The sequence below is a fragment of the Bacillus sp. AR8-1 genome, assembly GCF_008042345.1.
Classification (GTDB): domain Bacteria; phylum Bacillota; class Bacilli; order Bacillales; family Bacillaceae_G; genus Bacillus_A; species Bacillus_A cereus.
In genome coordinates this window covers 57,672-115,342 of the sequence record NZ_QNUB01000024.1, presented here as the reverse complement: position 1 = coordinate 115,342, position 57,671 = coordinate 57,672, and the positions used below count along the sequence as shown (strand labels likewise).

Sequence of the window (57,671 nt, the reverse complement as noted above, 5' to 3'; positions counted from 1 at the left end):
TTGAAAATAAATCAGAGCATCCCCTAATCAGTCTGCGTTATAGGGAGTATAACATGCGACATTCATTTCTAGATACAAATTGAATATATACCTTTATAGCAAAAAAGAACTCTTGTTGATAAGGGTTCTTTTTTACAATGTAAATATTTTTCTTAAGAAAAAATTAAGAAGCTTTCTCACATTTTATTAAGAAATTCTATTTATATTTAAACATGTGTTAGAGAGATGTCCGTTCTTATTGAAATCTAAAGGAATGAATAAGTTCACATATAATCGCACGGAAAAAGAAAGGTGGAAAAGAAAGATGAAAAAAGCATGGATTGCAATAACAGGATTAGTTGTTGTGGGTGGCGGTTTATTAACTTATGTGGGAGGAGACACAATAGACCGATTTAATCCGTTAGTAAAAGAAAAAGATATGTATGCTCTTCCAAAAGAAGCAGCAAAACCTGATCCTGTACACGATGGTAAGAGATATTTCTACATGTTAAATGGAGTAGATGAATCCGGTAATGAAAACACCATTAAAGTAGGAGCTGCTGGTAAAGATGAATATATAAATTCTTATTTAAAGGTCCATATAAAAGGGAGATATGTTTATCAATTTGAGGCTGTACAAGAGAATGAAGTTCCTGAAAAAATAAAAGAGAAACTAAAAAATAATTAATAATTGTACCGAGCTAAGGAGAATATTATGAACAATTCAGTTGTAAATGTAAAAAGCATTCAAAAAATATACGGTAAAAAAGGGGGGAATCAGTCACATGCTTTAAGAGATGTGTCGTTCTCGATTCAAGAGGGAGAGTTTGTTGGGATCATGGGACCTTCAGGTTCAGGAAAAACAACATTATTAAATGTAATTTCAACATTAGATGCGGCAACTGATGGCATTGTTGAAATTGATGGTATCGATATCACAAAAATGAAACAAGAAGAACTTTCTGACTTCCGTTCTCAAAAATTAGGGTTTATTTTTCAGGATTTTAATTTACTTGAAAATTTATTAGTTTACGAAAATATTGCATTGCCGCTTTTGCTGCAAGGTGTTCCGTCAAAACAAATTGACCCGAAAGTCAAAAGGGTGGCAGAAATGTTAGGGATTTCAGAAATTCTTTCAAAATATCCTTCTGAAGTATCTGGTGGACAAAAACAACGTTCTGCAGCAGCACGTGCACTTGTACATGAACCTGCAATTATTTTAGGGGACGAGCCAACAGGGGCATTAGATTCGAAAAATGCTACAAGTCTTTTAGAAGCAATGAAAAACTTAAATGAAGAACAAGGTGTTTCTATTATGATGGTTACGCATGATCCATATAGTGCGAGTTATTGTAAACGTATTTTATTCATTCAAGATGGTGAGTTGTTTAAAGAAATTCACCGCGATGGTACACGTGAAGCATTCTATAAAGACATTTTAGATGTACTTGCAGATTTAGGTACACAAAAAGGATAAGAGAAAGGACCACCATCATGATTTTTAAACTTTCTATGTCAGGACTAAAAAGTAAGCTGAACGATTATATTGTCTTACTAGTTGGCCTTGTTATGTCAATTTCAATTTTTTATATGTTTCAAACATTAGCATTAAATGAAGCATTTGTTAATAATAATGGTCCCATTCGCTCAACTGGTATGATTTTTCAAGTTGGATCGTATCTACTTGGGATTATTACATTCTTCTATGTTCTATATGCCAATTCTTTCTTAATGTCCCTCCGCCAAAAAGAATTTGGGATGTACATGATGTTAGGCGCAAAAAAACAAAAGATTACATTTCTTATGTTTGTAGAAACAATTATTATTGGGGCAGTATCTTTAGTAGTTGGAATTACAATAGGAATAGGGCTTTCACAAGGAATTGGTAAACTTCTTATGAAGCAACTCGATTTTACCGCGAGTGGCTATCAAGCTTTTTATGTACCATCGATGTTAGTTACTTGTATGTTCTTCTTGGTATTATTTATGTTATCTGCCATTATGAATAGTGTGAAATTATCACATATCTCCGTTCTGCAACTTGTACATGCAGACGCTTCAGCAGAACGTACAATGATTAAAGGTAAGTGGACTGGCATCGTTTCAATTTTAGCTATTATTTTATTAGGAAGTGGCTATGCTTCCATGATTTATATGAACAAATTAAAAGAGCAGGGGCCTTTGATTGCGATGCTCACAACTACGGCAGGAACCTATATGTTATTTACTTCTTTCCTTCCGCTTATTATAAAAAAATTGAAAAATAATAAAAGGTATAGTGAGAAAGGCCTTAATGCTTTTACCTTTGCACAATTAAACTTTCGTATTAATAGTTTATCAAGGGTACTCGCAACAGTAGCAATGTTAGTAGCACTTGGTGCGGGGGCAATTTCAGGTGGAATGGCTTTCAAGAATAACGTAATAAAATCGACGGAGGCTCTTGAAATATACGATACAGTCATTCATAATCCAACAGCAGAAGAAATGAATATTTTAGATGGTATTCAATTTAAAGAAAAGAATATATATCACTATAAAGTAGACGATAAATATGTTTACTACTTGAAAGAAGATTTAGAGAAAAAACGTCCGCTTGTGCAAGCAGAGGATAAAGGGAAAGTAAAAAGAGTGTCTGAAAATCTTCCTTTAGGAGCAACTTCAGTAAAAGTTGAGGAGAATGCACATACTATCCCAACTGAATGGCATAGAGCTTTGATCTCTCTTCAACCGACATATTTAAATTACATTGATAAAGTAAAAAAAATAGTAGATCAAAAAATGTACGATAAAATTCCAGGAAAAGAAAACACAGTTGTAATTGGAAAAACTAATAATTTTATAACATATTTAGACAAATGGAAAAAAATTGAAGAGTTGCAGCTAGTAAAATATAAAGATATTACAGTTGAAAATATCTTTAGTAAATATCGAATTTATACTAGTATTTACGCCAGTGCCAGTGGAACAGTATTTATGGGGTTCTTCTTAGGTATTGCTTTCCTTGCGATGATGGCAAGCTGCTTAATGTTTAAGATTCTTTCTGGTTCATCAAAAGATATTGTACGCTATGAAATGCTTAGTAAAATTGGAGTACGTCATGAATTATTAGCAAAATCCATTTATAAAGAGATATTTTTAGTGTTTTTATTCCCAGGGATAATAGGTATGATTCATGTGTTATTGGGTATGAAGATTTTTGGTTTAATCTTAATTGATCCATATTTCCGTATTTGGTTACCAATCTTGATTTTCCTAATTATCTATTCAATCTATTATTTTATTACCGTTCAATTATATAAAAGAATTGTTCTTCCGAAATAAAAGCAATAAGAATATATTTGCTAACTATAAAACATTTAATATTGAAGAATTAGTATGAGAAATCTTTTACAAAGACCTAAAACAAATTGTTAATGTTTTGGGTCTTTGTTATTTTGAGGCATTGACTTCATTCTAGTTTAATTAAATTAAAAGTTTAGATTTTCTTGTCTAAAATAGTTTGGAGCTTCATGTCTTTGTACAGTGTACAACAAGTGTATAAAGACATGAAAGTTGGTACTAATTTTATAGTATGAAATGTGGAATTATCAACAAAAGTAGTTTATTTAGTATCCAATTTCTTGTCCGCATAACAAGACAAGAAATTGGATACTTTTTAAAATGGAGACACCAAAGTGGGGACTCTCTGAATAGACTTCAAATTCACAGTTAGAATAGTAAAGAAAAAAAGACACCTGAAAAGGTGCCTTTTTTCTTTACATGTTTTTGAACCACTTAATACGAGAATAAGTCCATTCTCATAACTAGAAGGGCATATCCTTTTCGGTCTATAAATTAGATGTAAAAAATATCGAAATTTTTTAACTCCTAAGATATCATAAGTACTTTCACCAAGCACAACAACCCGTTCATCATTTTTTAGAAAAGAACGATTGTTGTTTGAGAAGTAGATTCGGAAATTTTTTTTGCCCCTGTATACTCTCTTCACATTTAGAGTCATTTATTAACTTTTCTTTTATATAGCCCATAGATGTAAGTACAATAATTATAAGAAGAGCGACAATCGTTTCTATTTTATACGCGCAAAAATATCCACTAGGAATCAAATTTTTACTGTTTTAATAGTGACTGTATGTGTATAAGAATAGGCCAGATTCTTTCTATTTTAAAGGTGACAAAAATGTAAGATAAACGTAAGATAAACCAATATGTAATTGTATATTTCTCCTGTAATCTGTTGTTTAAGACATCAAAACAAAAGGAGAATAAACATGAAAAAACGTATATTAGCTATTTGTACAACTGGAATCCTGTTCAATAGTGTATTGACAGGCTGCAGTATGATTGGGAAATTATCCTCAGAAACGTACTATGTAAAAGTACAAGGAGAACTTGATCCTACGACATCTAGTTATACTCTAAAAGGATTTAAAGATGATGGAACGGAAAAAGAAATTTCATTTGCAACACAGGATAAGAAATCTATTACTGAGGGTACTTATTTAGAGATTGATGCAGATGAAGATAAGGATGCTAACAAGAAAGTTCCTAATAAAATTAGTTTAATTAATAGCTATAAAAAAATTGAAAAAGACGATATTCCAAAGAAAATAAAAGAAAAGCTTAATTAGAAATAACTTTTTAGTAGGAAATTAATGTTTAAATATATGAGGAGTTGAGCTGGACATGAAGCTATTAAGCATTTCTCAAAAACATTGTCCTCCTGATTTGAAAGAACAGATTAGCCTTGTCATGCATCAAACTTGGCCGGAATATTATCAAAATAATGAGCATAAACAATGGCCAGATACTCAAGACACGAATTCAATTTCTTTAGTTCTAGTAGAAAATAATGTAGTAATTAGTCATGTTGGAATTCCAAGTAAATATATAAAACATCACGGTGAAAATTATAAAGCCTTTGGTCTTAGTGAAGTCATGACTAACCCAGCTTACCGTAAACAGGGATACGGCTTAAAATTAATAAAGGAAGCAGCTTTGTTTATTGAGAGAAATACACCAGATATTAGTATATTTACTTGTGAACCATCATTAGTTCATTTCTATTCTCTTGGTGGTTGGAACCATATAAAGAACACAAATGTCATTGGAGGTACAAAAGATAAACCTTTTCGAAGTGATTCTTTGGGATTAGCTACTATGATTCGATTTCATTCTAGTAAAGCAGAAAAGAACCGTTTTACTTTTGAGCAAGCAGATATTTACCTGGAATTAAATGAAGGAATGTTATGGTAGTAAATTATATACAGCCTCTAATGTAGTGAAGTAAATAAAATTAAAACATGATGTAAAAGCATAAATTGAATGGTTTATTCAATTTATGCTTTTTATAGTGCTGTGTATATTAATATGTTTAATGATTAACAATTAAATATATGAAAATATATAAGGTATTAGAATTCGCCTTTAGAAAGTTGTTCTGAACTTATAAAAAAAGATGAAAAATTGTAATATTGTAGGTTTTACATAAATCACAAAGATAACTGAGTAGAAATGAGGGAAAGAAATATTATGCAAAAAATTATGATTGTTGAGGATGACAAGAAGATTGCAAGTTTACTTCAATCACATTTAATGAAATATGGGTACCAGGGCATAATCGCAACTGATTTTGAAACCATTTTAGATAACTTCTTATTCATACAACCACATTTAGTGTTATTAGATGTCAATTTACCAAGATTTGATGGCTATTATTGGTGTCGGCAAATTCGTTCAGTATCTACATGTCCAATTATTTTTATATCTGCACGCAATGGCGAAATGGACCAAGTTATGGCCTTACAAAATGGAGCAGACGATTATATTACCAAACCTTTTTATTACGAGGTTGTAATTGCAAAGGTTCAAAGTCAGCTTCGTCGGGCGTATGGTAGTTATGCACCTAAATTAGGAGAACGTACAGTAGAACAAACTGGATTAGTATTGTATCCAGAAAGAATGGAATTAAGATTGAATGGGAAACTGACAACCTTAACTAAAAAAGAAACAGAAATAATTGAATTATTATTACTTCGCCCATCACGTGTTGTGAGCAGAGAGGCCATTTTGGATAAAATTTGGGAAGATTATAATTACGTTGATGATAATACACTAAGTGTACATATAACACGAACAAGAAAAAAGTTAGCAGAACTAGGTATAGAAGATGCCTTAGAAACTGTAAGAGGTTCAGGGTATAGACTCAATGTGATTTGGGAAAATGAGGTGTAAAGAATGAAGTTATTTATGCGTGAGCATATTCCTCTTATATTGTATACAATAATACAATTATTCGTTGTATTACTTGTATATTGGTATGACGGCTATAATAACTTGTTAACAGCATTATACGCTGTTTTTTTAGGCCTTTTTTTGATGACAGGATACTTATTATACCGATACTTTAGTCATCAAAAAATGTATAAAAAGTTATCCACCCCACTAAAAACATTACACGAATCTATAGAAGAACTAGATTCTACACCACTCTCTATTTCAATTAATAAACTATTAAAAGCACAATATCATTATTATCAAAGTGAAATAAAGTTATGGGAGCGAAAAAGGGAAGAACATGTAACTTTTATGAATCAATGGGTACATCAAATGAAGACACCTTTATCCGTGATTAGACTTATTACGCAAGACGCGTATGATGAACGGTTTGAAAGTATAGCGGAAGAAGCAGATCAGATGAGACAAGGATTAGAGATGGTATTAAACATGGCGCGGCTAGAAACATTTGAGCAAGATTTTCAGGTAGACAAAGTTTTGTTACGTGAAATTGTAAATAAAGTGATACATGAAAATAAGAGATCATTTTTACACAATTATGTATATCCTGAAATTAATATCCCTTCCAATCTCATAGTGGAAACAGATACTAAGTGGATACAGTTTATACTAAATCAAGTTATCATTAATGCTATTAAATATTCTAGCGGTAAACGAGAAAAAGTTACAATCTCTGCTTGTAAAACGGAAAAGGGAATTATATTACGAGTTCAAGATCGGGGTATCGGTATCCCTAAATCTGATTTACCAAGAGTCTTCCAGCCTTTCTATACAGGAGAAAACGGTCGTTTATTTAAAGAATCAACGGGAATGGGGTTGTATCTTGCAAAAGAAGTATCAGATAAATTAAATGTATCGATTGAATTACAATCTGAATTTGGCTCAGGAACCATTGTAACTATCGTTTTCCCGAATATTAAGCACGATTTCATATAGTAAAAGTCCCTTAGTTGATCTATCTTACATATTTGTAACCCAAATGAAAGATAAATCAATATGAGCGAATATCTGATTAAAATACACTAGATAATATAGCAAATTGAAAGAGGTATATTTATGGAAATTTTGAAAGTAAAAGATATTTGTAAAATTTACACCGGGAAAATGGCATATGAAGCTTTGTCTAATATCGACTTAACCATCCATGAAGGAGAATTTGTTGGAATTATGGGACCATCAGGAAGCGGTAAAACAACTCTTTTAAACATGATATCAACCATAGATTCTCCTACAACAGGGGAAATACTTATCAATGGAGAAAACCCATTTCATTTAAATATGAATGATTTATCATTATTTCGACGTAAGAATTTAGGATTTATATTCCAATCTTTTAACCTACTTAACACACTGACAGTTAAAGAAAATATTATTTTACCTTTAACCCTAGAGGGTGCTGAAATAGAAGAAATGGATAAGTTAGTTATACAATTAGCAGAAAAACTATGTATTAAAGAAATTTTAAATAACCGCACCTATGAAATTTCAGGCGGACAAGCACAGAGAGTGGCTATTGCAAGAGCTCTTATTCATAAACCAAAATTGGTGCTCGCAGATGAACCAACTGGGAATTTGGATTCAACATCTGCTCAGGATGTGTTGGAATTATTAATGAAGGTAAATATGGAAGAAAAGGAAACAATATTACTTGTAACACATGATCCTAAGGCAGCCAGTTATTGTAATCGTGTTATCTTTATTAAGGATGGAAAATTCTATAATGAGATATATTGTGGAGATAATCGCGAAATCTTTTATCAAAAGATCATGAATACCTTGTCTTTCATAGGAGGGAAAAACGTATGACGTTTCAGCAATTCGCGTTTAATAATATCCTACGTAATAAACGTATTTATCTTGGACATTTCTTTAGTAGTACATTTGCCGTTATGGTCTTTTTCATCTATGGATTATTAATTTATCATCCAAACTTACAAGGAGAACTTACTAATGTGAGTATAACTATGAACACGCTGGGGAATATAGGTCTTCAGGTTTCACAGTATCTAACATGGTTCTTCTCATTTTTATTTATTTTATATTCTGTCAGTACTTTTTTGAAAACGAGAAAAAAAGAATTTGGAATTTTAATGATTCAAGGTATGTCCTATCGACAACTAAACAAGCTAATATTAATTGAAAATATGTTAATTGCTTTTCTGTCCATTATAGTTGGGATTGGAATTGGGCTTGCTTTTTCTAAATTAATCTTATTAATTAGTGCCTCTATTTTATCTTTAAAAGATGGACTGCCATTTTATTTTCCAATTAAAGCAATTACTATTACTAGTGCAGCCTTCATTATTTTGTTTGTTTTAATTTCCATAGTTACTTCTAGGTTGGTAAAAGTAAACTTAGTGGTGGAACTATTAAAATCCGAAGAAAAGCCTAAACCAGAGCCTAGAAGTTCTATTGCATTGACAGTGCTATCGATTATTTTGATTGGGCTAGGGTACTTCGCAACATTTTATATATCAATCGGAAAAGATTATATGAATGAATATCAATTACTTATATTGACTGGATTAGGCGTCGCCCTTGTTGTAATCGGCACATATTTCTTCTTTACACAATTAAGTGTCTATGTAATGCGTTTACTTAAGAAAAGATCAAATTTGTTTTATAAAAAAACAAATTTGTTAACATTCTCAGATTTAATATATCGTTTACAAGACAATGCAAAAACATTCTTTATTGTCTCAATTGTTTCAGCTATGGCATTTACTGCAATAGGGATTTGCGCTGCGATAGGTAATTCTAGATTGGCTGAAGGAAAAAGTCCATATGCATTTAAATATGTATCATTTCAAGGAAATGTATATGAAGAAAAACATGTAGCTGAAATAAAAAAACAACTAGAAAAGGCCCATTTTCAATATATCTTAGTTTCTCCAAAGTTTATAACAACAGAAAATGGAAGGACCTTAATCAGATTAACGGATTATAATGAATATGTTCAAAAGCTGGGGTATCCAGTGGAAAGCTTAAAAAATAATAAAGAAAGTTTGATAATAACATCTAAGAAAGCAAAGAAGGGTAAAAATGAAGAAATTGAAAAGCAGAAAAATATGCAAATTAAACAAGGTAACTTACATATAAATCTTCCTATTCAAAAGAATGTAGAAATTGAAGAACTAAGGCAGGATTATGATTCTATATTAGTAGTAAAAGATTCAATCTATAATCAAGTCGCGAATGAGTACTTTTTAGGGACATATAAAACACCAATAGAATCAACCTTATATGGTTTTATAATCAAAGACTGGATTCACACAACTGATATTGCTAAAAAACTAAATCATGTAATAGAAGCAGATGAAAATAATGGAAAGCCATCTTTTTATTTTGATTCTCTTAGCTTAATATGGAATGAAATGAAGCAACAAAATGGGCTATTGTCAATTATGAGTATACTGGTAGGTATCGTGTTTTTTGTTTTTGCTACAAGTTTTTTATACTTCCGCTTATTTACAGATTTAGATCGAGATTATCAATATTTCAACATGCTTGGTAAAATAGGATTAAGTAAAATTGAATTAAAAAGAATTGTCACAAGACAGATGGTCATCTTGTTTTTCCTACCCATTATAATAGCAATGCTTCATAGTAGTGTGGCATTTATGGCATTACAGCATATATCCAAATCTACAAGCATTGGTAGAAATATTTCCGTTCTAGGCAGTTCTACTATAGTTTTGATAAGCTTTTTATGTATGCAAGTTATATATTTCTTCCTCATTCGTTCAAGTTATATAAAGTCGTTATCTAAAGCAATGTACACTGCAGAAGATGTAAAACAGGATATTTTAATTTAAAGGTATTATCTACAGAAATTAATAACTGTATTACAGTTTGCTCAGCTAATACATGATCAGTATTTTAGTACCACTTTGAAAAAATGGTACGTACATTATTAACTTAGTTTTACGTTAATAATTAGGTATATAAAATGAGACCATCAATAAGGTGGTTTCATTTTTTTGTCCAAAAATAATTATAGAAATCGCAGTATCCACTTTCTTGTCTAAAAAATATCCATTTTTATGTCTTTCTACAATTTGTACAACAAGGGAAGAGGGCGGTTAAATACCAATTTCATCTTCACGTTAAATTCTTATTTAACGAACACTTGACTAGTGTAATATAGTGATGTTAGGATATAATTATTATTACCTGTCTAATGACAAAATTTTAGCTATTTAGTTAGGAGCGGAATTAAATGCAAAAAATCAAGAAATTTTTAGAAAAAACCAAGGAATTATTAGAAAAAATACCGAGTAAATTTCTGCTGTATTCTACAGCTGGCGCTTATGAACTAACTACAATACTCGTGTATGTATATTGGTGCACTGAAAAATTATACCTTAAAGCAGATGGAATAAAAGAAATACAAGACTTCGTAAAAACGTTGGTATCTACAAACTTATCAGTCTCATTAGGAGTGGCAGCTTTGATGGTAGGTGTTGCAGCATTAAATACTAAAGTTTTTGAGCATGATGATTCTATTAAAAAAGAATTCTTAGGCACACTAAATGCATTAATAATGTTTATATTTATGAATTTTATCTTTCTTTCATTTAGCTATCAAAAAGGCTTAATATCAAAAATGATATTTGATGCTATTATACTGTTTGGATCAGCGATTTCATTAATTTGGTTAATGAAATATGTATTTACATTGTGTAGTAAAACGATTAGAGCAATTGAATAATAAAGTTTTTCGTATACAATTAGTTAAATGGAAATTATATCAAATCCAATACTTTAATATGATTTCCATTTAATTCAAAAATTATAGATTAAAATAGTAAAGGGAAAATTGGATTGTCACTCTCCCTCGCGTGTAAATAGTAAACGATAATTAGATTATAGTAAACTGTTCGTTAAAAATGTATTTAACGTGAAGATTGTCGATTATAATAGAATTATGTATAGTAAAGGTATCAATATAAAATTGATACCTTTCTTGTTTTCTAATACATATTTATGAAGCATTTTAATAGTATATATTATCATTTAATTAAAAGATTTGAGGTGTACACCATGAGTAATAGAGAAAAAGAACGTTTTAAGGCTCTTGTAGAAAAGCATAAAAATAATATGCCCTGGTATGTCATAGAATACCTAGAAATGAAGACTGCTCTCTCCCCTGCTACTCTATACGCATATATAACTGAATTTGAAAAATTCTTTAAATGGATTATTCTTAAGCGATTAGCTGTCGTAAATGGTAACGTGGTTACTAATATAACTGATATACCTATTGAGACATTACAAACATTACCCTTAAATGATGTAAATCGCTTTCACATGTACTTACAAGGTGAAGGAATTGAAACTAGAGCTATAAATAGAACCTTTTCTGCCTTAAAATCTCTCTTTAAATATTTAGCGCAGAATTCAGAAGATGAGCATGGAAAAAGCTATCTCTCACGTAACGTGATGGAGAAAATCGAACTACATAAAGAAAAAGTTGATGCTGCAGCAAGAGCTGATGAAGTAGCAAATATTATCTTTAACGATAATGAAGATGTGGCATTCTTACGATTTTTGACAAATGATTACGCAACAATCCTAAAAGAGACCTCTACACGTAAATACAATTATTTTTTACGTGACAAAGAACGTGATATAGCATTAATAAGCCTTATTTTAGGCACTGGGCTTCGAGTATCAGAATTAGCTAGTCTTACCCTCTCAAGTATTAACTTTCGCCAGGGAACCATTAAGGTGACTCGTAAAGGTAATAAAAAATCTTCAATACTCGCAACGAAATCGTGTTTAGACGACGTACAAGAATACATGAAAGTACGTTTAGAGAAATATATGTGTCCACCTGAAGAAGATATTCTATTTGTAACTAGGTACCAGGGAAAATACACACAGCTTTCTGTACGCGCTATACAGAACTTAGTAGAGAAGTATTCAAGTGCATTCGATGAAAAGCGTAGTCCACATAAGCTACGTCATACGTATGCTACAAATCATTATAAGGAAAACAAGGACTTAGTGTTGCTACGAGATCAACTCGGTCACACTTCTGTTGAGGTTACTAGTATCTATACAAATATAAATAATGAAAAGAAACGAGAAGCGATTGATCGATTAGAAAAAAGACAATTTGAATAGAATTCATTGGTATTATTCTTCATTTTTTGGTGAGATATTAAATTTGATAATATTATTAATATAAATAGTAGAACCCCATCCTGAAAAAGATATTTGGATGAAGGTACTAGACACTATTCAACATACAAAAAATGTTTCTAAACCATCATTTGAAACGTGGTTTAAAGGAAGTATATTCCTTCAAAATGGAAATCACATCTGTATATATAGCCAACCTAAGTTCGCTGCAGACTGGTTAGCGTCACATTATAAAGATATAAACATTGAGTCCTTATAAGAATGTAAACATTTTGATAAGGATATTCATGCACTTGTTTTTGACTACATGGAAGTAGAAGGCGTACAACAAAAAGAAGAGTGAAATCTCACTCTCCTTTTTTTATCACTCAATTGGGTGTCTTTTCTTTGATTATTACCTTCCCTCGTAGCATCCAATGGTCTTATTATACCCATAACCTTTAAAGTACCAAGTGATTCCTGAATCAGTAAAAGAGTTAGCGAAAATCCCATTTTCATTTATCATTGACATTCTATAGGGAGCATTACTATTAATCTTAGGACAACTAGAATGATATTCATAGATGTTATAAGATGAAGACTGTGGCGAATTAAGTTTTTTATTAGTATTATCAACTGTAGATGTTGCAGCTGAGGCTCCCATACCTCCTGTTAATACAAAACCAGTTGCTAATGCTCCCACTATTAATTTCTTGAACATAAAAATTCCTCCTTTAATAGTTTTATAACTAACATCTTAACTGTAACACGTTTTACATTATTGTAAATATTTATAATATACAGAAAATTTTATTTAATTATTATGAATATTAGGAACTCATTTTCTCAATGCAAAAAATATTCTAATATGTAATTAAATCAAAACTGTCACTCTTATCAATGTTAGATTGGAAACCTAACATCTTATCGAATTTCAACAAAAAAAAGGCGCTCAAAATCCGGGCGTCTTTTTTTGTTTTAAGAATTGTTATAATTTCTTTAAAGGTATTTCAAAGATTCTGTAAGTATATAATAAAGGAAGAGATGCGCTAACATCTCTTCCAGTAACTACTACCACAAGGTGAGTGGTTGCGACTAAATACTACTTGTTAAAAGTAATCTTTTTAACTAAGACCCTAGTTTTTAAGAGGAAAAGTTTTATAATATCGTAAGTGTGCAACTAGGGGAAGTTGCAATTTCTGTATAACCCAGAATAATCTCTTAGCGCTTATAACTTTTCAATTACTATCATTTTCCCTGATGTATGAGGTACTTCATGCTTAATAATCCCCTCTTTTAAATAAGCCTTTTTCTTGTCATATTGTTCTTTTACCTGCTTCTTAACAGGGGGCAATCCCCAAGGGTGGTCCCAATAATGGAATTTACCGAGTTTAAAATTTCCCCATTGAAACTGAGCATCTTGCAGCCGGTTATTCCCTTGATATAATCGCTCCAAAGAGTATTTCTTGATTTTCCCTTTTAGACTATCTACTACAATATATTTACTAGTTTTTTTGTCATAACCAACTATAGAAACCCAATGAGAAATTATATGATTCTTTGTAAGACGTTTATATGTACATAAACTAAAAAGCACAAAACACTTATTCTGTTGTAACTTCATAATTAACTCCTTAGAATTTAGATGTTTTATGTTCTTTATACTTACATCATATTTTATATCTTCACATCCAGTTGCTTGATTGAATATCTCCAAATTATTATCTAGAAACATTCTATACAAATTTAAATCGAAAAATTCTCCTAAAAATGTATTACCATTAATAGCAATACCTCTTTTTGTTATTACATTTTTACTTAATAAATTACAAACTACATCATCCGTCTGTTTCTTAGAAACATCCTTAATCTTGTTTAAGTTGTATAAGCCATTTAACATTGCATAAATTCCACAAGTAGGCCCAGTTTGCTTAATACTAATTGTCATTCTTTATCTCTTTTATAATGTTTTTATTATATACGGATAATACAATTTTAATGATTGATTTAGAAACTATTCTATCTCATATTAATTGAGAAAAAATAAACTCTTGAATCGAATTTACAACGCACTCTACTTAATCAAACAAAAAATGGAACAATATTAAATTAAGGCTGTTATCATATAGATTTTTGAGATTTCAACTAAATGTACAAAAGCAGCCTTAATTTAATAGTATTGGTTAATTCATTATACGTTACTAAAAAAACATCTGCTTAATCATAATGTTTTCATGTAGATTTCGCTTCCTTCTCGTGCAGTTTAATTCAATCAATAGTTCTCTATATTAAGAACGAACGTTAGTTGACCCGCCCACAGTACCTGGTAAGAAGGAGCATGGCTCTTCTGTATTGTTACCAAGTAAAACCTCTAACATTTCACTTGATAATGCCACGGTATTCCTTACTACCTTAGGCTTATTAGAAACATAGGCTACATTTACAATCTGTCCATTTTGATCATCTGAGAAAATCAAAGGTAGTGGTAAGCGCGCTTCCATTGGTCTGATATTTTCTTTAAAAACAGTTGGGCTTTTATGAAGTAAAAGTTGATAAAATTGCCCATCATATACAATTCCAATTGCATTTTCCATATCGTGTATAACTCCTTAGCATTTTTGTCAGCCTTCCTTAAGGAGTATTCCCGGATATAGGAGAACAATTCTTTTAATTTTTTTGTTCTCATTTCATTTTAGATATATCCTATAGAAAAAGAAGATTGGTGCCAATTTAAGGATGCCCCTTTAATAACTGTAATAATAAATCTAACGACATTTAGAAGATAATATAGTTCCAATATTAATAAGTAATTTTTATCCATATCCATGAACCTCCAGCTCTATTAGCATGTGCTGATCGAATTGGGATTTGAAAGTTCACTAAATTGGAACATTCAATCGAATCCAACTATGCTAAAATAATTAATGTAAGCGGTCAACCTTTCAGTGAATGCGTAACGGATTGTGTTTCAATTTAGTATTTGATCTTCATTACCCACAAAAAGGCCATTACTAAGGTAAGCGGCTTTTTTGTTTTGAAGCTAATACTTTGAAAACTATAGAGTTAATTTGCAACAGAACCTTTAAAACTCCCTAACAACCGCTAGGGAGTTTTAATATGATTTATTGGTCATTTTATAATCATTTTAATAATTACCTTCTGCAAAGGATTTTAAAGTATAATCAAAGTCACCATCTGGATTATGACGAGCGGATGCTTGTATTTTAAGATAATAAGTTTTTCCTGCTTGTACTTTGTAATAAATATTTTCTGTTACATTAGTTTGAGATCGGGCTAATTCATTCCCACTGCTATCTAATAAATATAAATCAAAATTATTATCATTATAAAAACCAGTTAATTTAAAGTAAGCCAAATTTGTTTTATTTGGTGTAAATTCAAATATATCAACACCTTCTTTATCTGTTAAATTAAGGTTACCATAAACTACACCATTTAAACCGAATATACTTGCATTTTCCAAAGTGTTGTTAGGTTCTTTATCTTTGTACCCAATTAAATCTATACTTCGTGTAAATTCCCCTTTAGATTCTACTAAAAAAGAAACTTTAGTGGTATCAGCTGAAGCTGTACTGGATAATCCTAAACCGGAAGTTAATACAATTGCTGTAGAAAGTAACCCTAGACCAGCATTTTTTAACATGTTCTTTATCCCCTTTAATATTTTTTTGTATAACAACCTCACCGTATAATATATATATAAATTAATGGAGATTGTTTGTCTTGAAATCCCTAAAATATAAGAATTCTTTTCATTCGTAAAGGTATACTTTTTTATCCCTCCTAACAGTAACTCATACTTATATATTAAACTATTATTCTTTCATCTCACTTTCATTTATCTTACACTAATCTTAAGTATCTTTTTTATTTCATCATTTATTATGCAATTTTTATATAAGTGTAAATGTATTCATAAAATCAATACAGGAAAAAACATATATTATTACTTCATGTTGTTTTTATGTCTCGGGTAAAATTAATGAATAAATCTACCGCCAAGTTATACACCAAATTCTTGTGCAATCTCATACTTCATTTGGTTTAGGCAAAGAAATACGAAAATGCGTTTTTCCTTTTTTGCTATCTAAACATATATCTCCCCCATGTTTTTCTACTATGTGTTTTGCAATGGTCAGTCCAAGGCCAGAACCCCCATCATTTGTTCGAGAACTATCTACTCGGACAAATGCATCAAAAATACTTTTCACCATATCTTTGGGAATCCCAATACCATTATCTATAATGTCTATATATACATTATTTTTATCTTCAATTAACGATACAAAAACAGTTGTACCTGCCATGTTATATTTTAAAGTATTAGATATTAGGTTAGATACAGCACGATATAATAGTTTTTTGTTAACTGGAATAACTACATTTTTTGAAGGAATTTGATATTGAAATATGAATTGTTTATTTTGAAATAGGTCATAATATTCTACTATTAATTCACGAATAAATTCAGACATATCTGTAGGAGCTACTTCAAAAGGATAATCGGAACGTTCTAATTTAGACAGCTCAAAAATATCTTCAGTTAATAATGCAATGATTCGAATTTTATTGTATATAATATTTAATGTTTTTTCTTTTTTACTTTCTTCTGTAATTATTCCTAGTTGTAACGCCTCAATATATCCTTGAACTGTTGTAATCGGCGTCCTTAAATCATGAGATAAATCTACAAGCATTCTCTGTTTGTTTTCTTCTAATTTCTTCTTTTCTTTTTCTATTTTATCGAGTCTTTCCGACATGAGATTAAAAGAATCCTGTATTTGCATTAATTCAAAATTTGCTTTATAGTTCAATCTTTTATCATATTTCCCACTAGCAATTTGCTCAAATCCCTTTACTAATTGACCCAAAGGCTTTGTTATTTTCATAGCAATTCGCCTACTAAACATATATACATTGATAAAAAAAAGAATGAAAAATAAAACTGCAATAAGAACTAATATCTTAAAAAAAATATATAAATATTCCTCATTTTCATCAGAAAAAGCATACTTATACTGTAATTTTTGTTTAGGAATTTTGACAAGACAATAATATGTATCCCCTTTTTTCGTTAAAAATGATGATACAGAAGAATAATAAGGAAGCTTAGAATCATCAAAAAATAAAGCAGTAAATTCTTTGGATGAATAGAATGAAACATCATCATTTTTTCCCCCTTTAGTGTAGATAATTTGCAGATTCTCATTAAGAATTTCTACCCAGCCTCCAAAGGATTCTATTGTTTTGGAGTTTATAGCTTTAAAGTCTTCACGTACTACTTCACTTGCTTTTAAGTTTTGTAGTGTTCCCAATTGTTTTTCCAACTGATAGTTCAAAAGTAAAAATAAAATTATCACGGTGCATCCAATTATCAATGCAAATATAACGTAATTTTTAATTAGAATATATAGAACCTTATCCTTCATAAAGTTCATCCCTTCTAGCAAAGCGATATCCTAGTCCTCGTATAGTTTTTATATATACTGGATTTCTGGGGGAGTCCTCTAATTTTTCGCGTAGTCTACTAATATGCACCATAATAGCATTGTCATCTGAATAATAATGATCAGACCATACTCTTTCAAAAATTTGTTTTTTGGTAAATATTCTCCCGGGATTTTCCATAAAAAGTGTCAACAGTTTATATTCTATGGCACTGAGAGTAATTGACTTATTATATTTATAGAGCATGCAAGAATGATGATCTAATATTAAATTACCAATATGTATCTGATTAACCGTACTTTCTAAAGTATTCTTATTAAATTCATAAGATCTTCTAAGATGTGCTTGAACCCTTGCTATAATTTCTAAAGGGCTAAAAGGCTTAACAATAAAATCATCCGCTCCAAGTCCTAATCCCATAATTTTATCTATTTCTTGTGTTTTGGCTGATAATATAAGAATTGGGAATTTCAACGTTTCACGAACCTTTTTAATTAATTGATAGCCATCCATTTTAGGCATCATAATATCAACAATAGCTAAATCAATATGATTTTCCTTCACATATTTTAAAGCTGATTCACCATCCGAAGCCTCTAAAACAAGAAAACCTTCTATTTCTAAAAAAAGTTTTAATAGTTCGATAATATCGGTGTCGTCATCAACTATTAATATAGTTTTTTTCATATCCCTTACCACCTTCCTTGCAAAATATCCAATATCTACAAAAAGATATTTAAGGTTATTGTAAGATATATGAAAGTGAGATGAAAGAATAATAGTCTAATATATAAGTATGAACTAAAGATTAGTTGTGTATTAGGAGGTATATAAATGAAAAATATATAGTTTGAAATTTATGTAGAATCACTGCTTAAGAAAAATAATACAAGGTTTTATTGGGGTACAGCCGCATGCCCATCAACCTAAAAATTAAGAAATACCCCAAAACAAAAAAATAAGCTTTTTTATTACAAATTAGCAAAAAATCTCGTTTTGGGGATACCATAAAATTTTAGCTTGATGGTGATGGGGACAGTATAGCAATAAAACCAACTCTTAATATTGCAATATCAATACTCCTACTTTTTACAAATCGACAAATTTTTTTTTGCTTTACAAATTATGACAAAGCTATTTTTTTCTCTGATGCAATAATCTTGAATTTCAATATTAAAACATATTATCAAAATTAAAGGAGGGGTTTCTATGAAACCAATTAAAAAGATTTTATCGTTAATTATGATGCTTGTATTAAGCATTACTAGTTTCACCTTTTTGGGTTCTACAGATGTACAAGCAGCTTCGAATTCAAAACGTGTATTCCTTTATGTAGGTGAGACAAAAAACGGGAAAAAATATTCTCAATTTACCACTCAAGATATTGAAAAATTTACAAATGTTGATGAATTTGTCATCTTACCTACCCCGCACTGGGAAATATATACTGATGGGTCTAATAATTCTTATTCTAGGGCCTTATCATATATAAAAGATACTGTGAACACTATTAATAATTCTAAAAACCCTAAACCTGTTATTGTTGGGTTACCAGGTATGAATCATGCAAGTGCTCCTTTTAAGACCCTATATCCGAAGCTTCAAAGCTTTATTAACCAGGTAGACAAAGAACTTGGGAAATCCGTAAAAGGATTTTATTATAACTGCGAGTATATGTATAACAACCCAGGCTCGTCATTTGACTATAATAATCTCACGAACAATTCGTCAGTTAAATTAGCTTCAGATTTATCACAGTATGTTAAAAACTCCTTATCAAAACCTTATAATTTCATATGGGTACCAATCTATTCTAATGCTGAAGGCATTGCAGCTGATACAATTAAACGTGTAGGTTATATAACAAATAGGACAAATATTTTTGATGAGGTTCTGTTACAACCTAACTACTATTTCAATGGAACAGGAACTGACAATAAAGCACCTCTTGCGAATTTACAAGGCGTAAAACACAGCATAGATCAACAGCAAGTAACTTTCCGTGATGGAAAGCCTGCAGCAATTAAATTAAGTGGTATTAAAACACGTATTGGAGTTCAAATGGAAGTTGATGGTAAGGTTAATTGGGGCGACTCTGCCAATAATTTAAGTGCGGTTGTTTTTCAACAACGCTATCAACAATATGTAGATGCTTTTAAAACATTTGTGGGGTATTATCCTATTAGCTACTATGGAGCAGAAAGATCTCACATTTTTGATACTAGTGTTATCAATTCTATCAATCAATTTTATAAATAAAACTTGCCCGGAGGAACAAACGGCTCAAAACTTTTTGAATTTATTAATTAACAAATAAGGGATACTAAGATCCCTTATTTGTTTCTATATTTCAAAGTCACGGCCCGGCAGATTGGATTTAATGTCTTGCACGACGTATAAAATTTTTATGTATGACTCTTGGGCTGATTAGGGGGACAGCCCCACACATCCATCAGCTTAAGATTTTAAATTAAATTTCACATAATTTACAAAACATTAAGCTCGTAAGATCTAGTTATAGCATGTGTTTACGGTGATATAATTGAGTTTAGGAGTACGGAAATGATTAAAGAGATGAGAAATAATTAACACGATAACTATTTACATTATCGGATAATATTTGAAGTAGCTAACCTAAGCTTATCTACCTTAGGATTGATTATGAAAGGTTTTGCAAAACGAGGTGTATTTACAATTTTTCGACTAAGCACTTTGTAATACCCCTATACTAAATATGGAAAGGAGTTTGAATATAAATTTGTTTGAAAATTAAGATAAGAGAGGTATGTTATGTTTACTAATGCTTGTATTGAAACTGAGAGATTATTAATTAGACCCTATCAAATCGATGATTTAGACTATTTATATGAAATACAAAAGAATCCTGAGGTACATCGATATATTTCAGATCCAATTTATTCTCTGGAAGAAATGAAAAATATTATTCAGTGGAGCATTGATTCGAATAAAAAAAATACAGTAGATAGCATTGTAAAATTCAATCTTGCCATAATAGAAAAAACTTCTCAAAAAGTAATTGGTTATTGTGGGTTAGGACCGTTAGATTTTGCTCCATCATTAACAGAAGTATATTATGCATTATCACATGATAAGTGGGGAAAGGGATTTGCTACAGAAGCTACGAAAGCTCTTTTAAAATATGCTTTCTCAGTTTTTCGGATTGAAAACATTGTTACTACTGTATTTCCAGAAAATTTGGCCTCTATCCACATATTAGAAAAACTTGGGTTTCAATTTAAATATAAAGTTCAAAACTTAGATGTGGAATTTCAAGAATTTGATGGGTTACTATTTTTCTTTATAAGGAATCCTGACGCATGCTTATCAAGTTAAGGAAACTGCTGATTCCTGAAACAGAAAAACGTGAATAATTCTCATAAATATCTGCAAAGATATAAAATTTTCGTTTTGGGGGTACTTCAAAATACTAGCTAGGTGGCGATGTATGGTGACCCCTAATAGGTATTATCTAAATCTATTCAAGCTTGAAAGTTCACTAGATTGGAACATTTATTTGAATGCAACTATGCTAAAATAGTAAATGTACCGTTAATCTTTCAGCGAATGTATAATGGCTTTTGTTACGATTTAATGTATAGTTGTAAAATAAAAAACCACTACTTAAAGTAGTGGTTTTTTATTTTACAGTTCATACTTTATAAACGACAAATTTCTAAAAAATTCAACTGCAACTTACCAAAAAATAAAGCTATATTTTTTCAGCGAATGTATAATGGCTTTTGTTACGATTTAATGTATAGTTGTAAAATAAAAAACCACTATAGTGGTTTTTTATTTTACAGTTCATACTTTATAAACGACAAATTTCTAAAAAATTCAACTGCAACTTACCAAAAAATAAAGCTATATTTACTGGCTAAATTTATATAAATTAAAATGATTATCTACTATTAAATTGTTCCTTATACTCTTTTAATGCTTCTTTCCAATGTCTTAATGGTTTTAATCCATTCAGGATAATGCAATCTTTGCTTAGCACTGAATATTTAGGTCTATTGGCTATTTGCGGGAGGTCTTCCGTCGTTAAGGGAATTATATTGATGTCTTTATTGAAGTCTTTAAAAAATTCAACTGCAAACTCATGCCATGAACATATTCCTTCGTTTGTCACATGATATAATCCGTATTGATCCGTCTCTATTAACTCTGTAATAAAATTTGCTAAATCTAGTACATAGGTAGGTGAACCAAACTGGTCAGATACCACGCGGACTTCACCGTATAGATTTGCTATTTTTCTTATATTAGCGATAAAGTGACCGTCTCCCTTTCCAAATATCCACGAAGTTCTAATAATAAAAGGGTTATTCGTGTATGTTGTTACTAAATGTTCTCCAGCCAATTTTGTTTCTCCATATATATTTAATGGATTAGGACGATCCACAAGATTGTATGGTGTATGTTTTTCCCCATCAAACACATAATCCGTACTAATATATACAAATTTACATTTTATTCTTCCTGCGGCTTGAGCAATATATTTTGTACCTAATACATTTACTTCATATGCCAAACCTTTATCTTTCTCTGCCCCATCTACATTTGTAAATGCTGCACAGTGTACAATTACATCTGGCTTTACTCTGTCAATATAAGTGCAAACCCTTATTTTATTTGTAATATCTAACGTGGTTCGATTCACACCATATAGCTCATGATGTGTTCTGCTGAGTACTTGCATTAAAGTTTGTCCTAGTTGTCCATCTACTCCCGTTATCAGTATCTTCATTTTAAAATTCCTCGTTTAACTTATGTAATTTTTAGTTAATAGAATTCATTCCCACCACGTACGGTTATCTATATACCACTTAATTGTTTGAGTGAGCCCATCATCAAATAGATAGTGTGGTGTCCAACCTAATTCTTCTTTCAACTTAGTAGCATCCATGGCATAACGTCGATCATGTCCTAAGCGATCTGAGATAAATGTAATTTGCGATTGATCTTTATTTAGGAATTTGAGTATTTTTTGTACAATATCTAGATTAGTATATTCATTATTTCCTCCGATATTATAGATGTGCCCATCTGCTCCACCATGCAGAACTAAATCAATAGCTACACAGTGATCCTCTACATGAAGCCAATCTCTTATATGTAATCCATCACCGTATAGAGGAATATTTTTATTATTTAACGCATGAGTTATTGTTAATGGTATTAATTTTTCCGTGAACTGATAGGAACCATAATTATTGGAACAACGAGTTATATTCATAGGTAAACCGAATGTCTCATGATACGCTCGTACCATTAAGTCTGCACTAGCTTTACTTGCACTATAAGGACTATTAGGAGCTATTAGTGTATGCTCTGTAAACGCACCCGTTTGAGATAATGTCCCATATACTTCATCTGTAGAAATTTGTACAAACTTTTTCACTTTTGTTTTATATGCTGAGTGTAATAAGGCTTGTGTACCTAATATGTTAGTTTGGACAAATATATGGGGAGTTTTAATACTTCTATCAACGTGAGATTCTGCTGCGAAATTTAATACATAATCAAATTTCTCTTTTTTAAATAGCTTATCTATGAATATTTCATTTGAAATATCCCCTTTGATGAATTTATAATTTTGATTTAGTGATATTTCCTTTAAATTAGATAAATTTCCTGCATATGTTAATAAATCTACATTTAAAATTTGGTATTGAGGATATTTCTTTAACATATACCGAATGAAATTACTACCAATAAATCCTGCCCCACCCGTTATTAATAATTTCAATTAAAATCATCTCCATAAACAAAGTTGACATTAGTATCTTTTAATCTAGGTAGTTTTTTATCTTTCTCTGATAAAATTGGTTGATTAGTTGGCCAAAAAATCCCTATCGTTTCATCATTCCATAGAATTCCGCCTTCATGGTTAGGTGAATAATACTCATCTACTTTATACTGGACAATAGTATTAGGTTCTGTAGTACAAAAACCATGTGCAAACCCTTTAGGAACGGTAAGTAGACGGTTATTATACTCACTTAAAATTGTTCCGAACCATTGCCCATACGTTGGAGAGCCTTTTCGGATATCTACCACTACATCGTAAATAGAACCAGAAATGCAGCTCACTACCTTCATTTGGGCTTTAGGATTCAACTGATAATGCAGACCACGTATCGTGCCTGTGTGAACAGATAATGATTGATTATCTTGTACAAAGTCTCCCTGTAAATCTAAAAGTTCAAATTTTTTCTTGTTACATGTTTCTATGAAGTAACCACGTTTGTCACTGCATTTATCAAGCTCTATAATAAAAACACCATCTAATGCTGTATGAATTTTACGCATTCTTCTCTCTCCATTCATTTAAATGCTATTGATGGGCAACACTTAGTAAATATCGGCTGTATTGATTTTCCTTTACCGAATTTGCTATTTTTAATAGTTGTTGCTTAGTTATATATTTCTTTTTAAATGCAATTTCTTCTAAACAAGCTACTTTTAAACTCTGTCTTTTCTCAATTGTTTCTATAAATTGTGCTGCTTCTAATAATGATTCGTGTGTACCTGTATCCAGCCATGCATAGCCTCTTCCCAATAATTCAACTTCTAATTCTCCCATTTCAAGATATTCTTTGTTTATATCTGTTATCTCTAATTCCCCACGATTAGATGGTTTAATGTTTTTTGCTATTTCTATTACACGTTTATCATAAAAATACAGGCCAGTTACTGCATAGTTTGATTTTGGTTCCTTTGGCTTTTCCATGATATCAATTACATGCTTTTTAGAATCAAACTCTACTACCCCAAAGCGCTCTGGATCATTGACATAATAACCAAAAACTGTAGCTCCCCTAGTCTTCTTAACAGCCTTTTCTAGTAATTCTGTTAGTCCATGACCATAAAAGATATTATCGCCAAGAATTAAAGCTACATTATCATTTCCAATAAATTCCTCAGCTATAATAAATGCTTGTGCTATACCTTCTGGATAAGGCTGAACAGTATATGAAAGGGTAATTCCATATTTTGAACCATCACCTAACATTTGCTCAAATTTATTAATATCTTGTGGCGTTGAAATAATTAGTATCTCTCTTATACCCGCCAACATTAGTACTGATAAAGGATAATAAATCATGGGTTTATCATAGATTGGTAATAATTGCTTCGATACAATTTGGGTAAGGGGGTACAATCTAGTACCGCTCCCACCTGCAAGAATGATACCTTTCATGGCATTGTGCTCCTTCATAGTTTTTCTAATATGCTCAAATAAGAGCTTAAGCTTTAAAAACTATATAGCTTATTTTGCAGGAGACCGATACATACTTAATAAAAGTGGCCTCCTACATAAATAATTAATTTAAATATTTTCCTATTACAACAGAATTATAATTACCACCATAAGAATATGTACTAATTAAAGCATTGCTCACTAGAGCCTTACGAGGATTTTCTGTGACGAGATCTATTCTGCCTCTATGACTCTTTACATTTTGCGTAGCTGGTATTTCACCATCAAATGCACATATTACACTAATGAGAGAAAGAAGGCCTGCAGTTGCATGAGTTTCCCCAAAGATAGATTTTGTGGCACTAACAGGAGCTCCATTTCCGAAGGTACGTTCTATAACTCTCTCTTCAATACGGTCAAAATATGTATGACCATTGGCTGCTGCACAAATATATTCTATCTCTTCTGGAGAAATCATTGCTTCTTTCATTGCTAAACGCATGGATTCCTCCCATGCCTTTCCTAGATGATTTAAGTCCCCTATTTTACTGTCATCAGATGTTAATCCAAAACCTTTAATTTCAGCTAAAATATTACCATTTCTTTTTAACGCTGCCTCCTCACTTTCTACAATAAAAGCAACGCTCCCTTCACCAAGTATGGTACCACTACTATTACAATCAAAAGGCCTTATATTCTCAGTTGTTAAGTATCTTTTTATTTTTGAGTGTCCCTCTATTATTGGATTATTTACTTCATCTGCCGTTACCACAATAAATGTGTCATAATCACTAGATTGAATCATGGCATGGGCATAGTATAGTGCACTAATACCAGAAACCCCACCACATGAAATAGTTGAAGTAGGCCCTTTTATTTTAAAGTTTAATGAAATATGTCCAGCTGCTGCGTTCATAACTGTGTTTGGAAATAATTTAGCATTGGCGGCCTTAACACCCTCTTGGATAATAATTCGGTTAAATGATTCTACCGTTCCAACTGGTCCTGTACCAGTTGCAAAAATAATTCCTATCTTGTCCCTATTATTTTTATCTATCTTTAAGTTCCCGTTTTCTATAGCCATTTTCACTGACAATACTGCATGTTTGCTAATTGAATCCATCTTCCTTAATAAATTAGGATGTATTAGCCTTCGATAGTTTTGTTCTGGTATTTTCCCGGCTTGTATGCACTTAGGATTGTCGTTCCAATGTTTAATCTTTGAGATACCACTCTTTCCCTTAAACATACAATCTTTAATTTCTTGAAGGTTTGAAGAATTCCCAGCAAGTCCCCCTACACCAGTAATTACGACTTTTTTTTCTTTAATTAGCTTTTCCTTTGCCGCTGATAACTCAAGGTTCTCATTGTACTTACAGAATAAGATACTTGCATTGTTTCCACCGAAAGCAAATGAATTTGATAGTACATAACTCAAATCACTTACCCTACCTATGTTAGGTACAAAATCTAGATTAAACTTTTGACTTTCAACTTCAAAGTTTATAGTTGGAGGTAAATATCCATGTTGAATAGCAAGAATACTTGTTACTGCTTCCGCCGCCCCTGCGGCTCCTAACATATGTCCTATCATTGATTTAGTTGAAGAAACTGGTGTCTTATTTTCAGTAATTAATGTACGAATTGCTTTTGGCTCTGATACATCATTTGCTGGTGTACCTGTACCATGTCCATTGATATAGCTTACTTCCTTAGCATCTATATTGGCTTTCTTTAAAGCACCTCGCATGGATCTCAAAGCACCTTCCCCGCCCGGATCTGGTGCCGTCTGATGATATGCATCTGAAGATAAATCGTAATCCACTACTTCAGCTAGGATATTTGCACCTCTTTTAACCGCATGATCTAAGGATTCCAAAACAAGAATAGCTGCACCTTCTCCGATTACCACGCCATTACTCTTGCTATATGGCGATGGTAGCGTTGGTGCTAGTGCTTGTAAACTATTAAAACCACTCATTGACAATTTAGATAAGGGATCTACACCACCGGTTATCATGATATCTGCTTTGTTATTTCGAATTGTATCCAGCGCAAGTCCAATTGAATTTGTACCAGCGGCACATGCATTCGAAATAATCATTTTTGGCCCTTTTATTTTTAAGTCTCGCGTAATATTGTCACAGGGAGTATGGATTGGATACTTAAAAAGTAACGTTTCATCTGCTTTTTCAATTCCATCTTTAATCCACTGATTATGAAATTCTTCCCCGCTCAACATGCCTCCTAAAGATGTGCCTAATGATATTCCAATTCGGTATGGATTAAAGTTTTCTATTTTTAATTTTGCGTTTTCTACCGCTTCTCTTGCCGCCATGACACCTAATTTTCCACAGCGATCCATATCTTTTATTTCATCCTTAAAGAAGTAATCATCTACCTGAAGGTTTTCAATCTCTCCACCATAATCTGTTACCATTTCAGCCATATCGATATTTTGGATTACTTTAATACCAGATTTCCCAGATTTAATATTATCCCAAAATTCTTTTACACTATTTCCGTTTGAACAAATAATTCCCATGCCAGTTACGACGATTCGTTGATTATTCATGTTCATATGCCATCACCTTTACAGTATTTTGATTGACCATGATTTAGGTAGAATATATGGTGAGGACTGAGTATGTGCCTCATACAAAGCATTTTCTTTATTTTTCACATAAAATCCAATTCCTGAAACAGCAAATGGTTCCTCTAATAAAGCAATTCCGAGTCTCCTGTTTAAGACCGGACTTTCTTTAAGTTCAATAACTTTACCAATTAATTGTTCCTCTATAAAAATTTCATCATTAACTGTAATTTTGCTCTCTATTCCTGTCGTGAATCCTACAATTCTTTTATTTACTCCAGCTTCCGATTGCTGTTCTAAGGATTCTCTTCCATAAAATTCGTCTTTATAAAAATCAATAAACCATTCTAAACCAGCTTCAAAAATATTTAGTTCTTCTAAATGTTTGAATTCAAAATATGGATGTCGAATTTCTAACATTAGCGTCTCTAATGTTTCCCAATCTACTTTCTTCAATTTAATATCTTCTTCTTTAAAAGAATTTACAGTTTCTAATACTATTGGCTCTAGGCATTTTTCAAACAATAATTGATAACCATACTCTGCTGTTACACCTGTTCTTGCTAATAGAAATTCTTTCCCAAATAATTGATTTAACACAAATGATTGAAATGGCAGTGATGATATTTCGAAGTCTAAAAACTTTTGAGCTAATTTCCATGCATACGGACCTTCAAATCCAAGTTGAGAATGTGTTTGACTTATATCTATAATCTCAACACCGCTTGGTTTTTGGTTTTGCAACCAGGCTAGTACCATTTCTTTTTTATGCGGTGTAGTAATAACTGTAAGAGAATCCTCATTTTTAAACAGATTAATAATATCAATTACAGTCCCATCTTCTTGTAATAACAAAGTAAAGAGTGTTGTTTCTTCTTCCATAAATATAATATCCTTCGTAACTAGACGATCTAGGAACTCTACATGGTCCTCACCTTTCACCACAATTCTTCCTGTTGCTGATAAATCTATTACACCAATTCCGTTACGTACTGCATCATATGCTTCATTAGTTTCTTCTTGTACATTAATTTGATTACTCATGATTAAGCGCCCCCAATTCTCTCTTTATCACATCTTTAATTGTCGGTAGATTACATACATTATTTATATACAGTTGTTGCATTTTCTTTAATTTATCAATCTCCGTTTTGCTATACAGCATATTAAATATGGTTTGACTAGTTTCTTTTAAATCAAACATTTCACAAGTATGCACACATTTAAAATAATCATTTTGCTCCATCAATGGTGCTAATTCTTTATGCCATCCATTTGGAAATACAAGAAATGGATAAAGTCCATTAGGTATTATATAATTCCATTTTTCTATAATGCTTCTTAAGGTAGGATTATGGCTATCTCTTTGAGTCTTTAATTCTTCATATTCCATATGGTTTACCAGACTAATTACAGGTATTTTTCCAAATACCGCTTTTCCCATTGAGCAGGATGTAATATTATCAGTGATAAATAAATCACATGATAATATTAGTTGCTCATATTCTTCCAAATGAAGAAATGGTAGTGAAACAAATTCTATTTTTCCTCCATTTTTCATAGAAATAAATTTGGTCTCATCTGAAACCCCAATTAATTTAATACATGTATCGCTTGGAAAGTCCTGAAGGTATAGGCTTAATAGTTCTTGTAATATATATTCATAACTAAACCTTGCATCATTGTACTGTTTCTTCTCCATGAGCCTCATTTTTACTAATAGGTTGGCCCATGATGATTTCGCAATCATAATTAATTTATCTTGTTCCCTACAACCTAGTTGTGTTCTTATTTTCATTCTTATTTCTTCATCTATTTGTAAAGCCTCTTTATATAATTTGACAGAAGTAATATTCTCACTATCTTGTTTATAACTATTAACTGGACAAGTTCTAATTAGCTTAAATTGAGAGGGGATTTTAGGTAGTTCTATCAATGACCTTTTCTTTAAGCTATTGTAATTTGCATTTTTAAAAAGTTTATTTTCTAATAATCGATCCTCACTACCCCAAGCTAAAGAATCAATAGAAAAACAAGGTATGTGTAGGTTTAATAGATAATCAAGATCAATAATTGGAGACTCTAAAAATAAATTATGGTAATCAGCTAAAACAATAGCATCAGGTTGAAATGAATTATTGATTTGTTTTATAACCTCTTTTTGTTTTAGCCCCTTTGTTAGTGATCTAACATTTGCTACAGATTTACTGGCATACCATAAGAATTTTTCACTTGTTAAAAAATATACTTCTCCATCCTCTTCAATTTGTTTCGCTAGACATAAGGCATTGTGCAACTCACCAATGCTAAAGTGACTAGGTGCAATAAACAATACTTTCATGTCATATTCCCCTCTAATAAAATTTGCGAAAAGTATTCACTATCAAGTAAAGTTTCTCCAACTGCAATATTAAAGCGAATATCTCCATCATTAAATTCATTCTGATTACCATATATTCCGATTTGTATCCCTTTTTTGGGCCATTCGTATATAAAACATTTTGTACTATGTGATAATGCTAAAATAGATACAAATAACCCATTAGATAATTCGAGAATTACCTTATTATCTAAATAAATCTTTCTTTGTTTGCCATTTGGTATTAACGTGTTTTGCTCTCCATTCTGCCAATAATACATCTTTTTAATTTTTATTTTTCCTTTTTTCTCCCAGAATAAGTGAAAGACACTAGTTTTTATTTTATCTTTCTGTAGGCTTTTCAATTGTATTTGTAAAACAGGTAGATGATATACAGTTGTATATTTAACTTTCCACTCATCAGATTGACAGAAAATCTGATTAATAAATTCATTATATGTATTTTCCGTTGCTACTACTGAATGATTACTTTTATTGAGATATATTGAATTAATGCTCAAATCTTTCCTACAATCTGGAGTATAAGAGTTAGCTGTTGGTATCATTACACCGGGTAAAAAATTATAAGAACCTAATACTGAGTTTTCTTTTAAAATCTCTTTATCTTTATACATAAATTCTATTATTTTACTACTTTGGTTTACTTTAATCTTTAAATTTAGTACATTATTTTGAACTAGATATTCTTGTTTTTTTTCGCTATATGTTAATTTATTTCTTCCTTTAAGGAAAAGATATATTTTTTTAGTTATCGCATTTCTATTTAATTCATCTTGATACGTAAGTACGGCATAATGTGCTTTTGACAAATTAACCTTTCCACTAAATTCAAAATTAAAATTGCTTATAGATTCTATGTCTTGTATAAACAATTGTTGTTCGTAAGATGTCTGAGGGAAAAACAATGTTAATTTCCCCTTTAATATGGAAGAAAATAAGTTTTTTAGACTTCCATGAATATGAAATTCCCCGTTTTCATTTATAATATGAAATTGGTCAGTCTCAATTGAGTACGGAATCTTATTAGATATGAATTTGGATGTATGACTAGTAATATCGTTATAGATTTCTTCCACTTCATCTTTGCTATCATGGGAACATAAAGTATAATAGTGCGTTTTTGTTATACATTTTTCTTTATCATTCCGTTTAAATATTACCGCTGGCATCCATCTTAATCCAAATAGGATACGCTCTATATTCCCTTTCCATATAAATCCAATATTAATATTTTGCGATTCAAACAATGTATAATTTCGCTCATACATGTTTGGGTGACTAGGTAGATCAAATTGATTTACAAATTCATAGTCATGTAGTGCATATGGATACTCACCATATACCATAGGTTTAGAAACTAGCCCACTCTTTAGTGGTACCGTCATTTTCGCATCAAATAACATGCACCAAGGATATATTTTTATATATTTTCCTTCCTGTGCGAAATCATTTATTTGAACTATTTTATCTGACAAAAAACAAATACTTCTCTTTAATCTTGTGGCCTCATGAATAATTTCAAAACATGAATCAGATGTTATTTCCCATGACAGCTCATTTACTTTCGGTTCTTTTACTGCATTTAAAAATGGATAATCTAGATCTGGCCATGCTTCTTTTGCCAATAATTGCTGCTTTCTAAGGTCATATATATATAAACAACCAGTACTTTTACTTATTTGTACGGTTATATACATATTTTCTAGAACTAAGTATTCTTTTGTTTCATAAACATGATTTTTCCCATGCGCATGAATCGGAATTATTGCCTTTAATTCCCCAATATTTTTATTTTGATGACTAACAGTCGAAAATGTCATATTAGTGATACCAATTTTTTTAGGATTCAATACAATAATATGATCCTTTATTTCACCCGGCTCTATGATACAGATTTGGTGTTTTTCTAGCGGTTTGAAATCTAGTATTTTCGAGTTTTCTTGTTGAATAAGTAGTTTGTAAATTAATCTATCTAAAGAATTATTTTTTACATTAACGATACATGCAGATTTTTTTCCATTAATTAACTTAGGATAATTAGCAACATTTACTTCTAACGGATTTGCTATGGTTACTCCAAAATGAACAGATAATTCTAGTTCTTTTGCTTTTAACTTAGTAACAAGCTCTCCCTCTATTTCCTTATTTACTGTTATAACTTCTTCCCACTCGTACTTTTTATTTGGATAAAAAGTTTTCTTTAAATCAATTAAGTAATCTTTCCCTATCTTCGATGAAATACTGGCTTCAAGAGGATTCGGAAAATGGTGTTCATATACATAACAGATGTGAATCTTCTCTCCAACGATTAAATTGTTTCCTTCTAAAATATAACTAGTGAATCGTACTTGTTCTGTTTCTACCTCAGTAATCTTTTCACTTTTTATATCGACCCAACAATTCACATCTTTTGCTCCAAGATTAATAGCATATTTTACAACTTCAATTCCATTTTTTGTTATGGCGTTACTCTGAATAGAACGTAAGGATTTCAATCCCCTAACTGTTTTCCAACCTCTAGATAACCATATATCTTGGTCACTTTTTGAAATAATCGGTTTAAATGCATCTAACAGATAACTAATAACATAAGGTAAATAGCTCCTTAAATTCAAGTAGCCATCATAGTCTATATACGACCTACTTGTTTGATATAACCCCACTCTTTTATAGAGTGCCATGGCTACTTTATCTTCCGGATTCACTTCTGTATCAATATACTTAATATCTTGTTGAATAAGATTTTTAATTGCATAAGCAAATAATTTATCTGGTATATTTCCCGAACGAAATTCTGGATGGATTAAAAAGAATCCTGCCCAGGTTCCATCTGAAACTGCTGCTCTTTGACCTGACAAACTAGAAAATAATAAGGTGGCTATAATTTCATTTTCATATTCAGCAATTAAATATAACTGTATCTTCCGCTCTCGAAATAATTGCTTGATGTCTTGCTTATTTAAGGGATACCCATATTTAATGGGTCCATATTGATATTTATTATAAAAGTGAGCTAACTTTTCACTATCTGCCTCTGTACACTCACGAACTTGAACATCCATACCATGGATCATATTTCCTCAACTCTTTTAGAAACTTGAATACTACCAGTAGCAACTTTCTTTTTATCTACATAAGCCGTGATTTCTACTTGTGAGATTACCCCAAGTGATCTTCCAATTTGGACATGTAATTCTAGCTGGTCTCCTGGTACTACAGGTTTTAAAAATTTCATATTACGTACAGAAACTAAATAACCCACATATGAACTCGGATCTATTTTAGGTGAACATGCACCATGTGCATCTATTTTTGCTAGTTCTCCTGTAACATAAACAACAGCCGTCATTTGTGCCAAAGCCTCAATAATTAATACTCCAGGCATAATTGATTCATTTGGAAAGTGCCCTTCAAAAAAGGGTTCACTTACAGTTACATTTTTAATACCAATTCCACTCTTTCCTGGCTCAAGTTGAATAACTTTATCTAAGAAAAGGAATGGCCATTTATGTGGTAAAATATTTCGGATTTGATCAGCATTTAATACCGGTCTCACTTCACATCATCCTCCCTATTTTCTTCAATAAAATCAGCAATTTTATTAATGGAACCCAGTACTGCCATATTCTCGTCATACACTGCAACTCCAAATTCCTCTTCAATTGCCAGAAATAGCTCTAATGCATCCAAGGAGTCCACTCCTAAGCCTCTTCCGAATAATGGCTGATCATCAGTAATGAAATGCGGTTCGATTTCTAAATCTAATCTCTCAGTAATAATTTCTTTAATTCTAGTAGTTAATTGTTTTCTTTTTTCAGCAATAATTTTTGTTTCTACATACGTAAACATCTGTTTTCCCCATTTCCTTATTTAACTCAAAATTCGTCATTTAATCATCTATTGTTTAGCCATTAACTAATCCACCATCCACTGTAAAAACTTTCCCTGTGATATAACTTGCATAATTAGAGGATAAAAATGTTGTTAGATGTGCTACCTCTTTAGGATCCCCAATTCTGCCAAGGGGCACTAGTTCTAACATCCTTTTTAATGTTTGTTGATCCATTCCTTTTGTCATATCTGTTTGTATAAAACCAGGTGCAACTGCATTAACCCTAATGCCGAATTCCCCACCTTCTAATGCTAAGGTCTTGGTTAAAGAAATAACCCCACCCTTTGAAGCAGAGTAATTACATTGCCCCCTTGCACCCGTTATTCCACTTGTCGACGTGATATTTACTATAGAACCTCTTTTCTGTCTCATCATTATTCTTAATGCTTGTCGGCAACAAAGAAATGTTCCTTTTAAATTTAAATCAACCACATGATCCCACTTTTCCTCGCTCATCATTGCAGCAAATCCATCATTTATAACTCCTGCATTATTTACTAAAATATCTATTCTTTTTTCCTTTGAGCGTATGTGTTGAAACAATTTATGAATAGAGGTTTCATTTGTAATATCTACATGCATAGGAAACGCTTTTCCACCTTTTTCTCCTATAGTATTTGCTATTTCATTTGCTAATTTTTGATTACTTTGAAACGTAAAGTAAACAGTTAAGCCCTGTTTGGCTAGGTCCATTGTTATTGATTTACCAATGCCTCGTGATCCTCCGATAACTAATGCCACTTCGTTTCCATTAAACATAGACCCGTTCCCCCTTAAATTCTTTCTCTATTGTAGTAAGGCTTCTTTTTAAATACATCGGTGTTTCTGTAGAGGATACAGATATGTTCTGCTTAAAGGAGCGACATAACTTGGTTAACGTATTTCCGGGACCTACTTCTATAAAGTGTTTTGTACCATTATTCAATAAAGTGTAGATAGTGTCTTGCCACATAACTGGATCTACGCATTGTCTTTTTATATCTTGTAAAATATTGATTCTATCTGTAGTTGGTTTTCCTGAACAGTTTAAAACAATTGGTATTTGGGCACTTTTTAACGAATATAAATTTAAATACTCCTTAAACTCAAGAACCATTTCTTCCATTAAACGCGAATGAAATGCATGACTAGTTGAGAGTATTTTAGTTTTTATACCGTTTTTTTGATCTAATACCTTTTGAAACCTAAGAATGCTCTTACTCTCACCAGAAAATACAACCTGTGTAGGGGAATTATAGGCAGCAATATCAATTTCATATTGTTTAGATTCCTCTACAACCTCAAATAATGTTTGATATGTGTTCGACACAAGTCCTAACATACACCCCTCTTGCTTTACATTACTCATCAGCTGACCACGCTTCCGTACAATGGATAGTGCATCCTGAAATTGTAAAGATCCTGCTTCTACCAGTGCAGAGAATTGTCCTAAGCTATGCCCCGCTACTTTAGATGGCCTTATACCGTACAAATGTAAAATTCTTGATATCCCTGTGCTTACCGTAAGAATAGCTGGTTGTGTAACACTGGTTTCTATTAATTTTTCACCTGGCCCATATAAACATAGTTGCTTTAAATCAAATCCTAGCGTATCATTTGCTTCTTCAAATAATGGGACAAATATGTTTGGGTATTTATCTAAATACCCTTTACACATCCCTACGGATTGAGACCCTTGTCCTGGAAAAATAAATGTAATCATATGACACCCCCGCTATTTTCAAATTGAAGCTTTTCTAAAATTTCTTCTGGTAATCTACTGATTAATTGATCATTCGACCGTGTTAAAACGTGTTTTGAAAATCCCTCCGCTAACAAAACTCGGCATCTCTTGCGGAATAATTTATAAACAAATTCTATATAAACTTTACTTTCATTCTTAAGATAGGTTTCTACAATTAAATCGTCTTGAAAACGAGCTGATTTTTTGTAGGTACATCTTATATCAATAATTGGAAAATACAATTTTTCCTGTTTTAAATACTGGTTTATACCAGTCATATCTAGCATTTGAAACCTACCCAGCTCAAACCAATGAAAATAATGAGAATGGTGAGCTATTCCCATAGGATCGCATTCCCCAAAACGAACATTCACCTCATTTTTTACTAAGTACACTTATTTCACCTACTTTTCATAAGAACGTCGAAATTTTTGTATGGAGATTGTTAAAAATAAAATTCCCATACCAATTAATGCAGCTGATGGAATAAGGACAGAGGAGAATTCTTTGTTATATACTAATAAATCGTTAAAGCCTCCCATTGCCCAAGCTGTAATCGTAATATGCGCTAGGTTTTGCATCCATTCAGGCTCTATATAAAGTGGCCACCAAGATCCACCTAAAGCAGACATAGTTAACACGATTAAAATTGAAATACCATTTGCTTGGGATCTTGTTTGACATATAGAGGCTAATAAAATTGCTAGGCTTGAAGCTGCAAATGCAGTACATATCACTAGCAATATAATTCCTAATACACTTTTCCCTAGCCACATTCCAAATACAAAATGTCCTACGCTAAAAAGGATTGCACATTGAACAATAGCTGTTATAAAGCATGAGAGCATCTTTCCAAAAATGATTGATAATGTATTAATAGGTAAAGTAAGAATTTTTCTTAACGTTCCATTCTCTCTCTCTTCTACTAATGCACCTGCAGCTGCAGCAGTACCTAAAAGTACAAACATTACGGCATATCCCGGCACATTAGATTCAAATGGAGTAGGTTTATGTTCATTATCTGATGCTAATTCTTTAAACTCTACTTTCACATTTACTTCCATTTGGGCAGAGGCTTGTTTTACAATCTCTTTAGTCATATCTCTTTGTATTTCTGACACAATTTGAGTTACAGCATTTGAAACAACACTTGGAATAATGCGATCAACTTCATCTTCTATGATGATGACTTTGGCCTCTGTCCCTGAATATACATTTTGTGTGAAATCCTTAGGGATGACGATTGCCGCTTTTTTAGTTTGAACTTCCTTTTTTACCTGTTCTTCTGTATATGCTTTCTTTTTACCATTTAGTTCATAAGTTTCTTCTATCTCAAGGGCAGGGATTTTTTTCAATTCCTCAATAACCCTTTTAGAAAGTTCTCCATTATCATTTACTACTATAGGAATCTTGAATTTTTCTGTCTTACTATCAAATACATTTGATAATGCAAAACTAGCAACTGCAATAACTATAATAGGTGTAATAAATAAATAGATTAGACCAGGAATGTCCTTTAAAAGAATAAGTAAATCTTTCTTAGCTATATACCAAGCTTTCATTTTTAACATCTCCTTTCATTTAAGACCTTAAATTTTTGCCCGTTAAATGTAAAAATACATTTTCTAAATTAGAATTTTTAACATTAAATAATTCGATTTTTAAATTATACTTTTGAATCAATTTCATAACTTCTCTTGTAACATTAAAACTATCTACGCATTGAATGATAACTTTTTTATCTACCAAAGTGCAGGACTTCACATCAGCAATCATTTTTGTTTTATGTATAAATTCTTCCGGAATATTTGATATTGCAATCTCTAAATAATTTTCCCCATACTTTGTTATTAAATTTTTTGGGGTATCAATATCTAATATTTCACCCTTATCATAAATTGCTACACGATGACATAACATCTCAGCTTCTTCCATATGATGAGTTGTATATATGACAGTGATTCCTAGTTCTTCTACGAGATGGCGAATACAATTAAAAATATGGTTTCTTGATTGTGGATCAATTCCCACTGTTGGTTCGTCTAAGAAAATAACTTTTGGCTTATTTAACAAACCAATCACTAAATTAATTCTTCTTTTCATACCACCTGAAAATGTATCAATTCTCTTATGTGCCCAATCCTCAAGCTGTGCGAATTGCAAAGCTTCTTTTATGCGGCTTTTTTTCCTATTTCCCTTTAATCCATACAAATCGGCATAAAAAGATAAGTTATCGTATGCAGTTAAAGTCGGGTATAGCGCTAAATCTTGAGGTACTACACTCACATTTTTTTTAATCTTATTCCGTTCAGTATACAAGTCGTAGTTACATACTGTACCATACCCTTCATCTGGCAGAGTAAGAGTAGATAAAATCGATATAAGTGTTGTCTTCCCAGCTCCATTCGGTCCTAGTAATCCTATAATTTCACCTTTACGGATATCTATGCTTAAATTCTTAATAACTGTATAATCTCCATATGATTTCTTAATGTTTCGAATGGAAATCATAGTATTTATATCAGTCATAATGTTTCCCCCTTCTTCTTGCTGTTACAATTTATTAGAAGTGACTCTTCTTTATCTCCATTAAAGCTTCAAGGTATTTATATCCATACTTTTCATCTGGTTCTAGGTATGTGCCTTCTGCCCACTCATTCCAAGCATTAATAAATAAAAAGTCAGTGTCCTTACTATGTTGTAAAAGATACTTCTTAAACTTATCGGGATTAGCCCCTTTCATAATTAAAGCGCTTTCTTTTTTCCTTGGAGAGTTATCCCAATCTACAAATGCCCCTTTATATATGTTTTCACGTTCTTTAATTTGACGGTTTAATATTCTTTTCCATACAAAATCATAACTTAAGTGAAAATCTTTTTTTTCTTGGTGTAGTGAATTTGTATTACCTATTAGTTTTTTTAAAGTGTACATAGGTTCAAACTCTATAGCAGCATCAAAAGGAAAATCTGATTTATCTTCAAAAATTGTTAACATTTCTACAAAGTGTATCCCTAGAAGCCCTTCAGATTGAGCCCATTCATTCCATAGACTCAACATTTTATTTAGGTTTGGTATAGAAGCTGGTCGGTAAATTACAAATATCGGTTTATCTTTAATATTTAAATAGTTTTTGTTTTTAAAGAATGGCAAAAGATAATTAAAGTGTTCTTTCCAATCAGACTCATCCCCATATTCTTGTCGCATCAATACTTCTTGGTCTTTCCCATCCCAAGATCTTGTCCAAGATTCATTTGCCCAACATAAGCAATATGGGAAATCAATTTCCTTACATTGATTTCTAAGTTCTATTGGTTTTTCTAGTAATTTTTTCCCTTTGAACCAATAGTGATAATAGCAAAAACCATCTAAACCATACTGTTTTGCTAAATTTATCTGCCACTTATGTACATCTAAATCTAACAAATTGTAATAATAATCCCTTAATGGAGCCCTAGGCTGATAGTGTCCAAGAAAACGTGGTTTTGCTTTTTTTACATTGGTCCATTCTGTAAAACCCTTTCCCCACCATAAATCGTTTTCAGGTATTTCATGAAATTGTGGTAAGTAAAAAGCAATAGTCTTCATTAGTAAGGACTTCCCCCTTCCCCATATGCAATGACTCACTTATTGATAAAAAGCAATTACACAATATAAAACTCTGCTTTTTAACATGAAACTATTTAATCTGATGTTAAATCTTGTCACAAAATAAGGCAAAAAAACCCTAATTATTGTAATTTTCACACATAAAAAACTATATTTTTAATTTTTTTTAGAAAATTATTCAAAAAAACACTTTAAATCCAGTTAAGTATTGTATAGTTTTATATTATAGGAGGGGAAAAATATGTCGTTTTTTGGCGAAAAATTCACAAATTTATTGGTAAATTTAGATGTAGCAAGCCTAATTGGAAAAATAAAGCAATACCAAGGGAGATTGGAGGTCTATGAGAAGGAATTTCCATGTACATTAGAAAAGTTGCAAATATCTACTCAACTTCAACATACCAAAGATTTTGTCGCAATGTATAAAAACTTAAAAATAACAAATAAAAGGTTAAAAGAATTAATTACATATGATCTGTCGCCAAAAACAATGATTGAAGATGAAATATCTTGTTACGTTGATGCGCTATCACTCATTCATAATAACTATGAAAGGCTTACTATTGATCCAAACACAATCTTAGAAATACATTTTCAACTTTTTAAATATGCTACTTCGGATAGTGGAACGTGGAGAAAACAGGACATCTTACTTGAAGAACATGAGCAACTTAATTTCTCATTTTATTGCTATCGCCCTTTAACGATTAAAGAAATCCCAGAAGCAGTAAAAAATTTATGTGAAGAATATAATTATTTATTAAATCAAAAAGATATTGATCCACTAATTTTAATTTGTAATTTTGTGCTTAATTTTATATGTATTTTTCCTTTTGAATCTGGAAATGGAAGAATGGTACGTCTACTTATATCTTTATTACTATTACAAAGTAAACATTCACTAGTGAAATATATTTCACTAGATAAAATAATAAAAAAATACGAGAGAGATTATTATGATGCCTTATATAAATCTTCAGCAAATTGGCATTTTCAAGAACACAATGTATCCTTTATATTAAAATGTCTATTACATATTATTCTAGAAGCATATAAAGAACTAGACGTACATATTACAAGTTACCAACTAAAAGGGAACAAAACCTATAAAATTAAAGAGTATATATTAAAACAAGAACTACCTTTTACAAAAGAAGCAATACGAATGGTATTTTCAGATGTTTCACCAAGCACAATCAATAAGGCATTTGCTTGTTTACAAGAAGAAAAATTAATTAAACTAATATCAAAAGGCCGTAATGCAGTTTGGACTAAAACAAAAATATAAATAATATCAAAAAAATATAGGGTAATTTTCTAACATTAATGATTAAAACATACATATAAATTTATTTCACATACACAATAGATATTTGTACATAATACATATAGAGAGAATTTGTCGCTACATTATTCATACAACTATTTTTGTATTTTTTCTCTATACTTCCGAAAGTCTGATAACAGACTTTATAGGAAGTATTTAAGATATACAAACTAGACATTCAGATTTTATATCCCCACTATTATTTTAGTAATAGGAACGTTTAACATTTATTCCGTTTCACTTAAGTAAGTGCTGATTAATCTTGTCTCTAATAGCAATAGCTATAAATTCTTCAATAGAGCTATTTGTTTCATTTGTAATTTCTTTTAAGTATTTGTATTCCTTACTTGTAAGTATGACAGACTTCGTTACTGTATTACTATCCAAATATACGCTATGATTCATTCTTGGAACAATTTTCCCTTCTATTATATAAGGCATTAACTCCTCAATCCATTCCATTTGAATTCCTGGTGGTAATGTAATTAAAGATTGACGAATCTCAAAATACCAAAATGTCTCTTCTTCTAAAATCTTTATATTTCTTGGAGATACATACTGTAATATATTATCGATTATGTGAAAAATGTTGTTTCGTAATTGCGCAGATTTAGGAAAACGAAACTTAACAAACCTTTGATGATGACTTCTAGGTTTATCCGACAGTTCATAAGCGGACTCATATCCTGCTTTTAATGCCTCACTAAGTGTCATATTAGTTCCAAATTCATCAAGAATTATAATATCACCACGTTTTGGAATAGAAATAACACGTGCCAATGTATTGCCTTTTACAAACTTTTGAAATAATACTACATTATATTTCTGCGAAAATGTATATATATGATTAGCTTGTTCTACTTGCTGAACAAGTTCACGAACATCCTCCTCCTTCACAAATTTCGTTTGTCGATTACGATGATCTATTAAAGAATAAACTAACTTTCCTTCTTCTATCCATTTTTCAAGCTGATTTATACTAATATGGTACTCTTTACTTGCTTGGTATAAAGTAATACCCTCAATTTTACGTTCTTCTTTTACTTTCTCTACTTCTTCTCTACTAAATAAAAAACTACCATCTAAACGCCATGTATCCTTATTAATTGGTGTTAGCTTTCCTTGCTTCATTAAATTATTAAAAATAAAGTGACTAATATCTAAATAATCTTTCACTTCATTTGTAGTCATAGTCATTTCATATACGCTAATCATTCTAAATCCTCCTCACACTTTGGGATTTACATAATAATATTATGTAAATTAAAATTTATAGTATTTACATTTTAAATAAATTATAACATACAACGATATGCAGATTAGATTACAAATTATAATAAATTTTAATTTAATTTTCTTTTAAAATTCAATCTTACTAAAGATTAAACTATATTAGCAAAATAGTATTTTTAAAATTAAATAATAACTATAGAAAATGGGAGATTTTCTATAGTTACTATATACTTATTACTTGATAAAATTTAATTTTAATATGTAATTTAATTTATAATTGCTTGCGTTATAATATTTAATATAAAAGGAATTTTTAAGGAGTTGAATAACATTGAAATTTGAATTAGATATTGTTCATAGTGAGACTTCTTTAAATAACATAGAGAAACAAAAACAAAATTTCACAAATCTAATTGCATTATGGAACCCTGATTATATAAATGAAGCGGAAGTAAAAAAGGAAAATAACGAAAGAGAAGATTCATATACATATGAAGGATTTTCAGATGAAGAAATACTGTACTACTACTTGAATCGACAAACACATTTTGACCAAGAAAAACGAATCAAGGATGCATCAAGAATCCTATATGCACGTGATTTAAGTCAGTTTTATTTCTTTATTAAACAAAGTGAGGAATTTCTACAGAAAGATGTAAAGGATTATAAATTTGGTCAAGTATGGAGAAACCTTAGGAAACGGCATATCCGTAATTATCAAAAATGGTTATCTCAAGAGGCAATCTCCTATCAGTCAAAAGATAAATACAAGCCATCTACAGTTAGTAGAAAGCTTGGTATTATTCGTTCATATTTGAAATGGCTATATGAAATCCAATATATTCAGGATCCTCTACATGTTGAGATACTAAGTACAGCTGTAAATAAACAACATAAACCTAAACGGGAGTTATCATATGAGGAAGTAAAACAATTGCTTCATTACTACAAGGATAATGAAATTAATTACGCCTTATTGTCAGTCCTAGCTACTACAGGATTACGTGTTGCAGAAGTCGCACATGCAAAGTGGGATGATCTTGAGTATGACGCTATACGAGGACGATATTATTTAAAGGTTGATACAAAGGGAGATAATGAGCGGATTGTTTCTATTAATAAGGAGATTTTTAATCGGATTGCTGCATTTCGAATGCGGAGAAGATTACCTATAGACATTGGGAATAGAAATGGTGGAACAGTATTTCAAACTAAAAACCATACTGCTTATAGAGAGAATTATTTATCACAATATATTTCTAAAATCATTAAGGATACTCAGCTACCCTTTACAGAGAATATCGGAATTACTCCCCACTTCTTTAGACATTTTTATGTACAGTATTTATATGATTACAAAGGATTACCACCTCATATTATCGCAGCTGCAGTAGGTCATAAAAATGATCGTACTACGAAAGAAAATTATTTGAATCAGCGATTGACGAAAGATAATGATGCCGGTAATTTAATTTTGGAAGATGAATTTTAAATTGAACCTCTATTAAATAAATATTAAAGCGATTCAATAACACCACTTATAGTTATGTATTTTTTATATAATTAGAATCGTTTTATTGTCTGTTTATTTTTATTTATTCACATAAATGTTCATTAGTAATTCGCCAAGTATCCCTATAAATAGGTTGTATTTTAGGTAATTTAGTATACCCTTTCATAATTTAAAACTTGATTTCATTTAGAAGTGTTAATTTATTAGTTGTAAATAATATATAATTTAATTTTTTTGTTCTAATAAAGATTGCTTCTGAATTTTTAAATTTATTACCAATTTCTACTGCTTTGTCAGTATTTTTTAACGTATTATTTTTATTAACCTCAATTATATCTTTTAATGGAATATTAATTGTTGCGCCTTGCCATGTAATGGCTATTTTTTCGATTGATTTTATAATTTCTATTTCTTTCATATTACTAGTAACTCCCTAATCTATTTGTATTTATCTATATAATAGAGTATATATTTAGAATAGAAACCAGCCAATTTCATATATATTCACTCAGCCATTGTGTAAATAGGTAATACTAGTACAAAGATTTTTAGATTTAGTTACAACCTAGGGCAAATTTGCAAATTTTTTTGAGTTGAGTTTTCGGCTAATCTAAATTATGATGATATTATTCATAATATTAAATGCTATGAAAATATAAATAAATTCAGCAGAGCTCAAGTCCAGACAACGTATAGAGCTATGAAAATGAGTTGAAGTGGCTTTAGCATTGCTTAAAACCTATAACCAATTATTTGTTAATAGCTAAAAAATAATCTTATAGGAGGGGATAGATAAAAGTATCTTATAACGAATAAACCATATGTGAAAAATATACAGGAATGGTGCTAATGAGAAAAAAAACTAAATATCAGACTTGGATTCGAATGAAAAAACTGATTGTATTTTTGATAAGCTCAATAATTCTTCTATTGATAACATTATTGCCTATTACTTTCTATCTGCGAATCCTATCAGGGGTTTTAGCGATGCCTTTTATTTATATAACGTTTATACTTTCTTATTCTACTTACCAATTCGCAGCATTCGGAGAGGATTACCAATCAAAAATACATGATTTAATTGTTAAAAAAGTGAATTGGGATGGAGAAGGAAAAATATTAGATATTGGAACAGGTAGTGGGTCATTGATTATTAAACTTGCAATGACTTTCCCTAAATCCTTTTTAACTGGAATTGATTATTGGGGGAAGAATTGGGAATACTCACAAGAGCAATGTCAACAGAATGCTAAAATAGAAGGTGTATCTGATAGGGTTAATTTTTTAAAAGCAAGTGCCGCTGGGCTCCCTTTGCAGGATGATGCATTTGATATAGTTGTAAGTTGCCTAACATTTCATGAAGTGAAAGATACAAACAATAAAATAGAATTAATTAAAGAGGCTATAAGAGTATTAAAACCTGGTGGTGAATTTATCTTCTTAGATTTATTTATGGATGAAAAAATATTTGGGGATACAGAAGAGTTCTTAAATAACCTAGAGAAACTCGATATATCTAAATTGAATAGCTACAAGCTTGCTGAAGAAATGAAATTACCAAAGCTTTTATTAAATAAAAAAGTATTAGGAAATGCAATGATTTTGAGTGGCAAAAAGTAAAGGGGTATTAATTGCTTACGAAAGTATTGAAGAGTTTTCTAAATAAGGGTACTAACTTTATTTAACAAAGTGATGTAACTCTATGTTTTTTTATTAGCGAGCGGACGTAGACCCATTTAAGCATTTAGTGTGTTTGGTAATCAAATATGAATTTTTCAAACGTAACGTAGTGAAGCACTTTATATAGGGGTAGCGCCACACATCCATCAACTTAAGGATTTTGTGCTGGTTTAAAATAAAGTTTGGTTAAAAAATCATTCTAAACCCATAATTTCAATGCATATAAAAAGCCATTGTTTTAAACAGTAATTGAACAAAACGATGGCTCTCTTTTATTTTCCAGAACTGTTTTTCATAAAAAAGTCTGATTAATTTAATTTTCCTTATACCACTAACGCACCATTTAGTTTAATAAGAATGAATGGATTTAAACTTTCTTCCAATAAAGTTAGCAGGTACAGGGTTGAGTTCTATTTCTCTTGACCAAACAGAGAGTTGACCAATGTGGTGAATCTCATGAGCAATTATATGATGTAATATTTCCTCAACAGTATATTTATCTTCATCCCAAGCAACACATACAGCTTTCTCTTTTAATTCATCTAAATTTTTTTTGAGAAATTCAGCTATTTCATTCCGGAATCTATCTGAAAGAGATTTAACCCTTTCAAGTGTATCATAATCAGCAAATTCAACTACTATGTCTTCTTTGCCTTGAATACCACGAACCCAACTATATTCAACATCAATAATGTGAAAAAGGGTATATAAAATACTTCCTACTCCTCCAGTTCGCTCTTTTATCAACTCTTCATTTGATAGTTGATTACACCATTCAAACCATTCGTCTCTTACTTGCCAGTTATATTTAAAAAAATTTATCAATGTAAATACTCCCCTATATAATTGTTTATAGCAATAAGAATTAGCTTTTGTCACTAAAACCCCTCTTTTTATTGAAGTAACCTGCCCTGTTAGTTCAATAAAACAAGCTCTAGATAAGTAATCTCGAGCAAAAGCGTTGCACCTTATTAAAACAACACGTCTTTTTTAAACTTCGTGACTTTATTCCAAATCCGTATATAGACTATTTTTGGAGTTAAAAGCACGTTACTATTCTCTTATATTAATGAGAAAGGGTGACGTACTTTTTATGAATATCCACCAAAAACAAGAGTTATCTTTATTTGCCGAAGAGTTATATCGATATATGTCTCCCGCTACACTTAATCAATTAGCTATAGAAGCAGGCGGGATGAAACGAAAACGTAAGTGCCATGGGCACCATTTCTTATCTTTGTGTGTATGGTTAAATCAACAAGTCGCTACTACCTCTCTTACTCAACTTTGTAGTCAGTTAGAAACCTCAACAGGAATTTTATTAAGTCCGGAGGGACTTAATCGACGCTTTAACTCAGTCTCTGTAGCTTTCTTTCGAACTGCATTTACTACACTTCTACAAGCTAAAATTGGAGGTTTATCTAAGATTTCTCATTCTCTTTCAGCTTACTTTGAGCGCATTCGCATCCTTGATTCTACAACCTTCCAAGTTCCAGATCGATTCGCAGCTACTTATCCTGGTGCCGGAGGATGCAGTCATAAAGCTGGTGTGAAAATTCAACTAGAGTATGACTTGTTGAGTGGGGAATTTTCTGATGTGGAAATTGAACCAGGAAAACGAAGTGATCAGGCATATAGTGCGACTCGAACAGGTATGGCACAAAAGAATGAACTATATATTCGTGACTTAGGATATTTTCGTTTACAAGACTTTAAGTCTATTCAAGACAAGCAAGGATATTATTTATCACGTCTTAAGTTACCAACTAAAATATACAGAAAAAAGTTCGAAACAGTTGTATTTAAAACAAAGCCCACTCAATTGAGACCGGTATATATACAAATTCATTTGGAAGACATCATGACACAATTACAACCTGGCCAAGTGTATGAATTACATGATGTTTATGTAGGGAGTAAAGACAAACTACCTACTCGCATTGTGGTTTATAGATGTACCGAGGAGCAAAAACAGAAACGCCTACGTGACCGAGCTATTCGCGAAAAGAAAAAAGGAATTACTTATACAGAGCGTACGAAGCTTTTACAAGGTATTACGGTATATATGACAAACATTCCTACGGAATGGGTACCAAAAGAGAAAATCTATGATTTATATTCACTACGTTGGCAAATTGAACTGTTATTTAAAATATGGAAATCTTGGTTTCAAATTCATCGTTGTAAATCTATTAAACAAGAACGATTAGAATGTCACCTTTATGGGCAACTCATTAGTATTCTATTATGTTCTTCTACCATGTTTAAAATGCGAGAACTCCTGTTACGGAAGAAACAGAAAGAGCTAAGTGAATATAAAGCGATGTACATAATTAAGGATTATTTTTCATTTTTTTACCAAGCATTACACAAAAACACCCAAGAATTATCAAAGGTTCTCCTTCGTCTGTTTAACCTCCTACAGCACAACGGACGAAAATCTCATCGATATGAGAAAAAGACAGTCTTTGATATTTTGGGTGTTGTGTATGATTATACCACTTCTACTCATCATGTAGCATAGTAAAAAATTGAAGCCTGTCAGGGTTTATTTGATATGCCCACTTTTATAAAATCTATAAAAGATAATAAAAAGCTATATGGAAAGACCGCATTTTGTATAAAAATATACCTTAAGTTGATGGGCATGGGGTAGCGCCACATAGCTATCAAGCTAAGATTATGTAAAATCAATTTCAGGTGAGAAGGTTTTGAAAAAGCTGATTTTGTATTAAATAAACCAAAAGATATTTTGAATTTACTTTAACCAAGCTCGTGTCTAATAAAGAAATTTGGTTATTGTTGGCGCTATCTTTCAGTGAAGGTTTTATTGATATTCTAATTTTATTAGCATCAAACACCTTAATTCTAGTTAACTTTATGCTTCTTATTAAAATTCCTGGCAAAGTTTATGGGTTAATAATTAACCTACGGCTAATTTATAGGTAAACTGATAATCAAAGTGTTAGCTTGATGGAAATAAAATAAAAGAACTCTTTTTAAATGTAGTTGGAAATTTAATTAAAAAATATGAGGTTTAATCCATAATAATTACAAATTAATTAATAAGAAAACAAAGAGTGATTCCTCTTTTTATACCGTTTTATTAAACCGGAAAAACTTCAATTTTTGTTGGCTTTGAAAACCTACGTTCTAATTCTCTTTTAATCTTATTAACAGCAAAAACTTCTGAGGATGCATGAACTTTAGCTACCTTTTTTATAGCAGTATTACCCGTGACTAAAATATAACTTACCGAATACGATGAAATCATATATTCACCCCTTCAATGTAACATGTTGTTATAATATATGATCCTTATCTTAACTCTATGAAAGAAATGTAAATTAATATAAAGTTTCCTTTTTAATTCATAGCATATACTTAACTAAATATTAATGAAAAAAGGCCTCTTTTCTCGTTGAAAAGAGGCCTTTTACCGTATCATATTAAGGTTTTTCGGGTACTAGTAATAGTAAGTAATGTACTGGGATACAATTTATTTACTATGCAATTAAGTATAGCATGTATATATCATAAAAGGCTGTGTCAAATTTACGAATAAATATAGTATCAAAATACTTATAGCTAACCAAGTACTGAAGTTATACTATTTTCATACTTCTGCAGTTGACTAAAATTTAAATGAAACTTTAAATTGAGACTAATTATCCAATGTTCTTATCTCTTCGGGAGTATCTTTGTATTTTTTATTTTCTTTCAACAATCTATAAAACTCACTTTTTAATATATTTTTTTCGCGCTCTAGTTTCTTTTGATGCTTAGTCAATTCATTTATACGCTTCGCACTTTCTTGTATTTTTAAATACATGCTCATAATCAACCTCCCAATAAATTATGCTTAAATATATGAGGTTTTTGTACAAAAAATACGGTGAAATTTTTTGTACAAAGGAAGCTTTTCTTTGGTAGTCATTATAGCCTTGCTATCTGGAGCTTATGTAGAGACATAAAAAATTCATAGGAAAATTATCTTTACTTCATATCAGCTTCAGGTGCATGCGATAGTATATATACATAATAACACTAGAAAGAGCTAATCAAGATGTCACTTGAAACAAACATTATTCTTTCTTTATTAGATGTACAACTGTGGATTGCTCATCATCGGGATAATAGTCACATACATGTAAAAAAACAAAAATTAAATTCATCACCTTACTCAAATAAGTACGCAAGTGTAAATAAATAAAATTAGACATTTATACATATTTTGTATATAAATTAACCGGTTCCTTATATGTTAAGGAACCGGTTGTTGACTTATTAGAAAAAGTTATATTTTATTAATTACTTTCTGGGTCTTTAGATTCCACTTCTCCTTCATTATATTCTTTAGTAGTACCGAATCCTGAATTCCCACCTTCAATAAATGAGGGTTGTCTTTGATTCGATCCTATCTCATCTTGAAAAGTATTTACTTGATTTTGGCTAGACTCACTTATGTCTTCTTGAATAAAAACATGTGTTACATATCCTATTGAAATACCAATTATAACCAGGACACTGCAAACAACTACCTTAATCCATGTTCTCTTCATTCCTCTCTTAGGTGTAGCATCTATTATTTACAAAAAATGTATAAATTGAACTTGCAGTTACTTTGAAGTTATTTCATTCTTTGTTTTCTCTAAAGTAAACACATTCATTTTTCAAGAAACATCTTGTACAACTAAATTCTGTTTTTGTAGATAAACAGCTTTATCTGACTGTTTGGCTACGTCTTGTGAATGAGTCACAACAATAATACATTTATTTTCTTTATGTGCTAACTCTTTAAACAACTCAATAATTTCCATAGACGTTTCTTGATCTAGGTTTCCAGTCGGTTCATCTGCAATTAACAAATCTACATTACAAGATAATGCACGAGCGATTGCGACACGTTGTTGTTGACCACCGCTAAGCTGTAACACATTCCTTTTTGCTTCTATTTCTGTCAATCCTACTTTTTTTAGTAGCTCCAATGCTCTTATCTTTTTATCTTTTACATCGACTCCTGTTATTTCCATTGCTGTTATAACATTTTGAAGTGCGGTCATATAAGTAATGAGATTATAAGATTGAAAAATAATTGATACATACTGATTTCGATAGGAGTCGAGACCAATTTTACGTATATCCGTTCCTTTATATAAGACATATCCACTTTTTGGAACGTCTAATCCACTGGCTAAACTAAGAGTTGTTGTTTTTCCTGAACCAGATGGCCCTAAGATAGTATAAAAACTTCCAGTTTGAAAAGAAAAATTTACATTTTTTAAGATTGTAGTTCTCTTATTATTACTTTCATAATGATAATTGATATTTTTAAACTGTAAAATTGTCTCCATATCGAGCCTCCTTATTCATCTTTTAAAAGAATTTGTTTTGGATTTAAACGAAGAATGGATAATGCCGGAAGAATCGTTCCTAGCATAGCGATTCCTAATCCAATCCCCCCTACTTTTCCTAGATCTTCAGTTGAAATACTTACATCGATATTATCAACCGGATCTACGTCTGCAGCAGGGTTACCACTTAATTTTGCTATAGGATCTTCCGGTTTATCTTCATTCTTTGCTATTTCACTAGATAAAAGATTATCACCCACTTTTTGAGAAACTTTCTCTCCTGTTGCTAAAGATAAACCAAAAGCTAATACAGCAATACATAATACCTCAACTAGTAATTGACCCATTAACTTCCACTTTTTCTCGCCTATAGATAACAAAATTCCAATTTCTTTTCTACGTTCCTTAATAGAGAGCATAATTATTAATCCTAAAATCGTTGCACCTGCAATAGACACCATAATTACAATCGTTTTCGAAAAAGATGCAATATTTTCGATTGGACCAATCATCTGTTTATAAACGTTATCTTGTGCATCTAATTCATAGTACGCTGGTAACCCCAATTTTTTTGCTTCTTCTTTAAATGCATCAATATCCTTAGGATCCTTTAATGAATAGATTGCATTTTCCAGTGAATTCATAACAGAATACGGTACATATATTTGATTAGCAGGCTCTAATAAAGCAAAAGATTGTCCTCCAAAAGATGGAACCTCTTCTTTAGACTCATATATACCTATAATTTCTAGCTCTTTCGTGGTAAGTTCCTCATCCATTACTTCACCTATCTGTAATTTATCACCCACTTTTAAATTGTTTTTTTCAGCTAGTTTTTTTTCAATCATAGCAACGTTTTTTCCTATTGTTTTTGACGTAATTCCCTCTCCTTCAATAAGTTTTAATTTTTTGTCTTGAGCAGCTTCTAATGAAAAAAAGTCTCTAACACCCTGTAAAGTGAAATTTAAATTATTATTTGGACCAAATGATTGAGCTCCTCCAGATGGTTCGACATTATGAAGCTCTTTCAGCTCAGCAATAGCACTTTTTAGATAATTATAGTGATCTAAATACTTAGAGTTCTTTAATTTATCAGCTTCTTTTTTTTCGATACTTGGTACCTTTCTCGCTTCATTAGCATTTTGATTATTGTTTTGTTCTTCCAAATACTTATTTATATCGATTCTTAAGTTGATATCAGCTCCTAATTGTTGCCTAGCCAAATCTGTTGCTTTACTGGATGCACTTTGAATCGTAAAACCAGCGAATACCAAATTAATAACAACTAGAAAAATAGCAAGTAATATAAGTGACTTTCCCTTTCTTGATTGTAAACTCAAAAATGATCGTTTGATAAAATTCATGTTCTCTAACCTCCTTGATGCCATAGTATTGTATTAATCTGGAGTTTATATGAGGATTGTCTAGAGATATGTGGAGTTTATATGAGTTTCTGGTGCAAAAACTTCAAGATAATTGCAAGTAACCTTTTAAATTTGGACATATAAACTGTGATTTAGACCATAACCTTGCCACTTTGGCAAATTTATGCTTACAACGATAAAATTTTAAATCCATTATAAAATCGCTTAATATTATAAAGGCATTAAAAATAAGGTTTTACCAAATCCACTTAATAACACTTAATTATAGGAGCGTTATCGTACATTATAACTTAAACTAACTTGCATAATAACTTACTTTAACTTAATATATTCTTATGGAGGTTACTTATGAATCAAGAAGAGCGATTGATACGAGTTCTTAATTATTTAGAAACAAATAAAACTATGAATATAAAAAAAATGTGTGAAATGTTTCATATCTCAAGAGATACTGCAAGAAGAGATATAGTAAAACTTTCAAAAAACAAAGCAATAGTTAGAACTTATGGCGGAGTGGCTTTAGCTACTTTTCATAAGAAAATTAATACTTATCAAGTACGGTCACAAACTGAATTAGAAACGAAAAAATCGATTGGAATGAAAGCTGCAAATATAATTGCAAACAATGACATGATTTATTTAGACGTTTCAACAACTGTCAACTTTGTAGCGCAACATTTACAATCAAAGAACGTAACTATTGTGACGAACTCTATTGATACTGCTTATATGTTAGCTCAATCTGAAGATACGACTATTCACCTTTTGGGAGGAACTTTAAATAAGGTTTCTCGACATACTACGGGGACTTCGACCACTGAAAAACTCAAAGATTATCACTTTGACAAGGTATTCATTGGAACTGCAGGTATTACAGAAGACGGGATATACTATGGTTTTGAAGAAGATATTTATTTCAAGCGTGAATTAATAAAACATGCTGATCAAGTTATTTTAGTGGCAGATCATACTAAATGGAATCAGCGACGAAATTATAAGGGTTTAACTCTTGAATCTATAGACACATTCATTACAAATCAAGTTATATCTAATGATTTATATAATACTTTGAAAGAAAACGGTGTTGAAGTAGTAATTACAAGTGAAGATTAAAAAATAGGGAGGATTTATTTTGGTTACATCTCTTGTTTTTGATGTAGACGGCACAATTTTAGACACAGAAAAAGCAATATTAAAATCCTTACAAAAAGTTTTAAAAGACGAACTAAAGGAAGATTATACGTTACAGGATTTACGATTTGCATTAGGAATTCCTGGAAAAGTAACCTTAAAAAAATTAGATGTACAAAATATAGACGTTGTCCATCCGAAATGGTGCAAATCTGTACTAGATTTTTCCCATGAAGTTTCGGTGTTTGAAGAATTAGAGGACGTTATTAAAGAGTTATCCCTTAGTAAATTAAAGCTAGGGATTGTTACATCAAAAACTAAGCAAGAATTAATAGACGAGTTCGAGCCATTTGGCCTAAGCGATCATTTTGAACATATAATTTGTGCGTGTGATACGGATAAGCACAAACCACACCCTGAACCATTATTAGCTTGTTTGAAACAATTAGATGTTCCTAATGATGAGTCAGTATACATAGGAGACTCAATATACGATATGAAATGTGCGAAAAGTGCTGGTGTTAAATTCGCACTCGCTTTATGGGGTTCAAAGACAAAAGAAGGTTTTGAAAAAGCTGATTATATATTAAATTCCCCAAAAGATATTTTGGATTTAATTTAATCAAGTTTCTTACTAATAAAGACATTAAGTTACTCACTAAAAAGTCGATTTCTTAGCGTACAGGAAATCGACTTTTTAGTTATAGGATCAGCGAAAGAAATTCGGTTATTGTTGGTGCTATCTTTCAGTGAAGGCTTTATTGATATTCTAGTTTTTTTAGCTAAAAACACCTTAACTCTAGTTGCCTTTATGGTTCTTATTAAAATTTCGGCAAGTTTATGGGTTAATAATTAACTTACGGCTAATTTATAGGTAAAATAACAATCAAAGTATTAGCTTGATAGGAATAGGGTAACATCACTTGCCTATCAACTTAATATTTTATACATCCCCATAACAAAATTTTTCTCTCTAAAGTTATTTATGTAAACACCATTGACTAATTTGTTTATAGACAATGCCATTCAAACAAAATAAAAAGGCCTAGATTGATCATATTTTAAGATTGATTTCCATAGTTGAAAGTAAACCTCATTTACAAATTCATTTGTTTCATAACCATTTTTAACTATAGCAAATACGGTGTCATATATTCACTGAATTGTTAAATCAAATATATATTCAAAATCTTCTTCGTCACCGGATAACAGACGATCTATCCAGTTGCTTATGTTGTCATTACTAGCCAAATAGGCATCCTCCTTAAAATTGATTTCACTATATATTGGACAGTAATCATGATAAAGTTCCAAGTTTGATAAAAAAATATATTTATCATCCCTTTAGAAGTATATAGATTCCGTTAAGCAATTAGGCTGGTGTAAATTTAAACCTAATGTTTTCCATTTAAATGTGATGGAATAGAAATATATATAAAGAGTAGGAAAAACAACTGAACTCAAACACAAAACAGTTTATTTATGATATCCAGCAAAGAAAGAACAATTATATGGAAGATGTATTAACAGCAATACAACACCCTAAAAAAGAGCAATCTGAACAGGTCATTCAAAATATAGTAGAGAAGATGGATATGATGATTAGTTTAGTTACTACCTACATGACTATTGAATCAGAATCTATGAAAGAATTAAAAGAACTTCAGGAAGAAATTATTCATGCTCAAGCATATATTCAAAAATGAAAATTTGAAGAAACACAGAGATAAAACCCTCTGTTTTTATTCAGTAATCTATGACGCCAATCTGTTAAGAATCAAATTAGATGTAATTTGATTCTTAATTTAACTCGTGTTATGGAGTTTTGAGAATCCCTTAGCGTATAAAAACGTTAAAATGTGCGTGCTCCTCCTTTGTAACCTTAAAACTCATTCCAGCAATTCCTTACAACGTATATTTATAATGCAAACCCTAATTACAGACAGAGGGAGAAGAATGTTTATTATTCTCCTCCCTCTGTCTATTAACAATACTTGATTATAGCTCTGTAACCTTTTTTATTCATCTCGTATTATTCTACGAATAGTTTAAGGTATAAGTACTTCTTATTTGATATTTAGTGCTGATTCACTGAAAACATATATTCTTTGTATGTTTTTCGTGTGGATAGAATAAGCCCCATCATTAGCATGTTCGAAAATAAAGAGCTTCCGCCATATGATAAAAATGGAAGTGCAATACCTTTGACAGGCATTAATCCCACAATCATACCGATATTTTGAAAAAATTGTAACATTAGAACGCCTACAATTCCTGCGCATAGTAAGGTGCCGAATAAATTATCTGCGGAATTACCAATTATAAGTATTCGGGAAAGCATTAAGAAGAATATACATATTATCAAAGTGGCAACTATAAAACCGCCTTCTTCGGCAATTGTGGCAAAAATGAAATCAGTATGTTTTTCTGGAATATAAACATTTCCAGAACCGAAGCCTTTTCCTTCTGTCCCTCCACTACCTACAGCTAAAAGTGATTGTTGAGTTTGATATCCCTGATCTGTATGCTGAAATGGATCTAACCAGCCTAAAATTCGCGATTGTTGGTGAGGCTTTAATAAAGTAACTAACTTATTGAAGAAAATATCTGGATATTTTACGTATATAAATATTAAAGCAGACATTACAGCCATTGGAATTCCTGCACATAGTACGATTAACTTTTTTTGAATTCCTGACATAAATATAATACATGCAATGGCTGCTATATATAGGAACACCATTCCCGTATCGGGTTGACTATATACAAGTAACGCAGGTGGAATAGTTATCAAACATATTTTACCAATCAAAAGTAAATCAGTTTGAAATGTCCGTGCCATATACTGTGCATTATGTTTTACGACTAAACTTGCGGCCAGAAGAATTAAGGCAAGCTTAAAAAATTCAGCTGGTTGAATAGCACCAATAATTGGAAATCTAAACCATCTTTTTGCCCCTAATATTTCAGGTGTAAAACTTGACACTGGTAATACCTTTAAAATGATAATTGAGATGAACCCCACAATATAAATCGGCCAAGCTAATTTTTGTAATTGATCTAAATCGATATTGGCAACAATTAATAATAGAACAAAACCTATGGCGTAATTTACCATTTGTTTCATAGCAAAATTTTGGTTACCATATTGCCCGGTTTGCTGACTGCTGTATATTGCAACAATACTGGTGATACATAATATGAATAAAATGAATATTAGTTTCTTATCTAATTTTTTTAAAAAAACTATTTTCCCCACCATTTCAACCCCCTAGACATTGTGGTATTCACTTTTTATAGGAACTATCCTGTTTTTTATGTGTACATTAACATTTATTAATATAATTTTACAATAATAAGGAGATATTGAACATTCTCAAAATTATCCATACTTATGAGGCTACTTTAAAAGGTGACTGATTAGTGTGGATAAGGAAAGTTTATTTAAATGGAGACATTATGAGCCTAATATTATTTTGTTGAACGTGAAATGGTACCTACGGTAAAACCTAAATTCTCGTGACTTGGTGGAGTGCTTTTTAAGTCTTGCCTACTTTGCATGAGTCACTCCAAACTCATCTGAACCAGGAATGTAGTCAGACCATTTTTAGAATACGGGTATCACTATGACCTGGTTTAATAAATACCTCACACGAATCTTAAAATTCTTACATTATAATTTTTCTGAATTACTCTTTGAATTTTTTCGGAGAAGTTCTTCAATAAGCTTTGCTTTTTCATTCACCCTTGTTGCATATGTGAAATCACCATAACAATATGGATACCTAAAATTTTTTTTATTTCCACCACAAGTGTACATCTCTGGATTTTGATCAACTTTCATCTTAGAAAAATTTTTGGCCGAATCTTCCGAGTGTTGTTTAACTTCTTGACTAGCAATAAAATCAATATACCCTGGTCCCATATTATAGCTTTGAATAATTGTCTCCATGCTAACATCTTTTTCCGTTCCATATTTGTACATTTGAGCAAAGTGTTTGACCCCTTGTCTAATGCTCAAGCTTGTCTCTTGAATTTCATTTGGCTTTAATCCCAGTGATTCAGAAGACTGCATAGGGTCGTTTCCCTCACCTCTACTCTCTTGGTACATAATTCCTAATAAAACTGCTGTTTTACCTTCTAAATTATATTTTTCTAATTCTCTTTTCACGGTTAGCTCATATTGCAATAAACGTTGTTCGGTAGCAATCGCTTTATTTCTTTGAATATTGGTTTTATGCTTAACATAAAATATTACAGACATGGTTCCTAAACCTAAAATACTAATAAAGAATAATATAATAAATCGTGTTTTAATCGTATGCTTCATACATTACTCCTCCTCCTATAAAAAATCCGTACCTTTTTGGACTCAAAATTATTTTTTTAGGTGTAAAGTTTAATATAGGAATTTAAAGAAAAAACAACCACCTGAATTGTGGATTTTTCAAGGCGGCTTATTTTTTGAATCGTTTCCTTCCTCCTACAAGTATTACACTTTTTTTTTGAAATTTTTTGTTCTTTGTTTTGCCCAATTGATACATTTCTTTTCAATTAAATGATACGATACTATAGAACAAAGTATTGTCATTGTAATACATAAGATAAGAAGGAAAAGGATAGGTATTTTTGTATACAAAAGTTTAAATAGTACCATCATGATTGGAAAATGACATAAATAGATACTATATGAAATTTCTCCTAAGTATACAAATACACTCTTATTTAAAATTTCTTTTACCTTTAGATTATTC

Annotated in this window: 53 protein-coding genes and 3 pseudogenes (1 of these 56 only partly in view); 22 read left to right on the top strand and 34 right to left on the bottom strand. The window is 31.1% G+C overall.

Features of this window, described 5'->3' with window-relative positions; translation table 11 throughout:
• Window positions 1-304 precede the first annotated feature (304 nt).
• The 12 genes and pseudogenes from DN400_RS18985 to DN400_RS29950 all read left to right on the top strand — a co-directional run bounded on the left by DN400_RS18985 (window position 305) and on the right by DN400_RS29950 (window position 12,682).
• Window positions 305-667, top strand: a complete 363-nt coding sequence (locus tag DN400_RS18985; RefSeq protein WP_147801859.1) for a YxeA family protein — start codon at window positions 305-307, stop codon at window positions 665-667.
• Window positions 668-694: 27 nt separating this feature from the next.
• Window positions 695-1,456 (top strand): ABC transporter ATP-binding protein, encoded by a 762-nt coding sequence (locus tag DN400_RS18980; RefSeq protein WP_147801858.1) that lies wholly within the window; start codon window positions 695-697, stop codon window positions 1,454-1,456.
• 17 nt (window positions 1,457-1,473) lie between these two features.
• Complete coding sequence (locus DN400_RS18975; RefSeq protein ID WP_147801857.1) at window positions 1,474-3,300, top strand: FtsX-like permease family protein; 1,827 nt, start codon at window positions 1,474-1,476, stop codon at window positions 3,298-3,300.
• A gap of 950 nt (window positions 3,301-4,250) precedes the next feature.
• Window positions 4,251-4,610, top strand: a complete 360-nt coding sequence (locus tag DN400_RS18970; protein ID WP_147801856.1) for a DUF1093 domain-containing protein — start codon at window positions 4,251-4,253, stop codon at window positions 4,608-4,610.
• Window positions 4,611-4,665: 55 nt separating this feature from the next.
• Window positions 4,666-5,235, top strand: coding sequence for a GNAT family N-acetyltransferase (locus tag DN400_RS18965; RefSeq protein ID WP_147801855.1), 570 nt, complete (start codon window positions 4,666-4,668; stop codon window positions 5,233-5,235).
• A 276-nt stretch (window positions 5,236-5,511) separates the two neighbouring features.
• Window positions 5,512-6,213: a response regulator transcription factor gene (locus DN400_RS18960; RefSeq protein ID WP_147801854.1), complete on the top strand. Its 702-nt coding sequence runs from the start codon at window positions 5,512-5,514 to the stop codon at window positions 6,211-6,213.
• 3 nt (window positions 6,214-6,216) lie between these two features.
• On the top strand, window positions 6,217-7,212 hold the full coding sequence (locus DN400_RS18955) for a sensor histidine kinase (protein ID WP_147801853.1): 996 nt from the start codon (window positions 6,217-6,219) through the stop codon (window positions 7,210-7,212).
• A gap of 120 nt (window positions 7,213-7,332) precedes the next feature.
• A pseudogene (locus tag DN400_RS18950) lies at window positions 7,333-8,104 on the top strand (ABC transporter ATP-binding protein).
• On the top strand, window positions 8,079-10,091 hold the full coding sequence (locus DN400_RS18945) for an ABC transporter permease (RefSeq protein ID WP_147801851.1): 2,013 nt from the start codon (window positions 8,079-8,081) through the stop codon (window positions 10,089-10,091). The pseudogene DN400_RS18950 and the gene DN400_RS18945 overlap by 26 nt, the downstream one beginning before the upstream one ends.
• A 404-nt stretch (window positions 10,092-10,495) precedes the next feature.
• Window positions 10,496-10,987, top strand: coding sequence for a hypothetical protein (locus tag DN400_RS18940; RefSeq protein ID WP_147801850.1), 492 nt, complete (start codon window positions 10,496-10,498; stop codon window positions 10,985-10,987).
• A 332-nt stretch (window positions 10,988-11,319) separates the two neighbouring features.
• Window positions 11,320-12,405, top strand: coding sequence for a tyrosine recombinase XerS (xerS, locus tag DN400_RS18935; protein WP_147801849.1), 1,086 nt, complete (start codon window positions 11,320-11,322; stop codon window positions 12,403-12,405).
• 97 nt (window positions 12,406-12,502) lie between these two features.
• Window positions 12,503-12,682, top strand: a complete 180-nt coding sequence (locus tag DN400_RS29950) for a DnaA N-terminal domain-containing protein (RefSeq protein ID WP_255477974.1) — start codon at window positions 12,503-12,505, stop codon at window positions 12,680-12,682.
• A gap of 135 nt (window positions 12,683-12,817) precedes the next feature.
• On the opposite strand, the gene DN400_RS18925 is transcribed toward DN400_RS29950, so the two are convergent.
• From DN400_RS18925 to DN400_RS18900, 6 genes are all read right to left on the bottom strand, one after another.
• Window positions 12,818-13,123: an LCI fold-containing protein gene (locus DN400_RS18925; RefSeq protein WP_147801848.1), complete on the bottom strand. Its 306-nt coding sequence runs from the start codon at window positions 13,121-13,123 to the stop codon at window positions 12,818-12,820.
• 507 nt (window positions 13,124-13,630) lie between these two features.
• Window positions 13,631-14,350, bottom strand: coding sequence for a hypothetical protein (locus DN400_RS18920; protein WP_147801847.1), 720 nt, complete (start codon window positions 14,348-14,350; stop codon window positions 13,631-13,633).
• 340 nt (window positions 14,351-14,690) lie between these two features.
• Entirely contained in the window at window positions 14,691-14,996 is a 306-nt protein-coding gene (locus tag DN400_RS18915) for a hypothetical protein (RefSeq protein WP_147801846.1), read from the bottom strand.
• Window positions 14,997-15,547: 551 nt separating this feature from the next.
• Entirely contained in the window at window positions 15,548-16,066 is a 519-nt protein-coding gene (locus tag DN400_RS18910; RefSeq protein ID WP_147801845.1) for a hypothetical protein, read from the bottom strand.
• Between the two features lie 385 nt (window positions 16,067-16,451).
• On the bottom strand, window positions 16,452-17,852 hold the full coding sequence (locus DN400_RS18905) for an ATP-binding protein (RefSeq protein ID WP_147801844.1): 1,401 nt from the start codon (window positions 17,850-17,852) through the stop codon (window positions 16,452-16,454).
• The gene (locus DN400_RS18900) at window positions 17,842-18,558 is read right to left on the bottom strand and encodes a response regulator transcription factor (protein WP_097947300.1); all 717 of its coding nucleotides are present in this window, start codon (window positions 18,556-18,558) and stop codon (window positions 17,842-17,844) included. Before DN400_RS18900 ends, DN400_RS18905 begins: the two co-directional genes overlap by 11 nt.
• Before the next feature lie 522 nt (window positions 18,559-19,080).
• Here DN400_RS18900 and DN400_RS18895 point away from each other — a divergent pair.
• Both DN400_RS18895 and DN400_RS18890 read left to right on the top strand, forming a co-directional pair.
• Window positions 19,081-20,130: a hypothetical protein gene (locus DN400_RS18895; protein ID WP_097919863.1), complete on the top strand. Its 1,050-nt coding sequence runs from the start codon at window positions 19,081-19,083 to the stop codon at window positions 20,128-20,130.
• Window positions 20,131-20,661: 531 nt separating this feature from the next.
• Window positions 20,662-21,225, top strand: coding sequence for a GNAT family N-acetyltransferase (locus tag DN400_RS18890; protein WP_000494836.1), 564 nt, complete (start codon window positions 20,662-20,664; stop codon window positions 21,223-21,225).
• Window positions 21,226-21,793: 568 nt separating this feature from the next.
• Here DN400_RS18890 and rfbD read toward each other — a convergent pair.
• The 16 genes from rfbD to DN400_RS18810 all read right to left on the bottom strand — a co-directional run bounded on the left by rfbD (window position 21,794) and on the right by DN400_RS18810 (window position 39,273).
• Window positions 21,794-22,642 carry a dTDP-4-dehydrorhamnose reductase gene (rfbD, locus tag DN400_RS18885; protein WP_147801843.1) on the bottom strand — a complete coding sequence of 283 codons (849 nt, stop codon included), beginning with the start codon at window positions 22,640-22,642 and terminating at the stop codon, window positions 21,794-21,796.
• Between the two features lie 45 nt (window positions 22,643-22,687).
• Window positions 22,688-23,644 (bottom strand): dTDP-glucose 4,6-dehydratase, encoded by a 957-nt coding sequence (gene rfbB / locus DN400_RS18880; protein WP_147801842.1) that lies wholly within the window; start codon window positions 23,642-23,644, stop codon window positions 22,688-22,690.
• Window positions 23,641-24,207, bottom strand: a complete 567-nt coding sequence (rfbC, locus tag DN400_RS18875; protein WP_001226087.1) for a dTDP-4-dehydrorhamnose 3,5-epimerase — start codon at window positions 24,205-24,207, stop codon at window positions 23,641-23,643. The genes rfbB and rfbC overlap by 4 nt, the downstream gene beginning before the upstream one ends.
• Window positions 24,208-24,232: 25 nt before the next feature.
• Complete coding sequence (gene rfbA / locus DN400_RS18870; RefSeq protein ID WP_098210630.1) at window positions 24,233-25,099, bottom strand: glucose-1-phosphate thymidylyltransferase RfbA; 867 nt, start codon at window positions 25,097-25,099, stop codon at window positions 24,233-24,235.
• 124 nt (window positions 25,100-25,223) lie between these two features.
• Window positions 25,224-27,680, bottom strand: a complete 2,457-nt coding sequence (locus tag DN400_RS18865; protein ID WP_147801841.1) for a beta-ketoacyl-[acyl-carrier-protein] synthase family protein — start codon at window positions 27,678-27,680, stop codon at window positions 25,224-25,226.
• A gap of 12 nt (window positions 27,681-27,692) precedes the next feature.
• Window positions 27,693-28,736: an aminomethyltransferase family protein gene (locus DN400_RS18860; protein ID WP_097861653.1), complete on the bottom strand. Its 1,044-nt coding sequence runs from the start codon at window positions 28,734-28,736 to the stop codon at window positions 27,693-27,695.
• A complete protein-coding gene (locus tag DN400_RS18855; protein WP_147801840.1) occupies window positions 28,729-30,033 on the bottom strand; it encodes a DUF6365 family protein in 1,305 nt (434 codons plus the stop codon). The genes DN400_RS18860 and DN400_RS18855 overlap by 8 nt, the downstream gene beginning before the upstream one ends.
• A complete protein-coding gene (locus DN400_RS18850; protein WP_147801839.1) occupies window positions 30,030-33,146 on the bottom strand; it encodes a GNAT family N-acetyltransferase in 3,117 nt (1,038 codons plus the stop codon). Before DN400_RS18850 ends, DN400_RS18855 begins: the two co-directional genes overlap by 4 nt.
• Entirely contained in the window at window positions 33,143-33,628 is a 486-nt protein-coding gene (gene fabZ, locus DN400_RS18845) for a 3-hydroxyacyl-ACP dehydratase FabZ (protein WP_065705800.1), read from the bottom strand. Before fabZ ends, DN400_RS18850 begins: the two co-directional genes overlap by 4 nt.
• Entirely contained in the window at window positions 33,625-33,921 is a 297-nt protein-coding gene (locus DN400_RS18840; protein WP_147801838.1) for an acyl carrier protein, read from the bottom strand. Before DN400_RS18840 ends, fabZ begins: the two co-directional genes overlap by 4 nt.
• A gap of 55 nt (window positions 33,922-33,976) precedes the next feature.
• Window positions 33,977-34,723: a 3-oxoacyl-ACP reductase FabG gene (gene fabG / locus DN400_RS18835; RefSeq protein ID WP_147801837.1), complete on the bottom strand. Its 747-nt coding sequence runs from the start codon at window positions 34,721-34,723 to the stop codon at window positions 33,977-33,979.
• Window positions 34,716-35,666: an ACP S-malonyltransferase gene (locus DN400_RS18830; RefSeq protein ID WP_097997525.1), complete on the bottom strand. Its 951-nt coding sequence runs from the start codon at window positions 35,664-35,666 to the stop codon at window positions 34,716-34,718. The genes fabG and DN400_RS18830 overlap by 8 nt, the downstream gene beginning before the upstream one ends.
• Window positions 35,663-36,082 (bottom strand): acyl-CoA thioesterase, encoded by a 420-nt coding sequence (locus DN400_RS18825; RefSeq protein WP_000281620.1) that lies wholly within the window; start codon window positions 36,080-36,082, stop codon window positions 35,663-35,665. Before DN400_RS18825 ends, DN400_RS18830 begins: the two co-directional genes overlap by 4 nt.
• A 9-nt stretch (window positions 36,083-36,091) precedes the next feature.
• The gene (locus DN400_RS18820) at window positions 36,092-37,249 is read right to left on the bottom strand and encodes an ABC transporter permease (RefSeq protein ID WP_147801836.1); all 1,158 of its coding nucleotides are present in this window, start codon (window positions 37,247-37,249) and stop codon (window positions 36,092-36,094) included.
• Between the two features lie 19 nt (window positions 37,250-37,268).
• Window positions 37,269-38,216: an ABC transporter ATP-binding protein gene (locus DN400_RS18815; protein ID WP_098277300.1), complete on the bottom strand. Its 948-nt coding sequence runs from the start codon at window positions 38,214-38,216 to the stop codon at window positions 37,269-37,271.
• Between the two features lie 34 nt (window positions 38,217-38,250).
• Window positions 38,251-39,273 carry a glycosyltransferase WbsX family protein gene (locus tag DN400_RS18810; RefSeq protein WP_147801835.1) on the bottom strand — a complete coding sequence of 341 codons (1,023 nt, stop codon included), beginning with the start codon at window positions 39,271-39,273 and terminating at the stop codon, window positions 38,251-38,253.
• A gap of 262 nt (window positions 39,274-39,535) precedes the next feature.
• On the opposite strand from DN400_RS18810, the gene DN400_RS18805 reads away from it, so the two are divergent.
• Window positions 39,536-40,582 carry a Fic family protein gene (locus tag DN400_RS18805; RefSeq protein ID WP_097997523.1) on the top strand — a complete coding sequence of 349 codons (1,047 nt, stop codon included), beginning with the start codon at window positions 39,536-39,538 and terminating at the stop codon, window positions 40,580-40,582.
• Window positions 40,583-40,858: 276 nt separating this feature from the next.
• Here the strand turns inward: DN400_RS18805 and DN400_RS18800 are convergent, their stop codons facing one another.
• Complete coding sequence (locus DN400_RS18800; protein WP_097997522.1) at window positions 40,859-41,836, bottom strand: DNA-binding protein; 978 nt, start codon at window positions 41,834-41,836, stop codon at window positions 40,859-40,861.
• Window positions 41,837-42,185: 349 nt separating this feature from the next.
• Between DN400_RS18800 and DN400_RS18795 the strand changes: the two genes are divergently transcribed.
• Window positions 42,186-43,346, top strand: coding sequence for a tyrosine-type recombinase/integrase (locus tag DN400_RS18795; RefSeq protein ID WP_098944653.1), 1,161 nt, complete (start codon window positions 42,186-42,188; stop codon window positions 43,344-43,346).
• Window positions 43,347-43,536: 190 nt separating this feature from the next.
• Here the strand turns inward: DN400_RS18795 and DN400_RS18790 are convergent, their stop codons facing one another.
• The gene (locus tag DN400_RS18790; RefSeq protein ID WP_000658334.1) at window positions 43,537-43,785 is read right to left on the bottom strand and encodes a SunI/YnzG family protein; all 249 of its coding nucleotides are present in this window, start codon (window positions 43,783-43,785) and stop codon (window positions 43,537-43,539) included.
• A gap of 431 nt (window positions 43,786-44,216) precedes the next feature.
• Between DN400_RS18790 and DN400_RS18785 the strand changes: the two genes are divergently transcribed.
• On the top strand, window positions 44,217-44,987 hold the full coding sequence (locus DN400_RS18785) for a class I SAM-dependent methyltransferase (RefSeq protein WP_147801834.1): 771 nt from the start codon (window positions 44,217-44,219) through the stop codon (window positions 44,985-44,987).
• Window positions 44,988-45,395: 408 nt separating this feature from the next.
• Here DN400_RS18785 and DN400_RS18780 read toward each other — a convergent pair whose 3' ends face one another.
• Window positions 45,396-45,872, bottom strand: coding sequence for a DinB family protein (locus DN400_RS18780; protein ID WP_033667686.1), 477 nt, complete (start codon window positions 45,870-45,872; stop codon window positions 45,396-45,398).
• Between the two features lie 268 nt (window positions 45,873-46,140).
• On the opposite strand from DN400_RS18780, the gene DN400_RS18775 reads away from it, so the two are divergent.
• The gene (locus DN400_RS18775) at window positions 46,141-47,571 is read left to right on the top strand and encodes an IS4 family transposase (protein WP_147801833.1); all 1,431 of its coding nucleotides are present in this window, start codon (window positions 46,141-46,143) and stop codon (window positions 47,569-47,571) included.
• Between the two features lie 582 nt (window positions 47,572-48,153).
• Here the strand turns inward: DN400_RS18775 and DN400_RS29590 are convergent.
• The 5 genes from DN400_RS29590 to DN400_RS18760 form a co-directional block, all read right to left on the bottom strand.
• Window positions 48,154-48,321, bottom strand: a complete 168-nt coding sequence (locus tag DN400_RS29590; RefSeq protein ID WP_000625961.1) for a hypothetical protein — start codon at window positions 48,319-48,321, stop codon at window positions 48,154-48,156.
• Between the two features lie 390 nt (window positions 48,322-48,711).
• Entirely contained in the window at window positions 48,712-48,885 is a 174-nt protein-coding gene (locus DN400_RS29585) for a hypothetical protein (RefSeq protein WP_000063204.1), read from the bottom strand.
• Window positions 48,886-49,354: 469 nt separating this feature from the next.
• Window positions 49,355-49,609, bottom strand: a complete 255-nt coding sequence (locus tag DN400_RS18770; RefSeq protein WP_147801832.1) for a hypothetical protein — start codon at window positions 49,607-49,609, stop codon at window positions 49,355-49,357.
• Window positions 49,610-49,720: 111 nt separating this feature from the next.
• Entirely contained in the window at window positions 49,721-50,401 is a 681-nt protein-coding gene (locus DN400_RS18765; RefSeq protein WP_097946307.1) for an ABC transporter ATP-binding protein, read from the bottom strand.
• An 11-nt stretch (window positions 50,402-50,412) separates the two neighbouring features.
• Window positions 50,413-51,765, bottom strand: a complete 1,353-nt coding sequence (locus DN400_RS18760; protein ID WP_147801831.1) for an ABC transporter permease — start codon at window positions 51,763-51,765, stop codon at window positions 50,413-50,415.
• A gap of 369 nt (window positions 51,766-52,134) precedes the next feature.
• Between DN400_RS18760 and DN400_RS18755 the strand changes: the two genes are divergently transcribed.
• Together DN400_RS18755 and DN400_RS18750 are read left to right on the top strand one after the other, a co-directional pair.
• Window positions 52,135-52,899 (top strand): DeoR/GlpR family DNA-binding transcription regulator, encoded by a 765-nt coding sequence (locus tag DN400_RS18755; RefSeq protein ID WP_147801830.1) that lies wholly within the window; start codon window positions 52,135-52,137, stop codon window positions 52,897-52,899.
• Window positions 52,900-52,918: 19 nt separating this feature from the next.
• On the top strand, window positions 52,919-53,539 hold the full coding sequence (locus DN400_RS18750; protein WP_098205436.1) for an HAD family hydrolase: 621 nt from the start codon (window positions 52,919-52,921) through the stop codon (window positions 53,537-53,539).
• Window positions 53,540-53,911: 372 nt separating this feature from the next.
• Here the strand turns inward: DN400_RS18750 and DN400_RS18745 are convergent.
• A pseudogene (locus DN400_RS18745) lies at window positions 53,912-54,168 on the bottom strand (sigma-70 family RNA polymerase sigma factor); the annotation flags it as partial.
• Window positions 54,169-54,371: 203 nt separating this feature from the next.
• Here DN400_RS18745 and DN400_RS18740 point away from each other — a divergent pair.
• Window positions 54,372-54,623: a hypothetical protein gene (locus DN400_RS18740; protein ID WP_097946301.1), complete on the top strand. Its 252-nt coding sequence runs from the start codon at window positions 54,372-54,374 to the stop codon at window positions 54,621-54,623.
• Window positions 54,624-54,994: 371 nt separating this feature from the next.
• Here DN400_RS18740 and DN400_RS18735 read toward each other — a convergent pair whose 3' ends face one another.
• Complete coding sequence (locus DN400_RS18735) at window positions 54,995-56,179, bottom strand: FtsW/RodA/SpoVE family cell cycle protein (RefSeq protein ID WP_098283009.1); 1,185 nt, start codon at window positions 56,177-56,179, stop codon at window positions 54,995-54,997.
• Window positions 56,180-56,342: 163 nt separating this feature from the next.
• Here DN400_RS18735 and DN400_RS18730 point away from each other — a divergent pair.
• Window positions 56,343-56,420: pseudogene (locus DN400_RS18730) on the top strand (IS6 family transposase); the annotation flags it as partial.
• Between the two features lie 170 nt (window positions 56,421-56,590).
• Here the strand turns inward: DN400_RS18730 and DN400_RS18725 are convergent.
• Window positions 56,591-57,247 (bottom strand): lysozyme family protein, encoded by a 657-nt coding sequence (locus DN400_RS18725; protein WP_098205431.1) that lies wholly within the window; start codon window positions 57,245-57,247, stop codon window positions 56,591-56,593.
• Between the two features lie 162 nt (window positions 57,248-57,409).
• On the bottom strand, window positions 57,410-57,671 hold the 3' portion of the coding sequence (locus DN400_RS18720; RefSeq protein ID WP_000044177.1) for an acyltransferase family protein. The gene runs 848 nt beyond the window's last position; 262 of the gene's 1,110 nt are visible here — the last part of the coding sequence; its start codon lies beyond the right edge, outside the window; the stop codon is at window positions 57,410-57,412.

Excerpts from the sequence above, each read along its gene's own strand:
- DN400_RS18985 (WP_147801859.1), top strand. The coding sequence starts at position 305 with ATGAAAAAAGCATGGATTGCAATAACAGGATTAGTTGTTGTGGGTGGC.
- DN400_RS18980 (WP_147801858.1), top strand. The coding sequence starts at position 695 with ATGAACAATTCAGTTGTAAATGTAAAAAGCATTCAAAAAATATACGGT.
- DN400_RS18975 (WP_147801857.1), top strand. The coding sequence starts at position 1,474 with ATGATTTTTAAACTTTCTATGTCAGGACTAAAAAGTAAGCTGAACGAT.
- DN400_RS18970 (WP_147801856.1), top strand. The coding sequence starts at position 4,251 with ATGAAAAAACGTATATTAGCTATTTGTACAACTGGAATCCTGTTCAAT.
- DN400_RS18965 (WP_147801855.1), top strand. The coding sequence starts at position 4,666 with ATGAAGCTATTAAGCATTTCTCAAAAACATTGTCCTCCTGATTTGAAA.
- DN400_RS18960 (WP_147801854.1), top strand. The coding sequence starts at position 5,512 with ATGCAAAAAATTATGATTGTTGAGGATGACAAGAAGATTGCAAGTTTA.
- DN400_RS18955 (WP_147801853.1), top strand. The coding sequence starts at position 6,217 with ATGAAGTTATTTATGCGTGAGCATATTCCTCTTATATTGTATACAATA.
- DN400_RS18945 (WP_147801851.1), top strand. The coding sequence starts at position 8,079 with ATGACGTTTCAGCAATTCGCGTTTAATAATATCCTACGTAATAAACGT.
- DN400_RS18940 (WP_147801850.1), top strand. The coding sequence starts at position 10,496 with ATGCAAAAAATCAAGAAATTTTTAGAAAAAACCAAGGAATTATTAGAA.
- xerS (WP_147801849.1), top strand. The coding sequence starts at position 11,320 with ATGAGTAATAGAGAAAAAGAACGTTTTAAGGCTCTTGTAGAAAAGCAT.
- DN400_RS29950 (WP_255477974.1), top strand. The coding sequence starts at position 12,503 with ATGAAGGTACTAGACACTATTCAACATACAAAAAATGTTTCTAAACCA.
- DN400_RS18925 (WP_147801848.1), bottom strand. The coding sequence starts at position 13,123 with ATGTTCAAGAAATTAATAGTGGGAGCATTAGCAACTGGTTTTGTATTA.
- DN400_RS18920 (WP_147801847.1), bottom strand. The coding sequence starts at position 14,350 with ATGACAATTAGTATTAAGCAAACTGGGCCTACTTGTGGAATTTATGCA.
- DN400_RS18915 (WP_147801846.1), bottom strand. The coding sequence starts at position 14,996 with ATGGAAAATGCAATTGGAATTGTATATGATGGGCAATTTTATCAACTT.
- DN400_RS18910 (WP_147801845.1), bottom strand. The coding sequence starts at position 16,066 with ATGTTAAAAAATGCTGGTCTAGGGTTACTTTCTACAGCAATTGTATTA.
- DN400_RS18905 (WP_147801844.1), bottom strand. The coding sequence starts at position 17,852 with ATGAAGGATAAGGTTCTATATATTCTAATTAAAAATTACGTTATATTT.
- DN400_RS18900 (WP_097947300.1), bottom strand. The coding sequence starts at position 18,558 with ATGAAAAAAACTATATTAATAGTTGATGACGACACCGATATTATCGAA.
- DN400_RS18895 (WP_097919863.1), top strand. The coding sequence starts at position 19,081 with ATGAAACCAATTAAAAAGATTTTATCGTTAATTATGATGCTTGTATTA.
- DN400_RS18890 (WP_000494836.1), top strand. The coding sequence starts at position 20,662 with ATGTTTACTAATGCTTGTATTGAAACTGAGAGATTATTAATTAGACCC.
- rfbD (WP_147801843.1), bottom strand. The coding sequence starts at position 22,642 with ATGAAGATACTGATAACGGGAGTAGATGGACAACTAGGACAAACTTTA.
- rfbC (WP_001226087.1), bottom strand. The coding sequence starts at position 24,207 with ATGCGTAAAATTCATACAGCATTAGATGGTGTTTTTATTATAGAGCTT.
- rfbA (WP_098210630.1), bottom strand. The coding sequence starts at position 25,099 with ATGAAAGGTATCATTCTTGCAGGTGGGAGCGGTACTAGATTGTACCCC.
- DN400_RS18865 (WP_147801841.1), bottom strand. The coding sequence starts at position 27,680 with ATGAACATGAATAATCAACGAATCGTCGTAACTGGCATGGGAATTATT.
- DN400_RS18860 (WP_097861653.1), bottom strand. The coding sequence starts at position 28,736 with ATGAGTAATCAAATTAATGTACAAGAAGAAACTAATGAAGCATATGAT.
- DN400_RS18855 (WP_147801840.1), bottom strand. The coding sequence starts at position 30,033 with ATGAAAGTATTGTTTATTGCACCTAGTCACTTTAGCATTGGTGAGTTG.
- DN400_RS18850 (WP_147801839.1), bottom strand. The coding sequence starts at position 33,146 with ATGATCCATGGTATGGATGTTCAAGTTCGTGAGTGTACAGAGGCAGAT.
- DN400_RS18840 (WP_147801838.1), bottom strand. The coding sequence starts at position 33,921 with ATGTTTACGTATGTAGAAACAAAAATTATTGCTGAAAAAAGAAAACAA.
- fabG (WP_147801837.1), bottom strand. The coding sequence starts at position 34,723 with ATGTTTAATGGAAACGAAGTGGCATTAGTTATCGGAGGATCACGAGGC.
- DN400_RS18830 (WP_097997525.1), bottom strand. The coding sequence starts at position 35,666 with ATGATTACATTTATTTTTCCAGGACAAGGGTCTCAATCCGTAGGGATG.
- DN400_RS18820 (WP_147801836.1), bottom strand. The coding sequence starts at position 37,249 with ATGAAAGCTTGGTATATAGCTAAGAAAGATTTACTTATTCTTTTAAAG.
- DN400_RS18815 (WP_098277300.1), bottom strand. The coding sequence starts at position 38,216 with ATGACTGATATAAATACTATGATTTCCATTCGAAACATTAAGAAATCA.
- DN400_RS18810 (WP_147801835.1), bottom strand. The coding sequence starts at position 39,273 with ATGAAGACTATTGCTTTTTACTTACCACAATTTCATGAAATACCTGAA.
- DN400_RS18805 (WP_097997523.1), top strand. The coding sequence starts at position 39,536 with ATGTCGTTTTTTGGCGAAAAATTCACAAATTTATTGGTAAATTTAGAT.
- DN400_RS18800 (WP_097997522.1), bottom strand. The coding sequence starts at position 41,836 with ATGATTAGCGTATATGAAATGACTATGACTACAAATGAAGTGAAAGAT.
- DN400_RS18790 (WP_000658334.1), bottom strand. The coding sequence starts at position 43,785 with ATGAAAGAAATAGAAATTATAAAATCAATCGAAAAAATAGCCATTACA.
- DN400_RS18785 (WP_147801834.1), top strand. The coding sequence starts at position 44,217 with ATGAGAAAAAAAACTAAATATCAGACTTGGATTCGAATGAAAAAACTG.
- DN400_RS18775 (WP_147801833.1), top strand. The coding sequence starts at position 46,141 with ATGAATATCCACCAAAAACAAGAGTTATCTTTATTTGCCGAAGAGTTA.
- DN400_RS29590 (WP_000625961.1), bottom strand. The coding sequence starts at position 48,321 with ATGATTTCATCGTATTCGGTAAGTTATATTTTAGTCACGGGTAATACT.
- DN400_RS29585 (WP_000063204.1), bottom strand. The coding sequence starts at position 48,885 with ATGAGCATGTATTTAAAAATACAAGAAAGTGCGAAGCGTATAAATGAA.
- DN400_RS18770 (WP_147801832.1), bottom strand. The coding sequence starts at position 49,609 with ATGAAGAGAACATGGATTAAGGTAGTTGTTTGCAGTGTCCTGGTTATA.
- DN400_RS18765 (WP_097946307.1), bottom strand. The coding sequence starts at position 50,401 with ATGGAGACAATTTTACAGTTTAAAAATATCAATTATCATTATGAAAGT.
- DN400_RS18760 (WP_147801831.1), bottom strand. The coding sequence starts at position 51,765 with ATGAATTTTATCAAACGATCATTTTTGAGTTTACAATCAAGAAAGGGA.
- DN400_RS18755 (WP_147801830.1), top strand. The coding sequence starts at position 52,135 with ATGAATCAAGAAGAGCGATTGATACGAGTTCTTAATTATTTAGAAACA.
- DN400_RS18735 (WP_098283009.1), bottom strand. The coding sequence starts at position 56,179 with ATGGTGGGGAAAATAGTTTTTTTAAAAAAATTAGATAAGAAACTAATA.
- DN400_RS18725 (WP_098205431.1), bottom strand. The coding sequence starts at position 57,247 with ATGAAGCATACGATTAAAACACGATTTATTATATTATTCTTTATTAGT.